Here is a 57,671-nt window from a genome sequence, read left to right as displayed (position 1 = left end):
AACCGTATGCGCGTCCGCAACGGTGATCGCACTGCTGCTGGGCACCTCCGGATGCGGCATCGAGATTCCGCAGGCCGTCCGCGACCTGCCGCAGTCGGCTCAGGAATGGGGATCCGATCTGGGGAACAAGGCCACCGATGCCGTCGACGGAGCCAAGAACTCCGCGTCGCAGTGGTGGAACGATCATGTTCAGGGACTGTTCGACGGCAATGGCAACGACGGCAATGGTGATTCGTCGTCGGGCAACGGATTCATGGATTTCCTCCGTGGATTGTTCGGCGGCACGGACCCGAATAGCAACGCGGATGGCAGCAAACCGAACGATACTGCCTCCCCCAGTCCCAACACCGACGATCAGACCGCTCAGCCAAACGACGGCGGCGATTCCTCCGATGCCGGCGGCAGCGTCAACGGCCAGTCCCCCGCACCGGACACCGGCCAATCCCAGCAGGCGCAACAGGCCGACGGCGTCCACACCCCGCTGCCCGGCGGTTACGCGTACATGCTGTTCTCAGCAAACAGCAATCAGCCGGCACTGACGGTCTCCTGCGAACCGATCCGGTATGCGTTCAGTGGTCCGGCGAGTGAGAATGAACGTGCCATGGTGAAGCAGGCGTTGGAGACGATCACCTCGGTGAACGGACTGCGGTTCCAGGAGGTGCAGCAGGTGGGCGACGGATCGTTCCAGTCGAACGGATCGCTCCCCACCCATACCGAGTTCAAATTCGAATTCCTCACCGCCGCACAGTATCCGGATTTCGACATGAACCGTACGCAACGCGTGCTGGGCAAGGCGCATCCGCAGGCCATTGCGCGCAACGACGAGGCGCCGATCATCTACTATGCGGACATCCGTCTGAATGAGGACTATTTCAAAACCGGCGGGGACAGCCGTCAGGGCGGTCAGCCGGTTGCCGTCGAGGTGATCGAGCACGAGGTGGCGCACGCCCTCGGCCTGGACCACACCGACTCCCCCGGATCGTTCATGAATCCGGTGGCCGACGCCACGCCGCAGCTGACCGACACGGATCATCAGGCGCTGAAGGCACTGGTTCGGGACTGTCCGGCCAGATAACGGTCCTCCACATTCGTTGACGTGACGGCGCGGTTCCGGGGTCGACCGCGCATCGCCACGTACAATCGAACTACATGAAGGATGATGCCTATGAGTACAGACCCGTATAGTTCACGATTTCCAGCGGATTCGCCCGTCCATATCCGTTCGCTTGACGATGTGATCGCATTGGTGCGATATCTGCGCAAGTCACGACGGGACCGGCCGACGGTCGTGGTTACGCATAAGAAGGATGGCGATCGACTCAGGATCGACCCGCAGGCACTGTTTGATGATTTCGACATCGACGTCGCCATCATCGACACGGCGGAAGCCGGATTTCAGTTCACCGATCGCATGGGCAGGGAACGGTCGGTGTTCGGTGGCGCGGTACGCATCTATCCCGGCACCTCACGATGGTGGAAACCCGATAATTACCGTGAGGCACGACTCATGCTCGACCATCAGATCACCGGCAAGGCGTTCTGCAACGATGTCCGTGGTGCCGTCGCCCGACAGATCGCGATCGAACAGCAGGAGCAGAAGATCCGGCAGAATCAGATGGTGATGAACGCGAGCGCGGGCGGTCCAACGATGACCGGCGGCAGTGGCGATGTACCCGGCAACGCCGCCGGTGCCATGAATGCTCCAGAATCGGACACGGTGATCTCAGACAGCACGAACATCACGAACACGGAATCGTTCGCGGTCTCCGAAACGGAGAACGCGGAGGGCACGTTGATCACCGCCGCGATCCGCGACAAGGCGGACGGTCTGGTGCATCCGGTGTTGGAGGATCAGGCCGAGGAACTGGCCGAATATCTCACCGATCCCGAGCGTCGTATCCCCGTGGTGGTGGCCACACGAACGTCGACCACGCATCTGCCGGTGTTCGACACCGAGTCCCTGGCCCGGGAGCTGGAATCTACGGCCATCGTGTTTGAACTGGACAATGCCAAAACCGCGTGGAATCTTACCGCGGCGCTGCCACCCGACGCGCAGGTGTATGGCGGCATGCTGCGCGCCTATCCGCCGAATCTCGAATGGGTGGATGATCCGGGACTGCTGGGCGGCCCGTATGGCGGATTCACCGATGAGCAGCGCAGAATGCAACGCCGGCAGCTCATCGATGACACGGTGGGCATGCTGGCCCACGCCTACTCCACGAACGCACCCGCCGTTCCCGAGCATACGGTTCCGGTCACGGCCACGGTGATCGGCGTGTATCCGCAGCGCGGCATCGCCCGGCTGGCATCCGGTGACATGGCTTCGGTGACGCTGCCTCCGGAGGCGGACGGCATTCCCGCCGATCATGTGCTGGCACGCGGTCAGGTGATCCACGGCGAGTTCAATCCGCGTGATCGCATGATCTCCGGTCTTGCCATTCGTCCTGGCAAGGACGCGATCGCGGATTATGCGGATGGTGACACCGTGCTTGGTCGTGTTGACACCGTGCGCATGGATTATTGCATGGTGACGCTCTACCCCGGCATGAAGATTCTGGTGGAGGCCAGCGATGCGTTGGGCGATGCGTTCGACGAGCACGAGGATCTGCGTCTGCTGCTCGACCGCGGTACCGTGCTGTCCATGCTGATCGTGGCACGCGGCACCGATCAGAACGATTGGCTTGTCTCGTTCGTGGAGGCGGACAAGGATCATATCCGTCCCGCCCCGTCGCTGGTCGAGGGCGGCCCGCCCTGGCTGAGCCCGGAGGATCAGGGGGCGTTGAAGCCTGGCGCGGACGAGCGTCAGCGTGCCATCGTGATCGATGCCGACACCGATGTGCGTGATCTGATTCCGGAGGATGCCGGCGGCGAGGCCGCGGAGATGATCATGACGTTGGCCGCGCAGATCGGCGAGGAGCAGCGTGCGAATCGGAAGATGTCCACCGAACTGCATGATCTGCGTCGGCAGAACGCGTCCCTGCGTGAGGATGCCATCAGTCAGCGGCGTGCCCGCATCTATCAGGGGCAGCAGTATCGAACGTTGCGCGGTCTGTTCCGTAATGATCGGGAACGACTCGTCTTCGAGCGTGACCGGTTCACCATGTGGATTCGCGAGGCGTGGGCGCTACGGTTCCCTGCGGCCGACAAGCCGCATCGGCGTCTGCCGGATACGTGGGATTACACGTCGGCGTTCTTCGATTCGTTGGAGAAGACGCAGATCAATCGTGATCGTGTGGTGGACGCCGCCCTTGAGGTGCTGACCGGCATCGCGCAGCAGTCGAAGTCACGGCAATGCCACCGTCTGCGTACCGGGTCGGGCGCGGAGGCGCCGTTCCGTATCGGACCGCACGGCGAGAAGGTGTGGCGCATCTATCTTGATCAGGGGCATTCGGCCCGTCGTCTGCACTATTACGAGGATGCACGGGGACAATTCACGTTCGCGTTGGTCGGTGTGCACGACGACGATCTGCGGTAGCTGGATACCAACCAAATGCCACGAATCACTGCGAATATCAATTGAAATACAAGTTGGGCGATGAGATGATCATGCCGATCTCATCATCGCCCAATTGATATGTGGTATACGTGATGTGCGGTCGCGGTTGCGATCACCGTTCGATGATCACTGCCCGATGATCACTCCTCGATGCCCATGGCGGCAAGGCACCATGCGTTCTCGTAGGCGATCTCCTGCCAGCGCTTGTAGCGTCCGGTGACGCCGCCATGGCCGGCCTCCACCTCGATTTTCGCCACCGCATCGACCTCCACCTCGGGCTCCTGCAGACGGGCCAGCCACTTGAGCGGCTCCACATACAGCACGCGGGTGTCGTTCATCGACGTGGTGATGAACATGGCCGGGAACTGACGGGTGCCGAACTCCTGCTCGCGCTCGTCGGCGCTCTTTACGTTCTCGTACGGCGAATACTGCTTCATGTACCGATAGACCTCGGCGTTGTGCAGCGGATCGCCCCACTCATCCCATTCGGTCACGGTCAGCGGCAGCGATGTGTCGAGAATCGACGTGAGCGCGTCCACGAACGGCACGTCCGCCTCGATGCCCGCATACAGCTGCGGAGCCATGTTCGCCACCGCACCCATAAGCAGACCGCCGGCGGAACCGCCGTTCGCCACCGTACGCTTCGGATCGGCGATGCCGTTGCGCTGCAATGCGGCCGTCACGTCGATGAAATCGATGAACGTGTTCATCTTGTTGAGCTTGCGACCCTGCTCGTACCAGGCACGGCCCATCTCGCCGCCGCCGCGCACATGCGGTACCGCATACAGCACACCACGATCAAGCAGGCTCAGTCTCGGCACGGAGAAGCTCGGATCCGAGCTGATCTCGTACGCACCGTAGCCGGTGATGAACATCGGGGCCTCACGACGGTCATAGCGCGCCGACATGTCCTCCCACGAGAGAATCAGCTCACGCGGCGCTTCGATCAGCTCGTCGGTCAGCCCCTCCTTCGTGCCCTCAAGCGCCGGCACCAAACCACGACGCCACACCAGCGACACCGGCACATGCTCGCCGTCGCGCACACGCACCCACATGCGCTTCTCCGCGTAATCCGACGGATCGAAATCGCCCAGCACATGCGAGCGCTTGAGCAGCACATCGGTGTCGGTGACGGGATCGTATTCGTGCAGCTCGCCCGGCTGCGTATAACTCACCGTGGTGTAGCGGATGCGCGGCGCATCATACGACGGGTTGCCGCTCATACCGATCGAATACAGCTTGCCGGGCACACGCGGCACGATGCCGCCGAATCCCCACGGGCGTCCGGCGAGGAAATCCTCCTTGGCCGCGTACTTGGGCATCACGGCCAGCTGCGGCAGACTGTTCGCACGGTACGACAGCGCCACGAAGTTGCGATACATCGCGATGCCTTCGATGCGCAGACCCTGCACGCCCTGCAGAATCTCCGGATTATCGGAGATCTCACTGAGCGAACTGACCGACTCATACCGGATCGCGCGCGTGGCCGGCGTGAACTTGCGGCCCTGCGGCGGCTCGCAGCCCGCCGGCGAACCCTGCGCCACACGCATGCCCTCGCCAAGCGTGTACGGCGGCTTGTGCGCGCGCATGTCGATCACATCGATCTCGAAGTTGGGGTTCCTCACGTTGTGGATCACCAACGCCACCGGAATGTCACCGCCATCGTCCTCGAACCGGGCGAAGCTCACATCGTATTCCACGCCGGGCATACGCTCGATGAACGGCTGGAACTCGCCTTCCGGATCGGTCACCGGCAACATCAGCACCTCGGACGTGGTCTTGGAACTCGATTCGATGATGATCTGCTCCTCATCGAACGACGTTCCCACGCCCACCCAGAAGCGCTCGTCGGGCTCGTTGTACACCTGCACGTCCTGATCGGCGGGCGTGCCCACACGATGACGCCACACGCAATACGGACGCCAGGCGTCGTCCACGCGAGTGTAGAACAGCCACTTGCCGTCCGGCGTAATGCAGCCGCCGCCCGACACCTCCGTGATCACCTCGGGGAAATCCTCCCCGGTCTGCAGATCACGGACGCGCAGATCGTACCGTTCGTCGCCGGCCGTATCCACGCTGTACGCGAGATAACGGCCGTCATGGCTCAGATCAAGCCCGCCGACGCTGAAGAAATCATGCCCCTCGGACTCAGCGTTGCAATCGAACACGATCTCCTCGCCACCCAGCGCATCGCCACGCATGACGGACGCGCTGATCGACGGCGGATCCCAGTCATCTTCGCCGCGAATCGGCACCCTGCACTGGATGCCGTATTGCTTGCCCTCCTCGGTGCGTGTGAAATACCAGTAGCCGTTCATGCGCGTGGGCACCGACATATCGGTTTCCTGCACGCGGGTCTTGATCTCCTCGAACAGCGTGCCACGCAGCGTTTTCAAACCGGCCATGCGGCGCTCGCAATAGTCGTTCTCCTCGGCCACGAACTTCTGCACGCGTTCGGAATCCTTGTCGCGCATCCACTCGTACGGATCGTTGAACGTCTCCCCCTGCGCGTTGCGCAGCTTCGGCTCCTTCACCGCCTTGGGAGGCATCAGTCCGGTGATATCCGACCAAACATTGTCAACAGTCATAAATTTCAGTATCTCACTTAATTCGCAGGATTGTGACACTCACGTCCACGATAGGCTATGGGCGATCACCACGTATCAGGTCATGCCAGGCAACGGACATGACGGCTACAGAACTTACTTGAACAGGTTGCGCAGATACGGCAGCATCGTCTTCATCAGATTCACGCCGTTGAGGCCGTAGAACACCGGAACGTCGGTTACCGGTGTGGGCCGCGATGCGGTCACGCCCGTCACTCGCTGCAGCGGGCGGCCGGATTCGCCGGGAGACAGCTGGCGAATGCCGATGGCGATCACACGACCGGGGTATCGACGGGCGATCGTCGCATACGTGGTCGGGTCCTTCTGCCCGTCGTCGCCGATCAGGATGAACCGCATACGCGGGAAGTCGGCCATCAGCTGTTCCACGAACTCGAGCTTGTGCTGCACACCGGTCGGAATGAACGTCTTGGGACGCGGATCGAGGTCACGCAGCAACAGCGGGCCTTCGGGGAATCCATGCTCGTCGATGAAATGACGGATCGAACTCTCCACATTCCACGGCGACGTCGACAGGTAGAAGAACGGCGCATCGGGGAACTGCTCGCTCAGCTTCGAATAGAACACCGACATCGACGGCACGGACATGCGTTTGCTCGGGTTCAGGAACAGCATGTTGTATACGGCCCGCCACAGTTTGGGAACCTGCGTGACCATCACGGTGTCGTCCACGTCGGAGATGATGCCGACCTCCGCGTCGGCGGGGAACGTGTACAACGGCGCATGGCAGGGACGGCGTCCGTCCACCACATACGACACGTCATGCACACCGGGCGTCAGATCGCGTTCGGTGACCAGATCGAGATAGCCCTGCACATCGGAAATGGCGTATTCGCTGCTCTTGGCGCGACTGTTGTCCACGGCGTCATAGGCTTCGGAGACGCCCACCTGCACGGTGCGCAGTTCGGTGTTGTCGATGCTGATGCGCACGCGGATGCCAGCCGCGGGAACCATGAATGCATTGCGGATGCCACGCTGCACCAGACCGGACACGCGGTTGATCGGCGCGTACACGGTGCGGCAGATCAGTCGGGAGTAGGCACCGGTGCCATAGCCCACGTAGGGTTCCACGCGCGGGAACCAGCCCATGCGTTTCACGATGGTCGTGGAGATGCGACTCCACAGGCCGAACGTGTGGGTGATGACGCGACGTGTGATACGCACGGCGAACGGCTTGATGTCGATGCGCTCATAGCGGCCCGCCGCGTCGAAGTTTGAGCTGGCGGGCTGCGCGATGATCGGCTCCTCGGAGCCGGAAAGCTGATCGGAGCGCCCGGAGTCGGGTTCTCCGATCGTCTTGGTGACGTCAGTCATGGGCCACCTTGGCGTATTCGTCCGCGCTGAGCAGATCGGGTTCGTCATCGTCGAGTTCGATCTTGACCAGCCAGCCCTCACCATAGGGATCGGTGTCAACGACGCTGGGATCGTCGTACGCCTCGCGGTTGACGTACTTGACCTCTCCGGCCACCGGGCTGATCATCGGCGAAACCGCCTTGGAGGATTCAAGCTGCACGATCTCGTCGCCGGCCTCGACGCGGGTGCCGACCTCGGGCAGATCCACGAACACGAGATCGCCGATCTGGCTTGTGGCGAACTCGGTGATGCCGAGCACCGCCGGGTCCACGGAATCATCGACCCACACGTGATCGTCGGAGTAGAGCAGATGTTCCGGAACGGCGATGTCCGCGGCGATGTCGCTTGCGGTCATTTCAGTATTCTGTTCGTCTGTCATACTCCCAGCCTACCGTCAGGCGGTTACCATTCGGTCATTGTCATGAATCGGCATGAATCGACATGGCGTCAGCGGACGGCGGAGGTGGGGGTGCTGCCCACGACCTCGACCATGCCGCCGATCGGCAGGAAGTCGTACACCCACTTAGCATCGTCGGTGCTCATGTTGGTGCAGCCATGCGACTTCGGCGTACCGCTGGCGATGCCGGCGACGTTCCACGGTGCGGCGTGGAAGCCCTCACCTCCGTTGTAGTAGGTGATCCACTGCACGTTCGGCGTGACATAGTCCTCGCCGCGCATGGTCTGCGTCTGGTACTTCAGCGAGGCGAAGAACGTACCCGTATCGGTGGGGGTGCTGGTCTTGCCGGTGGAGACGTTGAAGGTCTTGACGAGCGTGGTGCCGTTATAGGCGTAGGCCTTCTGCTCGCTCAGGTTGATCACCATGTGCGGATCGCCGTTTTCGACGTCGTAGTTGACCTGACGGGACTTGGTCTCGTGCTTGGTCACCTTGACGTCGGCCTTGATCTCGCCGCCGGTGCCGTTCTGCAGGGCGGTGAGCACCTGGGTCGCGGTGTTGTCGGTGCCGGACACCTCCACGCCATCCACGCCCTTGACGCTGGTGGTGATCACCGTGCCCTTGCTGTTGACGACGTTCTCCTCGGCCACGGCATCCTGCTTGAGTTTGTCGGGCAGGGTGCTTGCCAGATAGGACTTGATGGCATCCTCGTCGTAGGTCAGTTCGATGGTGCCCTTGGTCGGATCGCCGGTGGTCTTGATCCACTTGGCGATCTCGGAGGAGGGAATCGTGAAGCTCTTGGATGCGCCGTTGCCGATCACGATGTCGGAGTCGATGCGCTTGTTCGCGGCGGCGGCCGCGTCGGTGGCGGTCTTGTCGCTGATCGGGGCGGACACGGTTTCGGTGTCGATGGTCACGACCTTGGTAGTGCCCGGATCGGTGGCGAGCGCGTTGACGGCATTGACCACGCCGTCGATCGTCGGCGATTCGCCGTCGCGCGCTTCGGTGGCGATGAACCGGTTGTCGTCGGCGTTGTATTCGACGTTGGCGTTGACCACGCGGGCGTCGTCGCCGATGAGCTTGTCGGACAGATAGGTGCTCATGGCGAGCTTGTCGGTGGAGGTGACGAGGCCGACCTCGCTCTTGGAGAACGGGTTGACGGTGGACAGCGCGTTGCTCTTGGTGGCGGCAAGCAGCTTATCCACGGTCTTGTTCACGTCGACGGTCACGCCGAGCTCGGACAGCGATGCGGTGGTGGACGCACCCTTGGTGGTGGTCACCTTCACGGAGGAGTTCTTCACAGCGTTGTCCACCGTGGTCTTCAGTTCATCGGCGGTCTGGCCGGCGACCGAAATGCCGCCGAGGGAGACTCCCGGAGCGGCCTTGTCCTTGAAGTAGTGCTGGCCGCCGAACACGTAGCCGGCGAACAGCACGACGAGTGCGGCGAGAATCGACAGCACGACGATGAGTGCCACCGGCTTCTTCCTGCGATGCTTGACTGCGATGACGGCATCATCGGGGTCGCCGGCCGCGGCGAAGGCCGCACGTCCGTTGTCCGTCGGCGGCACCGTGCCGCCGTTCACTGGAGCGAAGGGGGATGCCGTCGCTGCGGCCGCCGTGGCCGAGGGAGAGGACGCGCTGAAGTTCATAGGGGTGAATGCCACGGTGGATGCTCCAGCAGCGGCACCGGATGCCATGGGAACGCCGGGGTTGCCAAGCGGCATCATGGTGACGGTCTGCGCCTCGTCGGGCGACGGGGCCGCGGCTGTGGGGAAATCGAAGGCCGAGTCCCCGGCGGACCCTGTGTATCCGAAGTCCTTGTCGTCAGTCATAATCTTCCATTTCTCGCGATCGATTATCGCGTCTTGCAACGCTGTCCACTATACCCGTCGAAATGACAACGCCGTTATGAACAATCTATGATCAATCCCACACTCGTCCCGCAGTGAACAGAGCCGTATGGCATGGGCGAACACTTACGAAACGCTTGCTGAAGGGGGTATGGGAATCGGCTGACAGTTCATGTCAGCTGAGCGGCTGACCGTACCATTCCTCGATCATGTATCGGGCGATGGTGGCTTTGCCCGGCACCTCGATCCTGCCGGTGATCATGGCGTTGGTGAACTCGTCGTGGGTGAACCACTGTGCGTCGCCGGTCTCCTTATGATCCACGCGAATCTCCGTGCTCAGGGCACGCGCCTTGAACGCCATCATAAGCGACGACGGGAACGGCCACGGCTGGGATCCCAGATATTTCACCTCGCCGAGCGTGATGCCGGTCTCCTCCTTGGCCTCACGACGGGCGGCATGTTCAAGGTTCTCGCCGGCCTCCACGAATCCGGCCGATGCCGAGTAGAGGTTGTTCCGCCATGCGGTGTTGTGCTGCAGCAGCACGCGGTTGCTGCCATCGACGATCAGCGTGATCACCGCCGGTTCGATGCGGGGGAACAGGATGCGGTTGCCGTCGGATTCGTTGGTGCAGCGCTGGGCCCAGCCGGCGAGCGCCGGACGGACCTGCGAACCGCAGCACGGGCAGAATCGCTGACGGTCGTGCCAGATGCCCACGGTGACGGCGCTGGTGGCCAGTCCGGCGTCTCGGGCGCTGGCGTGTGGCGCGAATCCGCGCAGATCCACCCAGTCGAAGATCTCGGCCGCACGGGCGACGGGCGATGCCGTCGATCCGTCAAAGGCGTGATCGGCGCCGATTCGGGCGTCGTCGGGCACCGTCTGCACCGCCCGGGTGATGTCCAGTGCCACATAATGCGTTCCGCTGGCCGACTCGGTGCGGTCGGTGCCGAGGAACATCGCGACGATGCCGTTGCGACCGCGCACATCGTCGACCACATAGGATCCGGGTACGAGCGCGGGACGGATCTTCGCCGACTCAAGATCGACCTTGGCGCCCTGTCCCTTCGGCACGGCGATCAGACCGTGGTTGACGAGCATCACGCGCGTGGCCGGATCGGCGAGCAATGTGTCGATCAGCCCCTCCTCACCGCGGCGGTCCACCTCGTAGTCGATGGTGCCTTGGGCAAGCGGCAGGAACGGCAGCGTCTGCGTAAGCGCCAGCGGGGAGAACGCCGAGAAGTCAGCCATGATTGTCGTAGTTTCCTTTCGTGAATATCACATAGTGGACGCGCGATGCTGCACGTCGAGAATCGCGCGGGCCACCACATCGGGCTTTTCCACGCAGGTGAAGTGTCCGGCGTCATACACCGTGGTGAACGCGCATTCGGTGCCGGTCATCTTCTCCAGCATGAGACGCATGCGATCGGGGGCACTGGACGGATCGAGCGTGCCGGACACCAGACCGGCGGGTACGGTGATCTTCGCGAGCTGCGGCGTCTCGTCCGGTCGTCCCGCGGCCATGCGCTGACGCCATGCCACGCCTTCCGGATGCTGTTCGTTGATCCAGCGCGTGAACAGGTCGATGAACGCCGGCGACTTCTTGAAATCGGAATCGTCCGGCTGCGGCTGGGCGAAGTGCATGACCGGCTCCACGGTGTGCTCGGTCTCGCATACGTTCGCGATGCGCAGACGGTTGGCGCGGGCCTTCGGACCGTCGCCCTCGGACTTGGTGTCACACAGCACCACGCCGGCCACCACCTCGGGATGCAGACGGTGCACGGCAAGCGTGAGGTATCCGCCCATGGAGATGCCCACCCACACGGCCTTGGTATGACCGGTGGAGAGGAACTCCTGAACGAACGACTCCGCCATGCGGTCCATGGCCTCAGGGTAGGCGCCGTCGTCGGCCACCGGGCCGGTCTGCTCGGCGGAGGGCACCGGGCACTCGCCGGCACCGGGCATCTCCAGTCCGTACAGCGCGAACGGGCGATCCTGCTCGCCCTCGCTGATCGCGCACAGCACGGATGCGCATTCGTCCCACACCCGATGATCGATCGGGAATGCGTGCACCAACACCACCGGCACGCCCTGATCCGCACCGGCGGCGGGTTCGCGATACGTCGTCCGCAGAATCGTCATGGTCATGATCGTTCAAGTCCTTCCCTTGGCCGTTGATTCGTCGATATATGTCGTGTTGTCGTGTGATCGCACGCGGCCGTGCCGTCAGCCGGCCCAACCGATGGCACGACGGAGGATCTCGCCATGTCCGCCGGCCATCTGCGCCATGAAGTCGGGACGTCGCACCTCGGCCGGGTCCACCCATTCGACGTCCAGCGTCTCGTCCTGCGGCTTGCAGTCGCCGGCGATCGGCACCACATAGCACAACGTCACCGCGTGCTGACGGGGATCGTAGAATTCGGAAACGCCCGGCGTGGGGAAGAACTCCGCCACGGTGAACGGCTGGAGGCTCAGCGGCAGCAGCGGCAGGGCGATATCGCCCAGATCCTTGGCGATGTTACGGGCCACCGCCTCGCGCAACGATTCATGGAACAGCACACGACCGCAGATCAGCGTACGTTCGATCATGCCGTCGGACCCCATGTGCAGCAGCGTGCCCACCTTGGAGATGCGGCCGAAGTCGTCGGCGCGCACCGGGACCACCTCCACGTACACGATCGGCATCTTGCCGCGCAGATCATCGATCTCCGCAGAACTCAGCCATCCCGGAGGATTGCTGCCATCGGAGCCGCGAATGAAATCATCGGGAGTGATGTTGTCGAACTCGCCACGGCGACGCGAGGCGTCGTAGTCGCCCTCGTCGGGCACTTCGTCATTAAGAACCGGCATGCCCACCATTATCAGCCCGCCACATGACCTTTTCATGACGACGGCCTTTGCAAACGCGACACGAATCGTGGGAAATCACGCAACGTGGAACACCCGTCGACGATCCTGCGCCATGAGCTTACCCACTGTCGTGTCGCGGTCCGCTATGAGATGCTGGTAGCGATTTACCCATTGATGTGCGGTTGCGCGCGGTCTTCCATCACAGAAAGCGATGCGGACGCGACGCACGCGATAGGAGGACGATTATGGCGACCCATGAGCTGACCACCGAAAACTTCGAAGAGACGATCACCAAGAACCCGCTGGTGTTCATCGATTTCTGGGCCACGTGGTGCGGTCCGTGCCGTGCATTCGGCCCGACCTTTGAAAAGGCTTCGGAGACCCACGACGACGTGTACTTCGCCAAGGTGGATATCGACCAGCAGCAGGGTCTTGCCCAGGCGGCCGGCATCTCCGCGGTGCCCACGCTGATCGCGATCCGCAACGGCGAAGTGGTGTTCAAGCAGGCCGGCGCGCTGCGTCCTTCCGATCTCGAGACGCTGATCGGCAAGGTGAAGGAGCTGGAGGACGCTCCCAAGGCCGAGTAATGCGAGCTAGACGACGTAGGCCCAGTTAGTCCGGGTAACGTCCGACGTTCACATATCCCGACGCATATACCACTTCCGGTGTGGCGACACGGTGTACGCCGCACCGGAATTTTTTCCCTCGTCATAACCGATCGGTAGAATATGGAGGCAGTGTGAGCCTTATCGGTCGATCTAAGGAGATTCATGGCGAGTCATCGCAAACCGAAGGAATTTATCCTCAAACGCCTTACCAAACGTCAGTGGATGCGTATTGCAGCCGGAAGCGCGGCCGCGGCACTGCTGATCGGCGGCGGCATCGTCTCCCGTGACTTCTATCAGACGAACCCCACTCATGCGCAGCAGAGCATCTCCTCGTACTCCGCCACCAAGAGCGACGAGGTCAACGCGTTCAAGGCGGCATCCCGTGGCGACGCCCGCGGGTCCGACGCCAACACCGCCTATGTGAAGGTCGTCATCAACGGCGAATCCCGCCTGGTGCTGGGCACCGACTTCACCGACGTCAAGTCCGTGCTGGATCAGGGCAGCATCACCCTGGAGCCGGAGGATTCCGTCTCCCCCAGCCTTGACACCAAGGTCACCGAGTCGACCACCATCACCATCGAGCGTGCCGGCAGCACCATCGAGACCGCCGACACCGAGATTCCGTTCAACACCGTCGAGGAGAAGACCGACTCCCTGCCCGCAGGCACCACCAAGGTGAAGACCGAGGGCGAGGCCGGCGTGATGGAGGCCACGAACCTGGTCACCAAGTCCGGCGGCAACGTCGTCTCCAGCAACACGATCAGCTCCTACGTGAAGAAGGCCCCTGTGAACAAGGTGGTGCTTATCGGCACCGGCAGCACGGCCTCCTCCACGCCGAGCACGTCCAACAAGAGCGACGCCGGTTCGTCCGATTCGTCGTCCAACGACATCGGCACCACCATTCCTGCCAGCGACATGCAGCAGTGGGCACATGACTACCTGCTGTCCAACGGCTACACGGAAGCCGACTTCACCGGCATGGTGTACATCATCAACCACGAATCCGGTTGGAATGTGACGGCCACCAACGCATCCTCCGGCGCATACGGCCTGCCGCAGGCACTGCCCGGCAGCAAGATGGCTTCCGCCGGCGCCGACTGGAAGACCAACTACCAGACTCAGCTCAAGTGGTTCATCGGCTACTGCAACGACCGTTACGGCGGAATCCAGCAGGCCTACACGTATTGGTTGTCCCACCACAGCTACTGATACTGATGCGCTGATTCGCCGATCTGCCGATCGCAACCGACCGATCTCATACGTAATCCCCGCCCGGGCTGATCCGGACGGGGATTATTTGTATATGGGTATCGGCATTGGTATCAATGATTCCGAGATTACGACGAGTGCAGGGAGCGAACCCGAATCAACACTGCGGGTCCAGTCATTCCATGCAACGAACCCGCAGCGAAACAAGGGGCTTACTGCAGGTACAAATGGTCTGCATAACAAACCCGCAGTGAAGAAAGTACCTCACTGCGGGTTTCACACATCACCCCGACGAACCCGCAGTATGACAACCTCCACACTGCTGGTCAAAACGGTCTGCACAACAAACCCGCAGCGAAGGGCAACAGAGAAGCGGACTATGTGCGACTATGGGCATCGGGAACAATGCTGAAGGTGCGGGCGAGAAGTTGGGCGTTTCGGCGTTCGGATTGGAGTTCGCATGTATCCGGTTGGCTTGTTCCGTATGCGACCTCAGGCCGGCAAGGGCAGGGATACCCCCATTGCCTGGGATTGCGATGCGAAGAAGGAAGCCGACGCCTGCGAGAGCGGATTCGACGTCGGACAGGCCGGGCCGGTCACACCAGCCGGCGGCACGCCGACGATGCGAATAAGACCCCCGCTCTGCCCCTGCTCCTCGGCCGGCGTAAGGAAACGTGCTCGCCGCCTGCGACCCGGGCCTGAGCAATTCGGTGCGTGTCCGACATACGCGTGCGTCCGATGGGCACCGAGGCTCGGTTTCGATGCCCGTCTGGTGCATGCGTGCGTCGCATGAGCACGGTGGTTCTTCCCTGGTGCGTGTTCGACGCATGCGTGCGTCCGATGGGTATCGGAGATCGTCCCCGGTGCCTGTTGGTCGTATACGTGCGTCCGATGAGCACGAAGCTTCGCTCCCGGTGCCTGTTTGACGTACGTGTGCGTCCAATGGACACAGCGGACCGTCCCCGGTGCGTGTGTGTCACACGCGTGAGTCGGATAGGCACCGGGGCTTGTTCCCCGTGCTTGTTGGCCACACACATGCGTCGCAAGGAGCATTAGTCGTTGGGTGATGAGGGCTTATGGCCCCAACGACACGCCAACACACACGAATAAAACCCACGTTCCGACCCTTACCCCCCGATTATGAACCGATACCAGAGCATCGTGAAACAGAACCGAAAGAGGTGACAGAACGCCACGGCACAATACAAAAGGCTCCTGTCTGCCCGTAGGCAGAAGCAGGAGCCCTTGGCATCCCCAGTGGAGAGAAGAAAAAACACAGGGGAAGAATAAAACCGCCGGGAGGAGGGAAACCGTGCGCACTAGGCTATGCGCTGCCGACGGCGGTGTGAAAGCCGTGTACAACCATACGGCCTCCACGCACACCGACCGCACATAACCCGTGCAGACACAGCCATGCGAAAGTTCCCCCGGCGGAGTGGATCAGCCGAAGCGACCGGAGATGTAACGCTCGGCCTCTTCGTTCTGAGGATTGTGGAACATGGTGTCCGTGTCAGCGAAGTACTCAAGGTGACCAGGCTGACCGACGGCCTTCAGGTTGAAGAAGCCGGTGTAGTCGGCGATACGAGATGCCTGCTGCATGTTGTGGGTCACGATCACGATCGTGTAGTCGCCCTTGAGCTCGTTGATCAGATCCTCGACGGCCAGGGTCGAGATCGGGTCAAGAGCGGAGCAGGGCTCATCCATGAGCAGCACCTGCGGGTGCACGGCCACGGCGCGGGCGATGCACAGACGCTGCTGCTGACCACCGGACAGACCGATGCCGGGGTTGTCAAGACGATCCTTGACCTCTTCCCACAGGTTGGCACCACGCAGAGCCCACTCGACAAGCTCGTCAGCGTCGGACTTGCTGATCTTGCGGTTGTTCAGAGTCACACCGGAGAGCACGTTCTCACGAATGGACATCGTGGGGAACGGGTTCGGGCGCTGGAACACCATGCCGACGTCACGACGCACGGCCACGGGGTCAACGTCCGGAGCGTACAGGTTCTTGCCTTCGAGCAGAACCTCGCCCTTGCAGTGGGCGCCGGGAATGATCTCGTGCATGCGGTCGAGGGTGCGCAACACGGTGGACTTACCACAGCCGGAAGGTCCGATGAATGCGGTGACCTTGTTCGGCTCAATCTTCATGTTCACGTCTTCGACGGCGAGGAAGTTGCCGTAGTAGACGTTCAGATGGTTGACATCAATTCGCTGTCCCATTTGTTTTCCTTAACTTGATTCGTTCTATGCGGCGACTTACTGTTCCGTCTTCACGGCGAAGACCTTGGCGACCCAACGTCCGAGCAGGTTCAGCAGAAGCACGATGATGATCAGCACCAGAGCGGCGGCCCAGGCGCGTTCCATCGGGATGGTGGGCACGCAGCTGGCGTCGGCGGAAGCCGGGCAGGTCACGGAGAGCTTGCTGTACTCCTGGTAGACGAACACAGGGAGGGTGGTCATCTGTCCGCTGAACAGGTTGACGTTGGTGCTGGAGATGAAGCCAGCGGTCATAAGCAGAGGAGCGGTCTCACCGATGACTCGTGCGATTGCCAGAATCACACCGGAGACGATACCCGGAAGGGCGGTGCGGAGCACGATCTTGGTGATCGTACGCTGCTTGGTCACGCCCAGAGCGTAGGAGGCCTCGCGCAGATCGTGAGGCACGATCTTCAGCATTTCCTCACTGGTCTTGACCACGGTCGGGATCATCAGCAGCGACAATGCCACGGAACCTTCGAAACCGTTGATGGTACCGGGTCCGAAGAAGATCGTGAACATCGAGTATGCGAACAAACCGGCGACGATGGACGGGATACCACTCATGACGTCGACGAGCAGGGAGATCGACTGGGCGAGCTTGCCGCCGCGCTGTGCGTATTCCACAAGGTAGACGGCGCACATCAGACCGATCGGGATGGAGATGACCATGGCACCGAGCGTGATCTCCAGCGTACCGATGATGGCGTGGAGCACACCACCGTAGCCACCGGACGGAGTCGGGTTACCACCGATGACGCCCGTCATGTTGAAGGTGAGGAAGTTGATGTTCAGGCGCTTGATACCGTTGAACAGCGTGGTCCAAAGCACGGAGATCAGCGGGATCAGGGCGATGATGAAGGCCACGTAGATGAGGCCCTGCATGATGATGTCCTTGCGCTTACGAGCCTCGATGAACGAGCGCGTAGGAGCAAGCTTGTCGAAGTCAGGCTGCTTGACCTTGCTGAATTCGGTGGGGTTTGCGGAAGTCATCACACGCTCGCTTTCTCAGTGATCTTACGGGCGATGAAGTTGACCAGGAAGGTGATGATGAACAGCACCAGACCGGTTCCGATCAGCGTGGAGACGCCCAAATCGTTGGCTTCAGGATACTGCGCGGCGATGTTTGCAGCGATCGTCTGGCTCTGGGAAGCCTGCAGCAGCTTGACAGAGTAGGTGAGGCCAGGGGACAGAATCATGAGGACTGCCATCGTCTCACCAAGTGCACGACCAAGGCCGAGCATGGAGGCGGACACGACACCGGACTTGCCGAACGGAATGACGGCGAGCTTGATCATCTCCCACTTGGTGGCACCCAGAGCGAGAGCGGCTTCCTGCTGCAGACGCGGAGCCTGCTGGAAGATATCGCGCGACACGGAGGTGATGATCGGCAGGATCATGACGGCGAGCACCACGGCGACCGTGGCGACCGTACGAGCCGGGCTGGCGGCAGGACCCTCGAAGATCGGAATCCAACCGAGGTAGGTGGCCACCCAGTTCCAGAAGGGGCCAATGGCCGGGACCAGAATCAGACCACCCCAAAGACCGTAGATAACGGAGGGGATGGCGGCCAGCAGATCGACGACGGAGCTCAGCACCACAGCCACCTGCTTCGGCGCGTAGTGCGAGATGAACAGTGCGATGCCCACGGCGATGAAGAAGGCGATGATCAGTGCCAGAGCTGCGACGAGGACTGTACCGAACACAAGCGGTCCGACGTACTGCCAGAAGTTGTGCGCCTTTCCACCGGTGAACGATTCCACGGTGGCGGCGTTGGCGGACTGATCTCCGCCGATGAGGGGCCACGCACGGAACAGCAGGAACAGAGCCACTGCTGCGAGCGCGACGAGGATCAGAATACCGGCGGCGTAGGCGAAGAACTTGAAGACCTTATCTCCGGTCTTTCCAGTGTTCTCCTGAACTACCGCTTTGTCTTGCGAACTCACGGGTTCTCCTTACACAAAGTAGTGGTCGGATCTAGACCCGACAAAGCCGCAGTGCTTCTCGCTTCAGGCGGAAACACCGCGGCCTGATCGGATTTGGATTCCTGGACTCAGTTACCGATTATTCGGTTCACTCGGTCTTGATGGCGTCGATGGACTTGGTGATCTTGGCGCGCATCGTGTCGGACAGCGGAGCGGAACCGGCGTTCTTGGCGGCCACGTCCTGACCATCCTTGCTCACCACGTAGGTCAGCCAGGACTTCACGAACTTGGCGGTGTTGGCGTCCTTGTAGGCCGGGCAGGCGATGTCGTAGGAGACCAGCACCAGCGGGTAGGCGCCGTCGGCGGTGGTGTTGTGGTCGAGCTTGACAACCACGCGGTTCTCACCAGTGGCGGACTCGTCGAGCGGGGAGGCGTCGACGACCTTGGAGGCGGCTTCAGCCGAGTACGGCACGTACTTCTCGCCGACCTTCAGGGCAACGGTGCCGAGGTCGCCGGCCTGGGAGGCATCGGCGTAGCCGATGGTGCCGTCGGCCTGCTTGACGGTGCTGATGACACCGGAGGTGCCCTTACCACCCTGACCGACTTCGTTCGGCCAGTTCTCGCTCAGGTCGTAGGTCCAGGAGCTCGGAGCGGCATCCTTGAGGTAGCTGACGAAGTTCTGGGTGGTGCCGGACTTATCGGAACGGTGGACCACGGTGATGGCGGTGTCAGGCAGAGTGACCTTCGGGTTCTGCTTGGCGATGGCCTCGTCGTTCCACTTGGTGATCTTGCCGTCGAAGATCTTGGCGACGGTGTCAGCGTCCATGTTCAGGTGCTTGTCCTGACCGGAGATGCCGTTGAGGTTGAAGACCACGGCGATCGGGGAGATGTAGGCCGGGATGTCGAAGGCGGTGGTGTTGTCAGCGCACACGGCCTTGGACTTGTCGACCTGCTCGCTGGTCAGGGAGGCGTCGGAGCCAGCCCATGCGGTGGCACCGGTGAGGAAGGTGGTGACACCAGCGCCGGAGCCGACCGGGTTGTAGGCGATCTTGGCGTCGGGGTTGGTGGCCTGGTAGGAAGCGATCCAAGCTTCGACGGCGCTCTGCTGGGAGGAGGCGCCGGCACCCTGGAAGTCGCCGGAGATCTTCTCGGCGGAGCTGGAGGAGCTGGATCCGTTGCTGGAGCCGGAGGTGTTGTCACCGCAGGCCGCCAGAGAGGCGAGCATGGCCAGACCGGACACGACGGCCACGGAACGCATAAGAATGTTCTTTCGCATAACTATTCCCTCTTGTATCCTTTTCCGTCGCGAACATCGGAGAACCGTAATTAACCGAATTCGCAACCGCGTGCCGCCTTCAGGTTGTTGTCATTGGCAAAACACGCTTTTTCATGACAATTCAAGACTATGAGAGAGTTGGAGAGCCCAAGACCAAAGTCGGTGAACGGAAAGTGAACTTGTGCTGATATCTGCTTTCTACATCGTTTGGATGTAGATTGTGTAGCTTCCGATAACGTACGCTGGGTAAAGTTCTGACGTTTGCATGGTGAATCTCAGGTATCAACCCGACGATGTATGCTGTCTGTGCCTGAGTAAGTTGCCTTTGGTCGCAAAGCCACGGGCAAATCAACACGAGAGGGAGTCAATCACATGACCCGCATACTGGTCGTCGAAGACGAGGAATCCTACCGGGAGCCCCTGGTCTATCAGTTCACCCATGAAGGCTATGACGTGGTGGCGGCAGCCACCGGGGAAGAGGGCCTTGAGCTGTTCACCAAGGGCGGTGTGGATCTGGTGCTGCTCGACCTTATGCTCCCCGGTCTGGACGGCACGTCACTGTGCCGCAGGATCCGCGAACAGAGCCGCGTGCCGATCATCATGCTGACGGCGAAAAGCTCGGAGATCGACAAGGTCGTGGGGCTGGAGATCGGCGCGGACGACTATGTGACCAAGCCGTATTCGTTCCGCGAGCTGCTGGCCCGTGTACGTGCGGTGCTGCGTCGCGCGCCCGGCAGCGCGGATGGCTCCGATTCCGCCGACGACGACATTCCGCTGGTGTGCGGACCGATCCGTATGCAGGTGGGACAGCATGCGGTGACGGTGCATGGCGAGAACGCCTTCTTCCCGCTCAAGGAGTTCGAGCTGCTCGAATACCTGATGCAGAACAAGGGCCGTGTGCTTACCCGCCATCAGCTGATCGACCGCGTGTGGGGTTCGGATTACGTTGGCGACACCAAGACGCTGGACGTGCACATCAAGCGTGTGCGTTCCAAGATCGAGGAGGATCCTGCCCATCCGCACTACATCACCACCGTGCGCGGTCTTGGCTACAAGATCGACGAGCCGGCGGAGTAGTACGAGACGGTTTGTAGAACAATCTTCGTAGGATTCCGTAGATTCCGTCGGAATCCGTAGATATGAATCCGCATGTGAATCCGCATAGATGAAACGCTCCGGCTTCCCGATAGGTATCGTACCGATTCAGGAAGCCGGAGCGTTTCATATGCACAGGCATGCGATATGAGTCTGCGAATGCGCGCGAAGTAACGCACGGAAGTCACATGTGGCGGGACCCGGCTTACCATGTCCTGACAAAAACTGCCGAAGCCACCGGACTCACCAAAGCCACTAGGCCTACAGACATCTGGGCCTGCTAAGCATCGTCGGCGCTACCGGGTCTACCGGGCCTCACCGACCAAGTCCCGTTCAGCGTCGTCCTCGGCATCAACGGCGTCCGCGCTGTCCGTAACGTTCACACCGTCCGCGGCATCCTGCTTCACCGCGTTCTCCTCCGCCTGTGATTGACGGGATTGATGCTCATCCTCGGGCAGATCATCGTCGTTGGACTGATCTTCCGCCTTGGGCAGATCGATGGTGAACGTGGAGCCCTCCCCCGGCCGGGACCATACGGAGATCGTACCGCCGGCGTCCTGCACGACGTGCTTGGTGATGGCGAGGCCTAGACCAGTGCCGCCCGTGGCACGGGAGCGTGCCGGATCGACGCGATAGAACCGTTCGAAGATGCGCTTCTGCGCGTCGGCGGGAATGCCGATGCCCTGGTCGACGACGCGGATCTGCACACGGCCGTTCTTCCGCACGCTGACGCCGACATGCGTATTCTCCGGCGAATAATGGATGGCGTTCTCCACCAGATTCTTCACTGCTGTCTTGAGTGAATCGGCGTCGCCGTTGACGATGATGTCGTCGTCGAGCGATGTGTCAGGCTGCCCGTCCGCGGTGTATTCGGCGCTCGTGCCTTCGTCATCGTCGCCGAAGTACATGCGGATATCGATGTGCTTGGCGGCGGCCTGCACTTCGTTTTCGGACACGGCCTCGCGAACGATCTTCGGCACGGATACCGGCTCGCTGTCCGCGGCGGCGAGTCCCTTGTCATCCTGCACCTTCTGCAGGGCGATGAGCTTCTGCACAAGTTCGGTCAGGCGTTCGGACTCCTTGGAGATCCTTCCGGAGAAGTAGCGTACGGCGTCCGGATCGTCGGCGGCGCTGGAGACGGTTTCGGCGAGCAGCGATATCGCGCCGGCAGGGGTCTTGAGCTCGTGCGACACGTTGGTGACGAAGTCGCGGCGCATCTGCTCGAAATGCCGTTTCTCGCTGACGTCCTCAAGAAAGATCACATACAGTTCATTGGCGCCGCCGGCGTTGGCGATATCCATGCCGAACGTGACGGACAATGGTTCGATGGTGGCGATATGTCCGATACGCACCTGCAGATACACGTTCGACTGGTCGGTGATACGCCCGGACGGCGATACCGCAGTCACTTCGATCTCACGGTCGCGGATCTCCCCATCGGCGGCCACCTGCGCAAGCAGATCACGGATCTCCCCCGAGATCAGATGACCGTCACGCACGACGTCGAGATTATCCAGTCGAGGACTGGCGTACCGCACGTCGCCAAGCCCGTCGACGATGATGGCACCGCTGCGCAGCGTCTTCAGCAGATTGCGTGACGCCTCGTCGGCGGACACTCCCCTGCCGTAGAGCGACTTCGGAATGGCGTTCTGTTCGCTGGCATGACGTGTCTGGGCACGCTCCTCGCCGGACATCACGCCGTACCGCCATGCCAGAATGATGAGCACAAGCGCGATCACAGCCATGATCACTACGGCGACAACCACTGCCGTCACGGAATCCGACATCGTCCGTCCTGTTCTCCTTGCGCAGGCGCATACACCCGCCGTCGATCGTTTTTCGTCTACCACATTATGGACGGACCACAGACGACACAACGCTCCAAGCGGACGGACGGTATACCAAACATGGACGTCGGATGAATTTTGCAGCGATATCGGCGTGTCATCGCGCGACATTCACATCGAATGCCGAATGCCCCGAGTCAGTTCCTCCCCATGAAGGTGAGCACCACCAACGTCACGTTGAGCACGATGATCAGCGCGGCCACAAGCATGAAGATCACATGCTTGACGGGCCCATCCGCCCATTGGCCCATAAGCTGGCGATCGTGCGTATAGCGCATGAGCGGAATGATAGCGAACGGGATGCCGATCGAAAGGATCACCTGACCCACCACCAACGCGAACGTGGGGTTCGAACTGAACCAGAGGATCACAAGGGCCGGCACGAGCGTGATGATGCGGCATGCCCACATCGGCGCATCCACGTGCAACAGGCCGTGCATGATCTCCTGACCGGCGTAGGTGCCCACCGATGTGCTTGACAGACTGGAAGCGAGCAGGCCGATCGAGAAGATCGTGCCGATGACCGGTCCGAGCACCTGCACCACCGCATGCTGGGCACCTTCGATCGTGTCGGTGCCGGACATGCCATGCAGACTGTTCGCGGCGAGTAGCAGCAACGCCAGATTCACGGTGCCGGCGAGCAGTAGCGCCCATACCACGTCGATCTTGGTGCCGAACAGCTCGCGACGGATGTCGGGGCGCTCCTTGCGCCCCTCGTAATGGTCATTGACCAGCGTGGAATGCAGGTAGATCGCGTGCGGCATCACCGTCGCCCCCAGCATGGAGCTGGCCATGAGCACCGAGTCCGACCCGTTGAAGTGCGGGACCAGACCGCCGAGCACCTTGGATGGAGCCGGCGGCTCGATGAACAGTCCGGCGATGAAACCGAATGTGATGACGAGCAGCAGCGCCACGATGAGCTTCTCGAACAGATTCTGGCTCCTGCCCTGGAACCGCAGCAGCACGGTGGAGACCGCGCCGATGATGCACCCGCCGACGAACATCGGCAGACCGAACAGCAGATTGAGGGCGATCGCCCCGCCGATCACCTCGGCCAGATCGGTGGCGATGGCGATCACCTCGGCCTGCGCGAAGAACAGCAGTCGTCCTCCCGGGTTCATGCGATTGCCCAGCAGCGCGGGCAGCGACTGGCCGGTCACGATGCCCAGTTTGGCGGATTGGTACTGGATGAGCACGCTCATCGCATTGGCGAGCACCAGCACCCAGACGAGCAGGAATCCATACCGTGCGCCCGAGGTGATGTTGGCGGCCACGTTGCCCGGATCCACATAGGCCACGGCCGCCACGAAGGCCGGCCCGATGATGGCCGACAGCTTGGTCTTGGCCCCGGTGTGCGGGGTGGCCAGCTTCGGTACGCTGCGCATGTGCTGGCGGTGGGGTCTGCCGCTGGCGGCGAGCACCGCCGCCTCATCAGGATCCACGAACCCGGAATCCACGGGTTCGGAGCCACTGTCATGTTCATTGCGTTCGTGATTATCGGACGGCTGTCGACCGTTCAGCGTCTGATTCGATTGATTGCGATCGTCCATGTTCGTACGTTCCCCATCATTCATACTCACAGCGCCGTTATAACACCTTCACGTATCGGGTGGCGAACCGACTCGTCGATCAGGCACGATTTCAGCGGTCGGGCACGGCCTGTCCCGGACATTCGGCGAGCGTCTTGAGCATGGCGTTCTTCTCCGCCGTGGTCACACTCAGCCCATACTTGGCCTTGACACCGATCTGTCGGGCCACGTACGCGCAGTCGTACGACGCGTTCGGCGGCAGCCAGACCGACGCGTCGGCATCGCCCTTCTCCACGTTAGCCGGACCGTCGACGGCCAGCAGATTGTACGGATCGTTGCTGAACTCGTATCGCTTCTTCGTGTCCCACGAGTCCGCGCCGGACTTCCACGCGTTGTTGAGCGCCACCACATGATCGATCTGCACGGCGGCGCTGGTGGTCTGACCGCGTTTGAAGGTGATGGTCCTGCCGGTGTAGGGATCGTCGAGCGTGCCGGATTCGACCTTACACCGTTCGGCGTTCGCATAGGTGACGTTCTTCAGATCGCGGGCAAGCGTATCGTTGCGCGAATCGCAACCGTTGCCGTCGGGATCGTATTGGCGGAAGCCGAATGCGTCACGCTGGTAGGTGCTCGACGGCTTGCGATCGTCGACCACAGCAAGCGTGGCCAGCGTGTCCGCGGCGCTGCCGGTCGCCGTGTATTCACCGGTCGCCCGCCCCACGGTCACGCTCACCTGCGGCAGCAGCAGTCCGGCGCTGATCCCGATCACGACGGCCAACACCACGAGGATCGCCAGCCGTTCCAACGGTGACGATCCTCGGAATGCGCGTCTGCGACGTTTGGCCATGCGATCAGCTGTAGGAGAAGGTACGTGGATCGTGGCCGGCGCGCGTCGGGCCGTCGAGCGCGTCGATGGCCGCATGCTCCTCCGCAGTGAGCGCGAAGTCGAACAGCGAGCCGTTCTCGATCTGACGTTCGCGATGCACGGACTTGGGGATGATGATCGTGCCGTTCTCGATATGCCAGCGCAGAATCACCTGGGCGTGGCTGACGCCATGCGCCTCGGCGATGCGGGCGATCACGCCGTCGCCGGCGTTGAGATCGGCACCGCGCGCGATCGGCGAGTACGCCTCCACGGCGATGCCGTGCGCCTTGCAGAACGCGGTCACCTCACGCTGCTGCCAGGTGGGGTGCAGTTCGATCTGATCGACGGCGGGCCACTCCCCCGTCTCCTCGTGCAGGCGTTCCAGATGCTCGGGCAGGAAGTTGCAGACGCCGAGCGTGCGCACACGACCCTCGTCGCGCAGACGCGTGAACGCGCGCCACACGTCGGCGCTGCGCCAGTCGAACGGCGTGGGCCAGTGGATCATGTACATGTCCACGTAGTCCGTGCGCAACAGACCGATCTGACGGTCGAACGCCGTGAGCGCGGAGTCGTATCCCTGCTCGGAGTCACGGAGCTTGGTGGTGATCCACACCTGCTCGCGCTTGCTGCCATGCGCGTATCCGGACGCTTCCAGCGCCTGTCCCACACCGCCCTCGTTGCCATAGCCGGCCGCTGTGTCGATGTGACGGTAGCCCACTTCGAGTGCGGATTTGACGACCGGCGCGGTGGCGTCGTCGTCAATGCGCAGCACGCCCAGTCCGATCTGCGGAATGGCCGCGCCGTTGGACAACGTGATGTTCGGAATCGGTCCAAATCCCATAGGTGCTCCTTGCTCGTCAGACGATATCCATCTTCCTGCCATGATAGAACGACCGGTTTCGGCCTACTCGCGGATCGGCCGGCCCGTCTTCTCCGCCGTTGTCGCCGTTTCCGTTGCCGACGTTTCTGTTGCGGCCGGGCCGACCTGCAGCACGCGATCGGCGATGCGCATGGCGGATTCGCGGTGGGAGACGAGCATCACGGCCGGTCCGTCCGTGGTGGCAAGCGCGTCGATGGACCGTAGGATCACGGCCTCGTTGAGTGCGTCGAGGCGGCTCGTCGGCTCGTCGAACAGCACCAGATCGGCGCGGCGCAGGAACACGCGGGCCAGTCCGATGCGCTGGCGCTCGCCTTCGGAGAGACGGTCGCCCAGCTCGCCCACGGCGGTGTCGAGTCCGTCCGGCAGCGAGTCGATGAGGTCGGTCACGCTTGCGCGACGGCAGGCGTCGGTCAATGCCTCTTCGCTGGCGTTCGGATCGGCCAGCAGCAGGTTCTCGCGGATCGTGCCGTCGAACAGGTAGGTCTCCTGGGCGAGCATGGTCTGTACGCGACGGCGATGATGCGCGTCCACGTCACGCAGATCGGTGCCGGACATGCGTACCGTGCCGGTGTTCGGGTCCCAGTACCGCATGAGCAGCTTGAGCATGGTGGACTTGCCGGCACCGGAGCGCCCCTGCACGCCGAGCACGCCCGTGCGCGGCACGTTCAGCGAGGCGTCGGTCAGGATCGTCGTATCCGTTCCGGGGTAGGCGAAGGTGACATGGTCGAGCGTCATGCCGGTGTAGTCCGGGGTTGCGGTACCGCGTTCCTCGACGGCCGGAGCCTCGTCCATGAGGGCGAACAGGCGACGTGCCGAGGCGAACGTCTGGGTCAGGCTGGCCGGCAGGGCGCTCAGTGCGAGCGTGGGGCCGAACGAGCTGGAGATCAGCGTGATGGCGACGATCGAGTTCGGCACGCTGAGCGAGTCGGCGAACGCGAGCGACAACGCGATGGCCGCGGCGATCACGGTGAACAGTTCGACCAGCACACCACCGAGGCCGGCGAATACGCCGTTGGCGCGGCTGAGTCGTCCGCGACGGTTCCACAACGCCATGGTGCGTTCGGTGATCGAAGCCACGCGGTGCTCGCCCTGGTTGAAGCGGATGGTCTCGTCCATGCCGCGCATGCCGTCGAGCACATAGTCGTCAAGTTCGGCCGAGGTCTTGCGAATCTGCGCGCCAAGCGGCGTCACGCGCGCGGCGAACAGTCGGGGCAATGCCACGCCTACCGTCAGGTGGGCGACGATGAGCAGCAGGGCGAACCACGGGTTCAGTCCGGCCAGCAGCGCGGCGAACACGATCGAGGTGACGACGGCGATGACCACCGGGGAGATGGTGTGGGCGAAGAAGATCTCCAGCAGTTCCACGTCGGTGGTGATCAGGGCCACCAGATCGCCCTTGCCATGTCCGGCGAGTTTGGCCGGGGCAAGACGTCGCAGCGCGCCGAACGCCTTGTCGCGGAACAGGGCGAGCAGGCGGAATGCCACGTTGTGGTTCATGAACTGTTCCACGTAGCGCATGGCGCCACGGACCACCGCGCACACCGCCAGTCCGATCGTGGCAGGGACGACGCCGATGCCCCAGACGGGGTGGCCGGCAAGCGCGAACAGGCCGATCACACCGAACGTGGGCAGCAGGGTCGCCGCCAGATGGCCGATCACGCCGCAAACGACGGCTGCGGTCATGAATCCGGCGAGCGGTCGGGCCTGACCGAGCAGTCGGCGGATCAGGCCCATTGTGGACATCGTCGTGCCGTTCGTGGACGGCGACGAGGACTGGGTGGAATCAACGGATGCGGCATCGTCGACGTCGGTGGCGTTGCCATCAGCATGCGTGAGGTTCGCGTCGCGTACGGCGGCGGCACCGCGATCCCCAATGTTTTCCACCGCGCTTTGCGTGCGGAACAGTCGTTCGTATTCGCCGGCTGCCGCCATGAGTTCGGCGTGCGTACCGGTTTCGACGACCGTGCCGTGGTCGAACACGACCACGTGGTTGGCGTCCACGGCGTTGGCCATGCGGTGGGTGATCATGATCACGGTCTTGCCGGATGCGGCGAGATCGTGGATCGCGTCGAGGATCAGGCGCTCGCTTTCGGCGTCCACGTTGCTGGTGGCCTCGTCGAACACGGTGATGGCCGAATCGTGCAGTAGGCCGCGGGCCAGCGCGATGCGCTGCTTCTGTCCGCCGGAGAGGTTGGACGCGCCTTCATCGATGCGCATGTCGAGCCCGTCCGGCTGTTCGCGGACGAAGTCGGCCACGCGGGCGAGTTCGAGCGCATGCCACAGGTCGTCGTCGGTGGCATCGGGGGCGGCCATGAGCAGGTTGTTCCGTAGGGTGTCGTGGAACAGGTGGCTGGTGGCGGAGACGATGGTCACGCCGGCAAGCAGTGAATCCAGGGAGGCGTCGCGCAGTTCGACGGACGTGCCGTCGTCCTTGCCGTCCTTGCCGGGAGCGACCCCGCGCAGGGCGATGGAGCCGGTGTAGCCGGTGAGCCGTCCGGCGATCAGACCGGCGGCGGTGGATTTGCCGGAGCCGCTCACGCCCACGATCGCGGTCAGTTCGCCGGGACGGGCGGTGAACGACACATCGCGCAGGGCTTCGGTGTCGTCCGCGTAGCGGAATCCCACGCCGTCGAATCGCACGGTCACGGCGTCGACAGGCATGACGCCGTTGCCGTGATCAGGTTCGGGGGTGTCGAGCAGGTCGAGGATCTTGCGGCTGGAGGTCATGCCGTTCATGGCCACATGGAAGTAGGAGCCGAGCTGACGCAGCGGGATGAAGAAGTCGGCGGACAGCAGCACGATGAGCAGCACGGCGCCCAGGTCCACGCCGTACGTGGCGTACTGCCACAGGGCCACGCCGATGCCGGCGGCCGCGCCACCGTACGCCACCAGGTCCATGACGGACAGCGAGCGCAACTGGATCTGCAGCACGTTCATGGTCATGACGCGGAATTCCTCGGCGCGCGTGTTCATGGTGTGGTGGGCGCGTTCGTCGGCGTCGAAGTTCTTGAGGGTTTCAAGGCCCTGCAGGTCGTCGAGGAACGTGGCACCGAGATCGGTGTACTTGCCCCAGTATTTCTTGAAGACACGGGCGGCGCTCATGGCGACGAGTCCGACGATGAACACGATGAGCGGCGCGCAGACGAGCAGTGTGACGGCGGCCGGCAGGTTCACGGGCAGCAGCACGACGAACAGGGTGATGGGGGCGAGCACGCTGTAGAACAGCTGGGGCAGGAACAGGTCGAAAAAGGTTTGCACCTGTTCGACGCCTTCGCCGGCGAGCTGCACCACGTTGGAGGTGCGGACGGTGGATGAGTACGCGGGTCCGAGGGCGTGCATCTTGCGGATCATCTTCTGACGCAGCGCGAGCTTGACCTTTTCGGCGGCGAGGAAGCCCAGATGCGTGGCACCGCGCGTGGCCGCATAGCGGATCGCGGCGATGATCACGAACGCGATGAGGTATGGGACGGCTTCGTTCGGCGTCATGCCAAGATGAAGATCGGCGAGTCCGGGCGCGGGCGCACAGCCGCCGTTCGGATCAATCTGACAGCTGGCCGGCACGGGACGGTGTGGATCGGCCGCGGTGAGCAGATCGAACAGGAATAGGACGAGCGTGACGGCGAACGCGACGTTGGCCATCAGCGTGACCCACAGCAGCGCCGCCTTGCCGGCGACGAGTCGTCCGACCCCCGGCACTATGGAAAACAGACGTTTGTCGAACATATCTCCCCTGTTGCCTCCCTTTATCTACGTGTCTATATGTCATGGATGATTCATGATGCCGACGGTCACGACGGTTCACGCGACGGACACGGGCAGCCTTTCCACGGTAGCGTGATTCGGATGATTACGGAAGGGTGCACATTCAGCTCTACGCGGGTTTTCACGGATGTTGATTACGTCACATCGGCAGTACGCGGGCATGCGCGGGTCGCGAAATATCGTCACTTGGACTGCAATCACAATGTTCATAATCGTTGTAATTCGAGGCGTGTCGTCAGTTATAGAAATATAATTTGCAAAAGTTTTTTACATAAGGTACTGTTAGTGCCATCACAGCAACGAGGCAACAACGAGGAGGTGATCCGCCATGATGAGGTTCTTCGACGATGCAGCGTGCACGGCGGTACAGCTCCGCCACCGCCGCGAGCGGCTCGTCCGCCGTCAGACGCATCTGTAGTCGGCACAACACGACGACCGATCGGACAATCGGCGTCAAACTGCATACACCCTTCTGTTTCACGTGAAACATCTCTTGTATCCCCATGGCGACACAATGCAGCATCAGCCATGAACGGACATCCCCTCACAACAACAATCGACAATCAGCATTCGCGGCATGGAAGCCGCGCACCTCCCGCAGGTATGACAGCGGGAAGAAGATGGAAGGCAACAATCATGAAGGCTCTTGTTCTCACCGGCGTCAAGCAGTTCGAAATCCAGGATCTGCCCACCCCCGAAATCGCCCCGAACGAAGTGCTCATCAACACCGCATACGCCGGCGTATGCGGCACCGACCACGACCTGTACGCAGGCCGCCCCGGCTCCGCAGCCGCCGTGCCGCCGATCGTGCTCGGCCATGAGAACTCCGGCGTCGTGGCCGCCATCGGCGACGAGGTCACCAACGTCAAGCCCGGCGACCGTGTGGCCGTCGACCCGAACATCTACTGCGGACAGTGCGAGTTCTGCCTCACCCAGCGCCCCGAACTGTGCGATCATCTGAGCGCCGTCGGCGTGACCCGCGACGGTGGCCTCGCCGAACAGTTCACCGCCCCCGCCACCGTGGTCTACAAGCTGCCCGACACCGTGAGTCTGCGCGACGCCGCCGCCATCGAGCCCGTCTCCTGCGGCGTGCACGGCCTTGACCTGCTCGACCTGCGCCCCTACCAGAAGGCGCTCGTGATCGGCGACGGCTTCATGGGCCAGATCTTCGTGCAGCTACTCCAGGCCTACGGTGTGCACCAGGTGGACCTCGCCGGCATCTTCGACGAGAAGCTCCAGCGCAACAAGGACCTCTTCGGCGTCACCAACATCTACAACACCACCCGCGAGCAGATCCCCGCCGACACCTACGACGTGGTCATCGAAGCCGTAGGACTGCCCGCCACCCAGGCGCAGGCCGTGGCCGCCACCAAGAAGGGCGCACAGGTCCTCATGTTCGGCGTGGGCCCGCAGGAGGCGCACTTCGAAATGAACACCTACGACATCTACAAGAAGCAGCTCACCATCCAGGGCTCCTTCATCAACCCGCTCACCTTCAAGGACGCCATCGCCCTCGTCTCCACCGGCAAGATGAACATCGGCGCGCTGATCAGCCATGAGATCGAGCTGGAGCAGGTGCAGGACTTCCTCGAGGGGAAGTTCACTGGGGTGTCGAAGGCCGTGGTGAAGGTCGGCAAGTAGGGTTCGGCTCGGCCCTCCCCTTGGTCGCGGGGGAGGCGGTGTACGTTTCGCGATACACTCATGGCCGTTCGGCCTCACTCCGGGGGTTTGTTTTGCAAAGCATAACAAACCCCCTCCGTTGACTACGATCGCGAAACATATACCGCCTCCCCCGCTCAGGTTGAGCGAATACTTGGCCTGGAGGGCATGTTGGTGGCAGCGCCTGTGGCGCTGCCACCAACAACAATGACTGTGACGCCGGAAGTTCCCGGCGGATTCATGCTTTTGGACAATGATGAAAAATAGGACCGCGACGAGGCGGTTGTTAGGTGGATTGTTATGATTAAGGCGATTGAAAAGTTTGGAATCCCCCGAGCGTTGTTGCTGGGGTTCCTGGCGGTGGCCATCTTCATGACGGGCGACGGCTTTGAGCTGACGTTCCTGTCGAAGTACATGGTCGATCAGGGATTCACGGCGGCGCAAGCGTCCGGACTGGTCACCGTGTACGGTCTGTTCGCGGCACTCGGCGGATGGACGGCCGGCGTGCTCGCCGAGATGTTCGGCGCACGTCGGGTCATGATGTTCGGCGCCTGCTGGTGGATCGGCGTGCATCTGGTCTTCCTCGCCGTGGCACTGCCCAGCGGCATCTACCCGCTCATCCTCGGCGTCTACGCGATCCGCGGCATCGGCTATCCGCTGTTCATCTACAGCTTCGTGGTGCTCATGGCCCAGTACATCGCCCCCGCAAGGCTCGCCAGCGCCACCGGCTTCTTCTGGACCTGCTTCTCGCTGGGCATCGGCGTGTTCGGCGCCTACCTGCCGAGCTTCATCATGCCGCACTTCGGCGAATACAAGACCTTCTGGTTCGCACTGCCGTTCTCGATCGTCGGCACGATCATGTGCTTCTTCTGCGTCCCGAAGAACAAGGTGGTCAAGGGCGAGGGCCTGAGCCGCGCCGAACAGCTCAAGGAACTGGCCGAAGGCGCCACCATCCTGTTCACCAACCGCAAGATCGCCATCTGCGCCGTCATCCGCATCATCAACAACCTGCTGCTGTACGGATTCCCGGTGATCATGCCGCTGTACCTGTGCACCACGAAATACGGTGGCATCAACATCTTCAAAACCGAGGAATGGATGCGCATCTGGGGATTCGTGTTCGTCGTCACCCTGATCTTCAACACGTTCTGGGGCTGGTTCATGGACCGTTTCGGCTGGATCTGGCCGATGCGCTGGTTCGGTTGCGGCGTGCTCGCCGTCGGATCCGTGCTCTTCTACTACATGCCGCGCTGGTTCGGCCCGAACACCCTGATGATGATCGTCGCCTCGATCGTGGTGGGCATCGGCACCTGCGCCTTCTCCTGCCTGCCCACGGTAATGACGCTTGAGGCCCCCGGCAAGCAGGGCGCGGCACTGTCCGCATACAACCTGGCCGCCGGACTCACCACCTTCGTCGGTCCCGGCATCGCCACCCTCCTGCTGCCGACCATCGGCATCGAAGGCATCTGCTGGACGTACGCCGGACTGTACGTGCTGGCGTTCCTCCTCACGCTCACCCTGCACCCGAAGCAGCCCGGCTTCGACGAGAAGGGCCATCGCATCCCCGGCGCCAAGACGCTCGGCGACGCGCTCATGGAGGAGCAGGAGCAGATCGAACTCGTCGCCACCGCCAAGGCGTGATCGAATCAGCCTCCACGCACACCAGTCGCCCCATCAATCAACATGACATCGACATCAAGGAGACATCATCATGGCCAAGACAATGACCGCATTCACCACTGATTTCCAGCATTCCGGCATGCCCGCCAAGGATCTTGACGAGACTATCGAGTTCTACACCAAGGTGCTCGGATTCGAGCTCGCCGGCCTGTTCCACAACGGCGAAAACCGTTGCGCGTTCCTGCGCTACGGCCACCTGACCATCGAAACCTGGGAAGGCGATCCCGCGCCGATGGAAACCGGTGCGATCAACCACTGGGCGTTCGACACCCCGGACATCGAGGCCGCGTTCGCCAACGCCAAGGAGCTCGGACTGCGGTTCAAGGACACCGAGATCCAGTCCATCTCCTCGTTCTGGAACAACGGCATCCGCTTCTTCAACATCTACGGCCCCAACAACGAAACCATCGAATTCTGCCAGATCGTGTGACGTTCCCGAACAAGGGATAGGGGAAGATATGCAAACGGGCCGGACTGGTCATACACCGTCCGGCCCGTTTGTATCCGTCAGCGGATGACGAGATACATCAGCATGGCGGTCACGATGACCACCAGACCGATGACGATCACTGCGATCAGCCCAGTACGCACACCGAACATACGCCCCTGTTTCGGGTTCTTCGGATCGACGTCACGGCCGCTTTCCAACAGCATGGAAAACGCGCCGAACGCCACCAGCAACGATCCCATGACGATCAGCACCATCAGGGCGCGAGTGGGGAACGACAGGCCATCGCCGAGCTGGATCGAGGCGATGACGAACGAGATGATGCCGGCGAAGAAGCCGATGAACTCCAGCATGTCGATGCGTTCGTTGTCGAAACGCCGGCCGAGCTCATCCATCTTGTCGTCAAGTTCGCGGGCACGGGCCCGCTGCGCATCCTGCGCATCATCGATGACCGCCGACAGCGAGCGCATGTTCGACAGCATATTGCACGTGTTGCGCGCGTCGAAGATCTCATTCATCTCGGTCACGTACGTGCTGCCCTTGATCGTGGTCGTCTGCGCGGCATCACTGGACTCACTCCACGCGTTGTATCGCGCGTTCTCCAGATCCACGGCCTGGGAGAACTCGCTCTGCGCCTCACCATACCGGCCGAGGCATGCGAGAATTCGTCCGTAGCTCACATGGAAGATCGGATGCCATCCGTCCCTCGGACGCTTCTCGAAGTCGTCCAGAAGACGCTCAAGCGACTGACGATCATCCTCGTCGGGCATCTGCCGGCCCGAGGAGATAAGCTCATGCTCCACGCGGTCCAGAATCTGCTCGGTATAGGTGTTGAGAAAACCGATATGGTCCGGGGCCGTGTCGAGGGCGCGGCGGGCAGCCGCCTCGGCCCCCTGCTCGTCACCGCCATACAGGCAGAACATGGACAGCGCGTACTGGTAGAGCGAGAACCCGCCAAGACACGGACGCAGCAACGGCACGAACCGCCGCCAGTAGAGCAACCGCTGATCGGAGTCGAACTCACACCGGTGGAACCACTCGAATGCGATGAAGAACGGGACCAGCAGCGCGGGATCGTTCTTGTGCCGGGCACTGACGTCCAGTACGGAATCACTGATATCAATGGCCTCGGCACGCGTGAACGTCCCATGTTCGATCACGTCCTCGCGCAGATACCGTTCGAATTCGGGATCATCGGGCGAGACATCGGCAAGATGATCGTAGATGCCGCGCAGGCGTTCGATCACATCGTCGGAAACCGGGAATTCGGATCGTGCGAGTTCATGCAGCAGCGCGTCGGCTCCGGGGAACGTCGCCACGTCATCATGGTGATCGTTATGCCCGACAGTGGGATTGCCGCATTCCGCAGTGGAATTGTCAGCCATTGATGGAACCTCCACTCATGCACTCATATAATCGCATCACTCATATAATCGCAATTGACATTCAGTGTATCCCCGCCATGCGCGGTCCAAGGAAAGGCGACGTCGATGAAGCCCATCGTGGCGTTGATGATGCAGTATTCGGAGACGGTTCCGGGAGCGTTCGACATTGATCCCGGATATCTGCGGCTGGTGGAGTTCGCCGGGGCCAACGTGCTGACCGTGGACCCGTCCGATGACGATCGCTATCTTGCCGACATGCTCGACCGCGCTGACGGCCTGCTGATTCCCGGCGGCAACGACATCAATCCGGATCTGTATGGCGGCCGTCATCTGCCGGGGATGGACGAACCGGTTCCGTTGCGCGATCATGCGGAGGCGACGTTGCTGAGGGCCGCCTACGAACGGCATATGCCCTATCTTGGCGTGTGCCGCGGCCTGCAGATGATGTGCGTGCTGGCGGGCGGCAACCTCTACCAGCAGATCGCCGACGATATTCCGGGTGCTCTGGATCACTGGCAGAAGCAGCCATTCGATCAGCCGAGCCATACGGTGACCGTGCTGCCGGACACTCCCCTGCACGGCATTCTCGGATGCGACGGCATCATGGTCAACAGCGTGCATCATCAGGCCGTGCATGAACCGGGCGAGGGCGTGGTCGTGCAGGCGAGCGCGCCCGACGGTGTTATCGAGTCCGCGTATCGGCCGGATCGTGAGTTCTTCATGGCCGTGCAGTGGCATCCCGAGCAGACGCCGGACGACGAACCAAGCCATCGTCTGGCGACGGCGTTCGTGGATGCCTGCCGCACGTATCGGCGAAACCGCGATCGCGGATAGGCGCGGGGAAGGCGCTCACTCGCCGTCGTTGCGGATGCCAAATGGGATGTGCACGGCGGGGATGTTGAGATCGGGGTTCTCCAGATTCATCATGTCGTCATCGAAGAAGATGTGGGGCTGCACCTCGTTGAGGAACGGCGTCTTGCTGAGCCCGCCGAGGAAGAACGCCTCGTCCACGGTCAGCCCCTTCTCCTCCAGCGTACGGATGGCACGCTCGTGGGCCGGCGCACTGCGGGCGGTCATCAGATACACGCGCAGCGACGGCTTGTCCGGCAACGTGCTTTCACGTGCCGCCCGCTGCAACGCGTTCAGTCCCTTGAGCAGTCGTTCGAGCGGCCCGTTCTCCAACGGCCGGTCCGCGTTCATCAGCTCATGGTCGCCGTACACTTCCGTCGCGTGTTCGGGATCGTTCCGACGGGCCTGCTGGAACACCCGCTCGGACGAGTCGCCGGCCAGCACACCGTCGAAGTCGAACGCCACCCGCAGCTCATTGTCATCATCAAGCTGGTGCGATCGACGACGGAACGGCAATACCAGACCGGCGGGCAGCCCCTTGTCCACGGCGCTTTTGACCTCGTCGGCGTTCGCGGACAGAAACAGCGACATATTGAACTCGCGCATCAGCGGAAACGTGGACATCCCGCTGCGGAACACCGCCCTCGTGATGTCGAGATCATGGGCGCGGATGCTATTCATAATGCGCAGTCCGGTACGCGGACTGTTGCGTGACAGCACCACCACCTCAACGCCCTCGTCGGGATCGTCGAACAGCCGGTTGAACCGGAGCAGACGCGAGACGAACGGGAACGCAGTGCCCGGGGCGAGCGTCTCGTCGACACGGCTTTTCTGATAATCCTCGTACTGTGCCACGCCGTCGTTGCGATAGACGTCGTTGGCCTCCTCAAGGTCGAACAACGCCCTGGATGAGACACCGATCACCAGCGCCTTCCGTGACAGATCCGCCATCGCATCCCCTTCCGTGTCGCGATCATACGCACCGTGACCATGTCTGTCGTGATCATGCCTACCGTTCCCGTGCATACCGTTTTCATTGTACGGACGCGGCCCACGGCCGTTTGTACCATTCCACAACGTCGCGGCGGCAAGTTCATATCCCCCGACAATGCGCACCCGACTACGGCACCGTAACATAAAAGAGGACATAGGCATACCCGTACGCCGATCGTCTGATCGACGACATGAATTCGAGGCATGATGAAGGAATACACGGAACCCGGAACCATCGAGGTTCGCGACGACGAAACCCTCTACTCGCTGCTCACCGAACGCATCGACCGTACTGGCGAGGACACGGTGATCGCCAGCCGCAAGACCGGCCCCGGCGCCTGGTCCGACGTCACCACCGGCGAATTCCACCGCCTGGTTCGCGCGTGCGCCAAGGGATTCATGGCGTTCGGCATCCGCAAGGGCGACGCGGTGACCCTGTTCTCCAGCACCCGCTACGAGTGGGGCGTGCTCGACTTCGCGCTGGCCGCCATCGGCGCGGTGAACGTGCCGATCTACGACACCGACTCCGCCGCGCAGGCCAAGCGCATTCTCAACGACTCCGACGTGCGGATCGCCATCGCCGACGATCAGGAGCGGTTCGACCGCCTGCAGTCGGTGGTGAACGACTGTCCAAAGCTGGACCGCATCCTCATGCTCGACGCGAACGCGATGGGCGCGCTCGAAGGACTGGGCGTCACCGTGGGCGACGACGAGCTCGACGAGCGCATCGCCTCGGTTGGAGCCGACGATCTCGCCACGATCGTGTACACGTCCGGTTCCACGGGAGCGCCGAAGGGTGCCGAACTGACGCACCGCAACTTCCTGAGCATCGTGCGCGCCGGCTATGTGTGCATGAAGGAGATGATCTGCGACGGGCATCCGCGACTCCTGCTGTTCCTGCCCCTCGCCCACTGCTTCGCCCGCTACATCCAGTACTGCTCGATCGGTTCCGACGACGGCGTGGTCGGCTATCTGCCGGATACGCGCTCGCTGCTGCCCGACCTGCGTAGCTTCAAGCCCACGTATCTGCTGGGTGTGCCGCGCGTGTTCGAAAAGGTGTACAACGCGGCCTCCCGCAAGGCCGGCATGGGTATGAGGGGCCGGATGTTCGCCAAGGCCGCCGAGGCCGCCCGCGACTGGTCGCGCACCGCGCAGGAGGGCCGTCACCACACGTTGCGGCAGATCTCCGAGCACGCGATGTATGAGTCGACCGTGTACCGCACGGTACGCAGCGCGCTCGGACCGAACATCAAGTACGTGGCCTGCGGCGGCGCGCCGCTGAACCCGGATCTGGCGCACTTCTTCGCCGGCATCGGCCTGCCGATGATCCAGGGCTACGGCATGACGGAGACCGCGGCGCCGTTCACCGTCACCCGTGTGGACGACAACCGCATCGGCACGGTGGGACGCTGCGCGCCCGGCTCGTCGGTGCGCATCAGCGACGACGGCGAGGTGCAGGTCAAGGGTGCGAACGTGTTCCGCGGCTACCACAATCTGCCGGAGAAGACGGCCGAGGCGTTCACCGAGGACGGCTGGCTGCGCACCGGCGATCTAGGTTCGCTGGACGACGACGGCACGCTGACCATCACCGGCCGTGCGAAGGACATCATCATCACCGCCGGCGGCAAGAACGTCTCCCCCATTCCGATGGAGGAGACGATCAACGACTGCCCGATCGTGGAGCACGCCGTGGTGATCGGCGACGGCCGCCCGTTCATCGCCGCACTGATCACGCTTGACCCGGAGGGACTTGCCGTATGGCTGCCCGCACACGGTTTGCAGGCCGATATGCCGCTGGAGGAGGCCGCCGCGAACAAGACGGTACGCGACGAGATCCAGCTGTTCGTGGACAAGGCGAACTCGCAGGTGTCGCGTGCCGAATCGGTGCGTAAGTTCGTGGTGCTGCCCGAACGGTTCACGCAGGACAATGGATGCCTAACCCCGTCGCTCAAGGTGGTGCGTCCGAAGGTGAACACCGTGTTCGCCGATGTGATCGACGACGAGGTCTACGCAGGCAAGAAGTAACGGACGGCACCGCGGAAAAGAACGGAGAAGACCACGGCCGCGTATCATCCCCGATTCGGAGCGATACGCGATCGTGGTCTTCCGGTTTTTGCACGCCGGGTCCGAAGACATGTGTCACCGGTCCCGGCAGGTCTTGGTTAGAACGACGTCCATCCGCCGTCGGAGGCGATTGTCTCCGCGGTGAGGAACGAGGCGTCGTCGGAGACGAGGAACAGCATCACGGATGCCTGCTCGTCCGGTTCGGCCTCGCGGTCGATCAGCGAGCGCCGCTTCAGGCCCGCCATAGAGTTGGCCTCCTTGGGGTCCATGCCGGCGGCGATCGCCTGCTCGCGGTGGCGCTTGACGTACTCGTAGGCGGCCTTGGTCAGCGGCGTGGTCGTACCCGCCGGGTTGATCGAGTTGACGCGGATGCCCTTGCTGGCGTAGTCGATGGCCACGTTCTTGGTCAGGCCGTTCACCGCATGCTTGGATGCGCTGTACGGCAGGTTGCCGGGCAGACCGGTCAGGCCGGCGATCGACGAGACGTTGAGGATCACGCCGCCGTGGTTCTCCTTGAGGAATTCGATGATCTCGTACTTGCAGCTGAAGAACACCGAGTAGAAGTTGTTGGCCATGGTATGGTCCAACTGCTCCTTGGTGACGTCGACGATGCGGCCGGGCTGGCCCATGATGCCGGCATTGTTGATGGCGATGTCGAGCCGGCCGAATGTGCTGACGGCCAGCTCCACCATGTCACGGCAGGTGCTTTCCTCGGAGACGTCGCCGTGCAGGAACACAGCTTCTGCCCCGAGTTCCCTGACCCGGCGGAGGATGTCCTCGCCCTCCTTTTCGAGCTTGTCGACCAGAACGAGCTTGGCACCCTCCTGTGCTGCGCGCAGGGCGGTGGCTTCACCGATGCCCAGAGCGGCACCGGTGAGGATCATCACCTTGCCGTCGAAGCGGCCTTCGATTGGTTTCTTCATCGCTTTCCTCGATTCGGTTTCCTCGGGATGGATCAGTGCTCGTCTCCGGCGCGCAGGGAGTCGGAGAGCTTGCGGCGACGCAGCGCGAACATCATGGCGGCCACGACGGCGAGCACGACCATGACGGCGACGATGGTGCCGATGGCGGCACCGGTGGAGGCCAGCTGGCTGCCATCGGATGCGTTCGGCGTGGAGGACGACGGGGTGGTCGCCTTCTTGCCGGTGGTGGTCGGCGTGCTGGTCTTGTCGAGCTTGGACGGGGTGCCGTTGTTGGTGGTGGGCGGGTTCTTGGTCCACCAGGTCGGGATGACCACGTTGCCGTGGTTGTCGCGGTTCACAATGATGGTGTTGCCATTGCCGTTATTGTTCCCGTTATTGTTCAGGCTTCCGTTGCCGTTGTTGTTGCCGTTGCCGTTGCCGTTGCCGTTGTTGTTGCCGTTGCCATTGCCATTGCCATTGCCGTGGTCAATGGGGGACAGCAGCGCCACGAGCGTGGTGTCGGCCGTGGAGTACACGCCGGTCAGGTCGGCGTCGTAGCTGCGACCGCACTCGTCGGCCCAGCCGACGATCTCATAGCCGGCGGGAGCCGACAGCTTGGTGTTGAACGGCACGTAAACCTTCTTGCCGTCCTTGAAGTCCTTGGACTCCTCGTGCACCTTCTTGCCGGTGGCCGGATCGTAGACCACGAACGTGTAGGTGTGGGACTTGGCGTTGTTGTCGCCGGGCTTGTCCGGGTTCCCCGGCTTATCGGGCTTGGTGCCGGGCTCGCCGTTCACCGGGTCGAGACGGTCGGCGGCCTTGTACAGCAGATCGTAGGCCACGTTCACGCGAGCGGTGCCGGAGTTGGCATCGGCAAGCACCTCCTCGGCGTGGGCGAGACGCTGCTGGAAGATCGTCTTGTGCAGATTGTCCTGGTACTTGGACAGGTCGATCGCCTTGTCCTTGTCCACCTCGGCCTGCAGACGGGCGCGCTCCTCGCTGGTGGCGGGGATGGACGTGACGGCCGCGTCACCGTTCTGGTTGGCAGATGAAAAATCGAACAGCTGGGACAGGTCGAAGTACTGGTTCGACTGCTCGCCCGACTGTTCCGTCGTCTGATTCTGGGTCTGCTCCGCCGCGGCATCACCGTCGGCGGCGAATGCGGCTCCGTTCACCGGCACCAGCATCGCCAGACCGGCGACGGCACCAATGAGAGCCCTACTCCACTTGCTCATTTCCATTCTCCTTAGTGTTGGGAAACACAACTGAACACCAATACCGACGGCCGTTCACCACATGTCGTGACTGTTCGACCGCCAGCCCACGGCGTCTGCAGAACAGCGGGTCGCATGCGCGTATCGCGGCACAGTCCGCGAGCCCGAGCCCTGTGTATTTGCCGTAAGCCTCCTTGAGCGTCCACAGCATGATCGTCCGTTCGGCGAGCATGTCGGGGTCCGCTTCGACGTCGTCCATGACGACGGAATGATCCGACGAAATCGGATCACGCAGCTCCCCACGCTGGCGGGGAGAAAAACAATGGCGCAGCACACCTGCGGTGGGGCGGCGCACCGACTCCACGTCGATGCCCACACGTCCTCCCCGATGCACGGCGCATGCGATCAGACCGTCGGCATGCGATATGCTGACCGCCCATGTCCGCGATTCCGACTCCGCGCCGGAAATCGCGCCCGTACCGGAAACCACATACGGCCGGCCATGCGCATCCTTGCGGATCACCGCATGATCGTCGCCGCTCATCGCGCGCACGAGACGCAGGGCCAGCGCATGGGCATGATCGGACAGCATCCTCCCGTAGGCGATGCTGTCGATCCCCTGTCGTAGACCCACGGTCTCCAACGCAATGCTCATGCGGTACCGCCCTTTGTCGCATCCACCGCGCCAACGCCGTCCGTGCCAGCCGCATCCACGGCGGCGTCGCTTCCGGCACCCTGCATGGCGATCTCATACGGCAGATCGTCAGGCGTCTGCAGACGCATGGCCGACGCGCGACCGTGCGCGACCGTGGCGATCTGGTCAATCGTCCGATCCGGGTTTTTCGCCACCTCGTCGAGGAACGCAAGCATGAACCGGTGGAAACGACGGATCGACTCCGGATCCACATAGCCCACGATGTACTCGTAGTTCACCCACAGGTCGCCGCTGGCGTCGAGCGGCATGATGCTCACGTACAACGGCATCGCGTTCGCGCCGTTCGGACGGCGGCGGAACCGGAACCGCACCGGCAGGCTGCCGTCGAAATACGGCTGGAACGTGGTGCTGACGCTCGTATAGCCCCGGCACGCCTTGAGCCCGAAGTTCGCCCGCAGCACGTCGAGAATGTCGGCGGTGGCCACGTTCGCACGACGGTAGGCGTCCATCTGCTCGTGCATCAGGATCTCGCAGGCGTCGGCGAACGACGTGGAACCGGGAATCACCGTACGCAGCGCCACCGCGTTCACCATGGTGCCGCCGGCACGCTTCTGCGCGAGCGTGGCGCGACGGGCCACCGCGTTCATGAACATCACGTCGTCGGTGCCGGACATACGGCTCAGGAACGTACGCAACGCAATGAAATACGGGATCTGCATGGGCAGATGCTCGCGCTCGCAATAGTCGCGCATGGCTGACACGAGCGAACGGTCGATGCGATAATCCACCATGCCACCCTTGGTCTGCCACAACCGCAGCGTCACGCCGTAGCGCTCGCCCCTGATGAACTCCTTGCCCTTCAGGCCATTGACCGAGGTGAACTGCGGTTCGACGGAGAAATGCTTCCTCCACCACTCCACCTGACGCTTGTAGCGCTCGCCCTTCTGCTGCGCGAAGTCGGCCTTGTAGGCGGGCAGCGGCGAATACGGTTCGTCCGGCAACGCGGTGCCGTTGCACAGCGCCTGGTAAATGGCGAACGTGTATGTCAGGCAGCCCATGAGCGAGTAGGCGTCAAACACCACGTGGCTCACGCAGTAGTACAGGCTGACCCGGTCGTTGTCGCGACGGATGATCCGCACGCGATACAGCTGTGTGTCATTGCCGCCGTTCGGGAACGGCGTGGCACCGATCTCGTCACAGTAGCGCTCCACGTCGCGCTGCGAGCGCCCGCGCATGTCCACCAGTTCGATGTCGTGCGGCACGTCGGTGGCGAAGTACTGCATCGGACGCTTGTCGACAAGGTGGATGCGCACCGCGTTCGACGGGATGCGCATCATCGCCAAGTACACGGCCTGCACCAGACGATGTTCGTCGATCTTGTCGTACAGGTCCACCAGGCTGCAGACGTTGACGATCTGCTTTCGGAAGCTGAACTTGAGGTTGTAGAACATCAGGTTCTGCGACTGCGTGAGCGGATAGTACCGCACCGAATCGATCACGCGGCTTCCCATGCCGTCCGGATCGTTCACGCCGTCGGTGTCATTCACACCATTCGGACTATCTACGCTGTTGTCGTGATTGTTCTCCGTCATCGGGACTCCTCTCTTCTACTCCACGCTCTTGAGTGATTCGACCATCGGAATACGCACCAGCTTGGGATACATGACCACCATCACGATGATGGAGAACAGCAGGGTGAGCAGGAACGACCACACGTAGCTCCACGGGGAAATCATGTAGCCGAAGGTCACATCCTTCTGTTCGATGGATTGCATGATCAGCCGGTGCAGACCACTGCCGATGAGCAAGCCCAGCACCGCGCCCATGATGGTGAGCAGCAGATTCTCGCGGTAGATGTACATGGCCACCTCGCCGCGTTTGAATCCAAGCACCTTGATCGTGGCGATCTCGCGAATGCGTTCCGACACGTTGATGTTCGTCAGGTTGTACAGCACGACGAACGCCAGCAGGGCCGCGCACACGATGATCAGCAGCACGATGCTGCTCATCGCCTTGATCTGATCGGTGAACTCCTCCGCCACCTTCGTGTACGACGTCACCGACGCCACGCCGTCGCTGTTCTGCAACGCCTTGACCAGGTTGTCCTCCTGCCGGGCCGTCACCTTGTCGCTGAACTTGACCAGCAGCGTGTTCGGCGGCAGTTCCTCGAGGAAGTACTTGGCATACGATTTCTGCGTCATGTACGCGTAGTGGAATACATAGTTCTCGGTGACGCCGGTGACGGGGATCCGCTTGGTCATGCCGCCCGAATCGCGTACTGCAACGGTGTCGCCGGCACTGACGCCAAGGTTCTTGGCGAGCTTCTGGGTGAGCACGATACCGTCGTCGGTCAGATGGATCGGCTTGCCTGTCGTCGGATCGTCCAGACGGATATAGTCGGTGAACGAGTCGGGCTTGTTGACCGCGTAGATCGCCAGCGTCTCGTCGTCGCCGCCGTTACTGATGCTCACGCTGCCTACGCCGGCCCGCGTATACGACTTGACCGACGGATTGCCGTCAAGCGCACCGTAGACGTCGGCCACCTGCGCGTCCGTCGCGGTCTGGTCGAGCGACACCGACATGTCGTAGGCGAACACCTGACCGTACTGCTTGGCCACCACGGAACCGATCGTGTCGTTCATGCCCAGACCTGCCACCAACAGACCGGTGCAGCCCATGATGCCGACGATCGTCATGATGAGACGACGCTTGTACCGGAACAGGTTGCGCACCGTCACCTTCTGCGAGAAGTTGAGCAGCTTCCACAACGCCGGAATGCGTTCCAACAGGATGCGTTTGCCGATCTTCGGCGCCTTCGGACGCATCAGCGCAGCCGCCTGGCTGTTGAGCTCGTTGCGGCAGGTGAGATACGACACCAGCGCCATCGCACCCACCGTGATCAGCAGGCTGATCAGCACGATGAACGGATGGAATCCATGCACCAGCGCGGGCTGGCGGTACATCGCCGCCCACGCCTTGTACACCGACTCCGGGAACGTCCACACGCCCACGATCGCGCCGATCACACCGCCGACGGCGCTCGCCGCCACCACGTACAGCACGTACTTCATGGCGATCGCATTGTTTTGGTAGCCGAGCGCCTTGTAGGTACCGATCACGCCACGCTGCTCGCTGACCATGCGGGCCATCGTGGTCATGCACACCAGCACGGCCACGAGGATGAAGAACACGGGGATGATCTGCGAAATCGCATCCACACGGTCCACGGTGTTCTTATAGCTGACGAAACCGGCGTTCGCGTTGCGGTCGAGCACATACCATGTGGGGTTGTTCAGGCTGTCGATCCGGTACTTCGCGGCGATCAGCTTCTCCTTGGCGTCGTCAAGCTGCTGCGCACCGTCATCCTTCTGCGTTTCGAAGTCGGCCTTGCTCTTCTGGTACTCGGACTTGCCCTGATCGAGCTTGGCCTTGGCGTCGGCGAACTGTTTGCTCGCGTTGGCGTCGGCCTGGGCGAGCTGCTTCTTGGCCGCCTCGAGCTGGGCCTCGCCCTGCTCATACTCCTTCTGCGCCTGCGCGAGCTGATCCTTGCCGTCCTGCAACTGGGCGGCGGCCGAGTCAAACGCACCCTGCACCGAACCCTGCAGCTGCTGCACACCCTGCGTGGTCTGGTCGAGCGCGGTCTTCTGCTGCGACAGCTGATCGTACATCTTCTGGTACGAGTCGATGATCGGCTTCATCTGCTGCTGCTGATCCGGCGGCAGCTTCGACATCTGATCGTTGAGGTTCTTGAGGTTGCCGCTCATCGAATCCATCTGCTGCTGCATCCACTGGGTCATGGCCGTGGCCTGACCCATCTGCTGGTTCAGACTGTCATACTGCTGCTTCAGACTGTCGTAGGCCTGTTGGCCGGCATCCACCTGAGCCTGACCGGACTCGATCTGCTGCTTGGCGGAGTCGAGCTGCTGCTGTCCGTTCTGGATCTGCAGTTGCGCGTTCTGCTTCTTGAGCTCGTAGTTCTCCTTGGAACCGTCGAGCTTGGCATCGCCGCTCGCCAGCTGGGCGTTCGCATCGTCGAGCTTGTCCTGCGCGTCGGCGATCTGCTGGTCGTACTCGGCCTTCTTCTTGTCGTATTCGGCCTGCGACTGCTGAAGCTTCTGCTGAGCGGCGTCACGAACCTCGTTGCCGCGCTCGCGCGCACGGTCGGAACCGATGTTGTTGAGCGCGTCCTCGGTCTTGCCGACGAGCTTGTCGTACTTGGCGTCGAAGGCGTTAAGCTCCTTGGCTCCCTTGACGGTCACGGACGCCTGCGTGTAGATCGGGTCGCCGTTGTCGTCCTTCACGGTGAACGTGGAGTCAGGAACATAGGCGAACAGGTTGATCGACTTGCCGCCGATCTGCGACGTGCCCTTTTCGACCGTCAGATAGTACGGGGTGATGGCACGGCCGACGACGGTGAATGTGTCGGTCGACAGAGTGCCGTCGGTGATCTTCTTGGACGTGCCGGAGACGAAGGTGATCTTGTCGCCCACCTTGAGGCTCCTGCCGTAGTTGGCGCTGTCCTCGATCACGATCTCATTGGGCTGCGAGGGCATACGTCCGCTGACCAGGGTCACCTTGTTGAGCGTGTTGGTTCCGGTGGGCAGTCCGTGGATGCGGAACACCAGCTGGCTGCCGTTCTCCTTGGCGATGGCGTCGGTGAAATGCCCAGGCTGGACGGCCTGGACGCCTTCGGTTCTGCGGATGGCGTTCAGATCCTTGTCGGTCAGGCCGAGCGTGGACATCACGCTAATGTCCTCGATGTTGGACTGGTCGAAGTAGCCGTCCATCGTATGCTTCATGTCGGGGGCGGCGGACTTCAGACCGGCGAAGAATCCCACGCCGATGGCGACGATCAGCAGGATCGAGAAGAACCTGTTCGCCGAATGGCGGATCTCCCGCCAGAAATCGAGCAGTAGTGCCTTGGTCATACCGGTCCTACCACTCCACGTCCGCGATGTTCATCGGATGAGCGTTGAGTTCGATCGCCTCGATATGTCCGTTCTTCACATGCACCACCTTGTCGCCGATGCTGGTGAGCGCATAGTTGTGCGTGATGATGATCACGGTCATCTTGCTGCGACGCGCATAGTCCTGCAGCAGTTTCAGAATCTGCTTGCCGGTGTTGTAGTCAAGGGCGCCCGTGGGCTCGTCGCACAGCAGCAGCTTGGGGTTCTTGGCCAGCGCTCGCGCGATGGCCACACGCTGCTGCTCACCACCGGAAAGTTGCGAGGGGAAGTTGTCCTTGCGATCGTCGAGGCCGACGGCGTCGATCACCTCGTCCACATCGAGCGGGTCACGGCTCACCTGGGTGGCGAGCTCCACGTTCTCCCGTGCGGTCAGATTCTGCACGAGGTTATAGAACTGGAACACGAATCCGACGTCGTAGCGACGATAGAGCACAAGCTGCTTGTCGTTGTACGTGCTCACTTCGTTGCCGTCCACGAACACCTTGCCGGACGTGAGCGTATCCATGCCGCCAAGGATGTTGAGGATCGTGCTCTTACCGGCACCGGACGCGCCCACCACGATCACGAATTCGCCGTTGTCGATGCGGAAGTTGACGTCGTCGAGCGCCTGGATGTGCGTTTCGCCCATCGTGTAGGTCTTCGACACATGATCGAACTCAATGAATGCGTGATCATCCGACGTGGCATCGGATATGGCATCGGACGATTCCTCCGCCGGGGCGCTCGCCGCGCCGTCGGGCGTCTGCGGGCGTTCGATCGGTTCCGTGACAGCCTTCGATGCCGCAAGCGGGTCGGAGGTCACGGGAACGGAGATTGGCTTCTGGTCCGCCGTGGCGTCCGGGTCGGTGGGCCACTCGAAAACGGCCGGAGTCACGGTCGGCACGTCGTTCGGCACGTCGTTCGGCACGTCGTGCACGGCCGACGACGCGGTACGACGATGACGTCCATCCACCGCACTGCCGGAAACCGTTCTGCCGGAAGGCACATGGGCCGGCACGCCCGGTACGGCGTGCATGGCCGGTACGGTCGGCACATCCGGTACGGTCGGCATGGTCAACGGCGATACGGACGGTGTCGATGAAGCGGACGACGGTGCCGCATCGTTCTGGTCGAACACGCCCAGATCATTCACATCCTCAATCGGTGTATTCATGATGTCGTTTTCCGATTCCCGTGACGTCTCACACGTTTTCCGACAGGTACTTCGCCAGATCACCGACGGTGAGCATGTCCTTGAGCTCGTCGTCGCTGATGTGAATGCCGAACTCGTCCTCCAGTTCGCCGACCATCGTCAGAATGTCGTATGACGTGACCTTGAGGTCCTTGAGGAACTCGGTCTCCGGGGTGATCGTCCTGGGATCGACATCCACGTACTCGAGCAACATCGTGCGTACTTTCTCAAACATCGTCTGAATCCTTCCTTCTGCTTCCTTCTGTTGTGTTCTGGTTCCAGTTGCGACCGTCAGACCGTCAGCTGTCGTTCCGTCCTCGTCTGCGCATGCGTTCGATCACTTTGAATCGTCGGATCTTCTGCGTGGTGGTCTTCTCGAACTCGTGGTCGGATATGCTTACGTCGGCGATCCGCTTGTACGACGGCACGGACCGGTTGACGATGCGGATGTCCTCCATCAGACGATCGTGCCGAGCCTGCTGATCATGCAATCCGAGCTGTTCGCACTGATCGTCGTCGAGGAAGCACACGGCGTAGATGCCGGTGCCCGCGTCGTCCGAATACACCACGCATTCGCGCACGTAATCGATGCCGTGCATGATGTGTTCCTCGATGTCCTCGGGGCTCACGTTCTTGCCGTTGGCGAGAATGATGAGGTTCTTGAGTCGTCCGGTGAGGAACAGGTATCCGTCCTTGTCCACATGGCCGAGATCGCCGGTGCGCAGCCAGCCGTCGTCGGTGAACACGGTGGCCGTGTCCTCGGGCATCTTGTAGTAGCCGAGCATCACGTTGTCGCCCTTCACCTGGATCTCGCCATTGCCGTGCTCGTCGGGATTGGCGATGCGCACGTCGATGTTGGGCAGCACATGGCCGACCGATCCGGCCCGGCGGTAATGGTCACCGCAGGATGCCACCAACGGCGCGCATTCGGTGATGCCATAGCCGTTCTTCACATCGATGCCGATGGCGTCGAGGAAGGATTCCGTCTCATGCGCCAACGGCGCTCCGCCGGAGACGACCATGGAGAGGTTCCCTCCCAGGGCCTGCAGCACCGGCTTGAAGAATCGACGACGACGGTCGATGCCGAATAGCCGCAATGCGGCGCTGACCTTCATGCCGTACTGGAGATGCTCCCACAGGCCGTTGCGTTTCGATTCGATGGTGATCTTGCGTACGAGCAGGTCGAGCATCATGGGAACCATGCTCGACATCTCCGGTCCGAAATGCTCCAGATTGCGGGCCACATGGCGCAGATCGTCGTTGATGGCGACGGTCGTGCCCTCCCAGATCGAGCAGATGATGTTACATACCAGTTCGTAGGTGTGGTTGATCGGCAGCACCGACAGGTTGGTCCTGCGGAAGGTGGTGAGCTGGCGTGCGCCCTTCATTACGGTGACGATGTTGCGGTGGCAGAGCATCACACCCTTGTTGGCGCCCGTGGTGCCGGACGTGAAGACCAGCAGGCTCATGGTATCGGCGTCGATGGGCGCCTCGGTGAACACCGTTTCGTGGGCGCGCACCAGAGCCCGACCATGGGCCACCAGTCTGGTGTAGGCGTAGTAGTCGCGATCCTGGTCCTCGACCGACAGCTTCTTGAGCAGGTCGACCGCCGAGCCGGTGCCACGCATCACAATGACCGCGCGCACCTTGGGCAGACGCGGAAGTAGCGGCTGGAGCTTGTCGAGGAACGATCCCTCACAGAAAATGGCGTCCACGTCGGCCAAGACCAACTGGGCGACCATGGTATCGGGGTCGAGCAGCCTGTCGATCGGCACGGCGCATCCCACGCCGTTCATGGTGGCGAAGAACGCGGTGAGCCATTCGATGGATGTGCCGCCGATGAGGGCGATATGCGATCCGGACAACGTGGTCAACGATGTCGTGGCCGAAGACGACTGCTCATCGCCGGATCCGGACACGGCCGGCGTCGCTCCGCCCTCCGGGCGAGCCGTGGAGGAGAACGGTTTGGGCAGACGCATGAGCGCGGTTCCCAATGCGCTGATGTTGTCGGCGAAGCCTCGGAAGGTGATGGCGCTTTCGTAGATCGGCGTTTCGATCTGACGGTAGGCGATCTTGCTGGCGTACCGGCGCTTAGCATAGTTGATGACGTCCCGTAGATCGCTGACTTTCATCAGATTGGGAATTCTGTAAAACCGTTTCATTCCTTGTAAGACTCTCCTCAGTCATCGAACTCGCACATGTTCCATGCACCCGTTCGATGCCCACCAGCACATATGCCTCTCAATCCTGAACGCAAGAATATGCTTCTGGCATATCGCTGTCATCCCCCACTTTCCCCATCCACATCACACGACATGCACCCTTATGAGCCTCGCTACGTAACGGATGTATTCACTCGTGTCATCAGATGCCCCCTTATGTGGCGCAAATCAATCGACTACGTACCGCATACGGGGGCTGGGAATTCATGCACTGTTCACATGTTGAGGCGTGGTCATATGGGTACTGCGGGCGACGGACGCCCGCATGGCCGTGCGCAATCCGGTTGTCCAGAAAAAATTCGATGAACTCCAAAATCGTTCTGGAGATAATTCGCCACGCCAATCAGGTGTATGCAATCAGGAGTATGCAATCAGGAGTATCGGAGCTTCACCGCTCACGAACCCCCATCCGTCATATAACCACAGATTGTGCAAGCGTCTGATACCGAACAACGAAAAGAGGGCCGCTTCCAATATGGAAACGGCCCTCTAGGGAAGGAAGGAGAAAAAGAATTCCGGCTACCGCCTGCGACGGCAACGACCGATCTTCGTCGCGGTCACAGGATCCAGCCATTCACGACATCAATAGTGAGGTGACGTCCATCACGGTGTCCGTCACCTCACTATTACTCCTATTGCTCAGTGGCGGTTGTTCAGACGGTGGTACATCTCCGACAGCTCCAGTTCCTTCTCGAACTGGCGGGTGGTGGTGTTCTCGTCGATCACGGCGAGCTCGACACCGGCGATGCGGGCGAAGTCCTCCCAAGCCTCACGACCAACGGAAGTGGTCATGCAGGTGTGGTGAGAACCGCCGGCGGTGATCCAGCACTGAACAGCGGTCTTCAGGGACGGCTGCGGCTTCCAGACGGCGCGGGCACACGGCAGCTTCTGGAGGGAGCCCTGCGGCTCAACGACGTCCACGACGTCCATGAGCAGACGGAAGCGCTCGCGCTCGTCGGCCATGGAGACCACGACGGCGTCCTTCTTCGGCTTGCCGGAGAAGACCAGACGCACCGGGTCGGCCTTGCCGCCGATGCCCAGCGGGTGGATCTCCAGCTTCGGCTTGGCGATGGTGCCGATGGCCGGGGAGACCTCGAGCATGTGGGAGCCCATGTCGAGCTCGTCGCCCTCGGTGAAGTTGTAGGAGTAGTCCTCCATGAGGGAGGCACCACCCTCGAGGCCGTAGCCCATGACGGCACCGATGCGCACAAGGACGGAGGTCTTCCAGTCGCCTTCAGCGGAGAAGCCCCAGCCGTACTCGGACGGGAAGCGCTGCGGGCCAACGCCGGGCAGCTGCGGGAGGGCACCGAGGTCCTCGAAGTTGTCCACGCCGGCGGTGCAGCCGTTCTCACGCATCATGTTGACCATGGCGGCCTCTTCCTTGGCCGCGATGAACAGGGAGTCGTACTTGGCGTCCAGCAGGGCCGGATCCACGTCGTACTTGGCCTTGTAGTCCTCGATGATGTCCTTGACCTGATCGTCCTTGACGGCGTCGTAGGCGGCGACGAGCTCGTTGACGGCCCAGGTGTTGATGGAGGCACCGAACACGCGCTCGGCTTCGGTCTTGTCACCCTCGGTGACGGCCACGTTACGCATGTTGTCGCCCCAGCGCATGACCTTCATGTTGTTGGAGGCGTCCCAGCCGGCGCAGGCGCGAGCCCAGGTGCCGACCTTCTCGGCGACCTCGGGATCGGTGTAGTGGCCGACGACGATCTTGCGCGGAATGCCGAGGCGGGAGACGATGTAACCGAACTCACGGTCGCCGTGGGCGGCCTGGTTCAGGTTCATGAAGTCCATGTCGATGGTCTCCCACGGGATCTCCTTGTGGTGCTGGGTGGCCAGCTGCAGCAGCGGCTTGGTCAGCACTTCAAGACCACGGATCCACATCTTGGCCGGAGAGAAGGTGTGGCACCAGGTGATGACACCGATGACGTTCGGGTTGGCGGAGGCCTCAACCATGAACTCCTTGACACCGTCGGAAGACTTCAGGGTGGGCTTGAGGACGATCTTGGCCGGGATCTTGCCGGTCTTGTTCAGGTAGTCGACCATTTCGCCGGAGTGGATGGCCACCTGGCGAAGGGCTTCCTCACCGTAGAGGTCCTGCGAACCGACGCCGAACCAGATTTCCTTGCCCTCGAAGGGGTTCTCCATAACCATAATTGACTCCTTTGTGCCTATTTTGGTGTTTGGTTTTGGATGATGCGGAATTAAGTTTTCGATGTGTGAACACCGGTATGTGAGCGTTCACATATCAGCCACTACACAGTGTAGCAGTAGCGGCCTCGACAGGCAACCGCGTCGCTCGTCAAAGTTGCTATATCTATTCGTTTTTCGTTTCGCAAGCGCGATGCGTGTGCGATACGTGTTGGATGCGTGTGCGAGTGTGGTGGTGTGATCACACCAGGACGATTCCACTAGTGTGATCACACCAAGGATTGAGGAATGTACCCGAGGGGATCACTTGGTCCAGAAGGACTGGATCTCCTCAAGGGTCTTGCCCTTGGTCTCGGGAACCAGGAACTTCACGCCGAGGAAGGCGACGAGATCCATGGCGGCCCAGAAGATGAAGGTGCCACCACCCCAAGCGCTGAACATGACCGGGGTGAACTGGGCGACCAGGAAGTTGGCGCCCCACAGGAACACGGTGCACAGACCAGCGGCACGACCACGCAGGTAGGTCGGGAACAGCTCGGAGATCATGACCCAGGTGACCGGGCCCATCGAGAAGGCGAAGGACGCGATGACCAGGCAGGCGAAGATCAGCGTGAGCACACCGGACCAGTTGAGCAGCATGGACAGACCCATGAGGAAGTAGAAGATGCACATGCCGAGGGAACCGGCAAGCATCAGCGGCTTACGACCGAGCTTATCGATGAAGTACATGCCCACGAAGGTGAACAGGAGCTCGACGAGACCGATCAGCGTGGAGCACAGGAAGGCGGCGGTGTCGCCCTGGAAGATCGGCTTGAAGATGGTCGGAGCGTAGTAGGAGATGGCGTTCTGACCAACGGCCTGGTTGAAGATGGCCAGGAAGATACCGACGAGCATGGCGTGAGCCAGCGGGGCGCGGAACAGATCGGACAGGGAGCCCTTGGCGTTCTCGGCGATGGAGGCTTCGATCTCAGCGGCTTCCTTCTTGGCGGACTCGGTACCACCGATGCGCTCGAGGACCGCGAAGCCCTTCTCCTTGTTGCCGGACTGGAGCAGGAAGCGTGGGGACTCAGGAGACAGAGCCAGGGCGATGAAGAGGATCAGTGCCGGAAGAGCACCGATACCCAGCATCCAACGCCAGGCCTTGTCGGCGAAGTCGGAGTGGATGCCACCGAAGCCGGCGATCCAGAAGTTGATGAGGTTGGTCAGGAAGATACCAAGAATGGTGAGCAGCTGGTACATCGAGGACAGCGTGCCACGGTACTTGGCAGGAGCGCACTCGGTGATGTACGTAATGGCCAGCGAGGAGGCGAGGCCGATACCAAGACCACCAAGGATACGAGCGATGATCATGGAGGTCGGGTCGTTCACCATGGCGGACCACAGGGCTGCCACGAAGAAGGCCGCGGCACCGATCAGCAGCACCGGACGACGACCGATGCGATCGGAGATGAAGCCGGAGACGCCGACGCCGATGACGCCACCAATCATAATGGAGGAAATGATGAGGCCTTCCATGGCGGCGGAAAGCTTCCACAACGAGGACAGGTACACGATGGCACCCGAGATGCTCACGGTATCGTAGCCGTACAGCAGACCGGCCAGACCGGCGCTGACCGCCAGAATGACCACATATTTCATCGAGCCCTGCTTAACAGCGCCCTGAGAAGTCTGAGACATTGTTCTTCCTTGATTTTTGTTTCACCCTTGTGACGGACGCATCAAGCGGGACTCCAACGACCCGGAATGCTCCATCAGCCAATCGATCAAGAACAAACATGTTCGCCCAAGTTCGTTCCCTTTCGGTAGCTGGTTGAAATGTTACCGCTCACAAAATGGCATGTCAAGCCACATGCGCATCGTTCACATCCGCCATTTATCATGCGTTTTCCAACTTTTTCCAAAAATATGAGAGCGTTCACATAAATCGACTCGAATCAAACATTTCTTATTGTTTCACTACCATAAATAGAACATTAATGTTCGTTCTTGTGATCTCATGCTTGATAATGAGCACGTTGTGAAACTGATTACAAATACAATTGACTAATAACTCGCTATAACTTACGGCGTGTCGCCCACCGCCGTTGCGACGCCGCGACTGGCGTCGCGGCCAGCGCCACTGCCAACACCGTCGCCAACACCACACCAGCGTCGCGGACGACACCACGTCCGGCAAAAATCGCTACCACCAACGTCCCTTCGCAGCTGGTTCCCCACTGCCACCCGCCGCCAACGTTCCACCGCCATCAGCAGACCATTGCCTCCAGCCGTTAAGACTAATTTGTTCTAGCTTGCAGGACGGTTGCGTCCGTCCGCTCCAAGCCTCACCACCGTGGTGACTGCTTGGTTCGCACGTCACTGGGTCCAGAGTTGTACGACCGTGACTGCTTCGTCTTACAGCCCCTCCATGCGCGTTCAGGATCTTCGAGGCACTCCCGGCGACTTGGATATTGATCGCGGTGTTGAGCTCGCAGTTCTTTTCGAAACCGCATCCCTTCTTGCCGCTCGCCTCCCGTTTCCGCCAGCCTCTTGTCGCCGCCAACTCCCCCTGTTATCGGTGCCCACCGCCACTACCTATCCACACAACCACCAACACCAAGAACCCCTTCAGCACCACGACTTCACCATCACAAACACCATTCGCTACCGCTCTGCCACTTGCCACCACTCTCCGTCACCACTACCACTCTGTCGCCAGTGCTACGGCACCGACCGGCATTCCATCGTCGCCGATATCGCCTCACGAACACCCCCCACCTTCGATGATCGACATCGAGATCATCCGGGCATACTACGAGACGCCGGAAGGATTCCGGGGAAGAAGGGTGTGTCTCGGTAAGTGTGCAACTGGTCCTGGTCGCATGCGTGCGACAGATACGCACTGGATCGGGTTTCCAACTGCGGGTTTGCCTCACGTTTGTGACGAACCCGCAGCGAAGTACGCCCTTCGATGCGGGTTTGTCGTATATGGATGCCGGATACGCACTGAAGCGTGTCCCCTGGTGCGGGTTCGTCACAAACATGCGTCGGATACGCACCGAGGCGTGCGGCTCGCTGCGGGTTTGCCTCACGCGTGCGTCAAATGCGCACTGAAGCGTGTCTCCAGTGCTTGTTCGACGCATGCGTGTGCCATACAGGCGCCGTGGCGTGTCTCCGGTGCTTAAGTGACGTATTCGTGCGTCGTTTGAGCACCGGGCAGTCGCTTGGATGCTTGTCGGACGCACATATGCGCCATATGGGCATCGGGGCGTGCGTCCGGTGCTTGTTCGGTGCATGCGTGCGTCGTATATACACCGAAGCGGGAGACTGTCTTCTCATATGTCGTCACTGCTTCGATCAGCGGGGCCTCTTTCTGCCGACCTCGTAGCTGTCAGCCAAGACCAGTTGCACACCCACCGAGACACTCCCAAGAAGAAAGGGACATGGATCCACCCCGTCGTGGCAGACAATATATATAAGGCACGATTCTGCATTCTCTGCCACGGCTCATGGCAGAGAATGAACATATACCACGAATCCGTCGCTCGCTGCCACAAATCGTGGCAGAGAATGGCATATCACCGCCGATCGCCGTTCTCTGCCACATGATCATGGCAGGGAATGACGATTACCCGAAATCCCGCACTCTCTGCCACGCAGTCGACACTCAATAAGGTTCATGCTGTCCATAATCGACTTGAAGATGTCAAATATTGAAACTTCATTGGTCTCCAACGCTGCACTTTGCGATTCTGGACCATAATTCTTGTGGCAGGGAATGCTCAAACGTCGTAATTCGTTATTCTCTGCCAAAACCGATGGCAGAGAATGGCATATCAGCTTAATCCGCAATTCTCTGCCACACGACCACAGATTCGCAGCATACGATCATTCCCAACGCACCAACCACGCCATCAACAGGAGATCTACTCACACCGATACGCCCCACTCTCACCGCGGAGCGGTACGATGCCGATCATCATTGTCCCGCGCCAAATGCTCCCCGGAAATAATAAAAGGTTCTCGTGCAATGACCGCAGCCATCAGAGAACCTCCAATGATCGGAGTCTTATCTCGCCCTATTCCACCTTGCCATAGTACTGACGAACGCATCCGGTTCTGAAGCAAACCGAAGGAAACACACCGCACGTCCACCAAAGAACACCGCCCTTGCCCCTGTTGCGCAACACTGCTGCAATAATGCGTGCGGCTCCAAGGCGCACGGGATGAGGACGCACGAAAGGTTGTCGGATACAACGCAAACCCGCAGTGTCTCTCGCTCATCACAACATCAGAAGAATTAAGAAATCAAGTCGGCCACCACACCCCCGTCCTGTTCACTCCACACCTACTCCCATACTTAACCGCGCGCGCAATCTCATATTCCAAAACCTGCCCGAATAGAGAGCGCCCCGTCCCTTAGTGTGATCACACCAAAAGACGGGGACGTTGGAATTTCAACGTTTTGCAGGCCTACGACGCTAGTGTGAGCTCACACTAATGAAAGACCTCGCACCAACACGGGACTCACGCCAACGGGGCTCACACCAGCAACGGAAGCCTGTGCCGACCGCTCCAGCCCACAAGCCAACGTTGAATCCCGTGTCTATTCCCGCGTTCGATCCTGCACTTAATCCCACATCCCAAAACCTGCCCGAATAGAGAACGCCCCGTCCCTTAGTGTGATCACACCAAAAGACGGGGACGTTGGAATTTCAACGTTTTGCAGGCCTACGACGCTAGTGTGAGCTCACACCAGCGACGGGACTCACACCAACGGGGTGCGCGACACCCTCAGGACCACGCGCAATCCCATATTCCAAAATCTGCCCGAATAGCAGACACCCCCATCCCTTAGTGTGATCACACCAAAAGACGGGGGTGTTGAAATTCCAACGATTCGGAGGCCTACGACGCTAGTGTGAGCTCACACCAACGAAAGGCCTCACACTAACGGGGCGCGCACCGGCGACGCGGGCCGCGGCACCGGCGTGATGCGTGCGACTCCAAGGCGCGCGGGACGAAGGCGTACAACGGTACGCCGAGCCCCGCGCAACGCGGGAGGCGCCCCGGCACGTCAGTGCTGGCCGTACACGTTCTGGTAGCGGTCGTTGAGCTTGTCGATGTCCGCCTGATCGATCTCGATGATCTCGCCCAGCTGACGGGCCGCCCACATCGTATGCGCGACCTCCTCGGTCATCGCCGCGGCCTTCACCGCGCCCTCCGCGTCCCTGCCGATCGTGAACGGGCCATGGTTCTGCATCAGCACCGCCGGAGACTTCGGATACTTCCTCAGCGTCTCGACCACGCCCTCGCCGATCGCCTCCGAACCGATCAGACGGAACGGGCCCACCGGCACCGGGCCACCGAACTCGTCACCCATCATCGTCAGCCCGCACGGGATGTTCTGACCCGTCGCCGCCCACGCCGTCGCATACGTCGAATGCGTGTGCACCACGCCATACACGTCCGGCATATGACGGTAGATGTACGCATGCGACGCCGTATCCGAGGA

The 57,671-nt window shown here is 61.6% G+C and carries 39 protein-coding genes (1 of these 39 running past the window's edge); 10 read left to right on the top strand and 29 right to left on the bottom strand.

Going from position 1 to position 57,671, the window contains the following annotated elements:
- Together BTIS_RS09355 and BTIS_RS09350 are read left to right on the top strand one after the other, a co-directional pair.
- On the top strand, window positions 1-1,075 hold the 3' portion of the coding sequence (locus BTIS_RS09355; RefSeq protein ID WP_094664835.1) for a matrixin family metalloprotease. The gene continues 47 nt to the left of window position 1, outside the view; 1,075 of the gene's 1,122 nt are visible here — the last part of the coding sequence; its start codon lies off the left edge, out of view; its stop codon occupies window positions 1,073-1,075.
- A gap of 90 nt (window positions 1,076-1,165) precedes the next feature.
- Window positions 1,166-3,475 carry a hypothetical protein gene (locus BTIS_RS09350; RefSeq protein WP_094664833.1) on the top strand — a complete coding sequence of 770 codons (2,310 nt, stop codon included), beginning with the start codon at window positions 1,166-1,168 and terminating at the stop codon, window positions 3,473-3,475.
- Window positions 3,476-3,636: 161 nt separating this feature from the next.
- Here BTIS_RS09350 and BTIS_RS09345 read toward each other — a convergent pair whose 3' ends face one another.
- The 7 genes from BTIS_RS09345 to BTIS_RS09315 all read right to left on the bottom strand — a co-directional run bounded on the left by BTIS_RS09345 (window position 3,637) and on the right by BTIS_RS09315 (window position 12,562).
- Complete coding sequence (locus BTIS_RS09345; protein ID WP_094664831.1) at window positions 3,637-6,084, bottom strand: S9 family peptidase; 2,448 nt, start codon at window positions 6,082-6,084, stop codon at window positions 3,637-3,639.
- A 114-nt stretch (window positions 6,085-6,198) separates the two neighbouring features.
- Complete coding sequence (locus tag BTIS_RS09340) at window positions 6,199-7,434, bottom strand: App1 family protein (protein ID WP_245819398.1); 1,236 nt, start codon at window positions 7,432-7,434, stop codon at window positions 6,199-6,201.
- Window positions 7,427-7,828 carry a glycine cleavage system protein GcvH gene (gene gcvH / locus BTIS_RS09335; protein ID WP_094664827.1) on the bottom strand — a complete coding sequence of 134 codons (402 nt, stop codon included), beginning with the start codon at window positions 7,826-7,828 and terminating at the stop codon, window positions 7,427-7,429. Before gcvH ends, BTIS_RS09340 begins: the two co-directional genes overlap by 8 nt.
- Window positions 7,829-7,920: 92 nt before the next feature.
- Window positions 7,921-9,699: a L,D-transpeptidase gene (locus BTIS_RS09330; protein WP_094664825.1), complete on the bottom strand. Its 1,779-nt coding sequence runs from the start codon at window positions 9,697-9,699 to the stop codon at window positions 7,921-7,923.
- A gap of 193 nt (window positions 9,700-9,892) precedes the next feature.
- Window positions 9,893-10,963, bottom strand: a complete 1,071-nt coding sequence (gene nudC, locus BTIS_RS09325; protein WP_094664823.1) for an NAD(+) diphosphatase — start codon at window positions 10,961-10,963, stop codon at window positions 9,893-9,895.
- A gap of 27 nt (window positions 10,964-10,990) precedes the next feature.
- A complete protein-coding gene (locus BTIS_RS09320) occupies window positions 10,991-11,860 on the bottom strand; it encodes an alpha/beta fold hydrolase (protein WP_245819397.1) in 870 nt (289 codons plus the stop codon).
- 78 nt (window positions 11,861-11,938) lie between these two features.
- A complete protein-coding gene (locus tag BTIS_RS09315) occupies window positions 11,939-12,562 on the bottom strand; it encodes a DUF4916 domain-containing protein (protein WP_094664863.1) in 624 nt (207 codons plus the stop codon).
- Between the two features lie 245 nt (window positions 12,563-12,807).
- Between BTIS_RS09315 and trxA the strand changes: the two genes are divergently transcribed.
- Both trxA and BTIS_RS09305 read left to right on the top strand, forming a co-directional pair.
- On the top strand, window positions 12,808-13,149 hold the full coding sequence (gene trxA, locus BTIS_RS09310; RefSeq protein ID WP_094664821.1) for a thioredoxin: 342 nt from the start codon (window positions 12,808-12,810) through the stop codon (window positions 13,147-13,149).
- A gap of 183 nt (window positions 13,150-13,332) precedes the next feature.
- On the top strand, window positions 13,333-14,379 hold the full coding sequence (locus BTIS_RS09305; RefSeq protein WP_094664819.1) for an aggregation-promoting factor C-terminal-like domain-containing protein: 1,047 nt from the start codon (window positions 13,333-13,335) through the stop codon (window positions 14,377-14,379).
- 1,440 nt (window positions 14,380-15,819) lie between these two features.
- Here the strand turns inward: BTIS_RS09305 and pstB are convergent.
- The 4 genes from pstB to pstS all read right to left on the bottom strand — a co-directional run bounded on the left by pstB (window position 15,820) and on the right by pstS (window position 19,836).
- Window positions 15,820-16,599 (bottom strand): phosphate ABC transporter ATP-binding protein PstB, encoded by a 780-nt coding sequence (gene pstB / locus BTIS_RS09300; protein ID WP_094664817.1) that lies wholly within the window; start codon window positions 16,597-16,599, stop codon window positions 15,820-15,822.
- A 36-nt stretch (window positions 16,600-16,635) separates the two neighbouring features.
- Window positions 16,636-17,628 carry a phosphate ABC transporter permease PstA gene (gene pstA / locus BTIS_RS09295; RefSeq protein ID WP_094664815.1) on the bottom strand — a complete coding sequence of 331 codons (993 nt, stop codon included), beginning with the start codon at window positions 17,626-17,628 and terminating at the stop codon, window positions 16,636-16,638.
- Window positions 17,628-18,581, bottom strand: a complete 954-nt coding sequence (gene pstC, locus BTIS_RS09290; RefSeq protein WP_094664813.1) for a phosphate ABC transporter permease subunit PstC — start codon at window positions 18,579-18,581, stop codon at window positions 17,628-17,630. The genes pstA and pstC overlap by 1 nt, the downstream gene beginning before the upstream one ends.
- Before the next feature lie 127 nt (window positions 18,582-18,708).
- A complete protein-coding gene (gene pstS / locus BTIS_RS09285) occupies window positions 18,709-19,836 on the bottom strand; it encodes a phosphate ABC transporter substrate-binding protein PstS (protein WP_094664811.1) in 1,128 nt (375 codons plus the stop codon).
- Between the two features lie 372 nt (window positions 19,837-20,208).
- Between pstS and BTIS_RS09280 the strand changes: the two genes are divergently transcribed.
- Window positions 20,209-20,913 carry a response regulator transcription factor gene (locus BTIS_RS09280; RefSeq protein WP_094664809.1) on the top strand — a complete coding sequence of 235 codons (705 nt, stop codon included), beginning with the start codon at window positions 20,209-20,211 and terminating at the stop codon, window positions 20,911-20,913.
- Between the two features lie 323 nt (window positions 20,914-21,236).
- On the opposite strand, the gene BTIS_RS09275 is transcribed toward BTIS_RS09280, so the two are convergent.
- From BTIS_RS09275 to BTIS_RS09255, 5 genes are all read right to left on the bottom strand, one after another.
- Entirely contained in the window at window positions 21,237-22,718 is a 1,482-nt protein-coding gene (locus tag BTIS_RS09275; RefSeq protein ID WP_094664807.1) for a sensor histidine kinase, read from the bottom strand.
- Window positions 22,719-22,915: 197 nt separating this feature from the next.
- Entirely contained in the window at window positions 22,916-24,358 is a 1,443-nt protein-coding gene (locus BTIS_RS09270; RefSeq protein WP_420807018.1) for an Nramp family divalent metal transporter, read from the bottom strand.
- A gap of 61 nt (window positions 24,359-24,419) precedes the next feature.
- A complete protein-coding gene (locus BTIS_RS09265) occupies window positions 24,420-25,154 on the bottom strand; it encodes an HNH endonuclease family protein (protein WP_094664805.1) in 735 nt (244 codons plus the stop codon).
- A 4-nt stretch (window positions 25,155-25,158) separates the two neighbouring features.
- Window positions 25,159-26,013 carry an aldo/keto reductase gene (locus tag BTIS_RS09260; RefSeq protein ID WP_094664803.1) on the bottom strand — a complete coding sequence of 285 codons (855 nt, stop codon included), beginning with the start codon at window positions 26,011-26,013 and terminating at the stop codon, window positions 25,159-25,161.
- A gap of 63 nt (window positions 26,014-26,076) precedes the next feature.
- Window positions 26,077-29,775, bottom strand: a complete 3,699-nt coding sequence (locus BTIS_RS09255) for a thiol reductant ABC exporter subunit CydD/CydC (protein WP_094664801.1) — start codon at window positions 29,773-29,775, stop codon at window positions 26,077-26,079.
- Window positions 29,776-30,450: 675 nt separating this feature from the next.
- Here BTIS_RS09255 and BTIS_RS09250 point away from each other — a divergent pair.
- From BTIS_RS09250 to BTIS_RS09240, 3 genes are all read left to right on the top strand, one after another.
- Window positions 30,451-31,455 (top strand): zinc-dependent alcohol dehydrogenase family protein, encoded by a 1,005-nt coding sequence (locus BTIS_RS09250; RefSeq protein WP_094664799.1) that lies wholly within the window; start codon window positions 30,451-30,453, stop codon window positions 31,453-31,455.
- A 318-nt stretch (window positions 31,456-31,773) separates the two neighbouring features.
- Window positions 31,774-33,114, top strand: coding sequence for an MFS transporter (locus BTIS_RS09245; RefSeq protein ID WP_094664797.1), 1,341 nt, complete (start codon window positions 31,774-31,776; stop codon window positions 33,112-33,114).
- A gap of 70 nt (window positions 33,115-33,184) precedes the next feature.
- The gene (locus tag BTIS_RS09240) at window positions 33,185-33,583 is read left to right on the top strand and encodes a VOC family protein (protein ID WP_094664796.1); all 399 of its coding nucleotides are present in this window, start codon (window positions 33,185-33,187) and stop codon (window positions 33,581-33,583) included.
- 77 nt (window positions 33,584-33,660) lie between these two features.
- On the opposite strand, the gene BTIS_RS09235 is transcribed toward BTIS_RS09240, so the two are convergent.
- Window positions 33,661-34,986 (bottom strand): hypothetical protein, encoded by a 1,326-nt coding sequence (locus BTIS_RS09235; RefSeq protein WP_094664794.1) that lies wholly within the window; start codon window positions 34,984-34,986, stop codon window positions 33,661-33,663.
- Window positions 34,987-35,091: 105 nt separating this feature from the next.
- On the opposite strand from BTIS_RS09235, the gene BTIS_RS09230 reads away from it, so the two are divergent.
- A complete protein-coding gene (locus tag BTIS_RS09230) occupies window positions 35,092-35,820 on the top strand; it encodes a gamma-glutamyl-gamma-aminobutyrate hydrolase family protein (protein WP_094664792.1) in 729 nt (242 codons plus the stop codon).
- Between the two features lie 15 nt (window positions 35,821-35,835).
- Here BTIS_RS09230 and BTIS_RS09225 read toward each other — a convergent pair whose 3' ends face one another.
- Window positions 35,836-36,786, bottom strand: a complete 951-nt coding sequence (locus BTIS_RS09225; protein WP_094664790.1) for a 5'-nucleotidase — start codon at window positions 36,784-36,786, stop codon at window positions 35,836-35,838.
- A 246-nt stretch (window positions 36,787-37,032) separates the two neighbouring features.
- Here BTIS_RS09225 and BTIS_RS09220 point away from each other — a divergent pair, with 246 nt between their 5' ends.
- On the top strand, window positions 37,033-38,853 hold the full coding sequence (locus tag BTIS_RS09220) for an AMP-dependent synthetase/ligase (RefSeq protein WP_094664788.1): 1,821 nt from the start codon (window positions 37,033-37,035) through the stop codon (window positions 38,851-38,853).
- 137 nt (window positions 38,854-38,990) lie between these two features.
- Here BTIS_RS09220 and BTIS_RS09215 read toward each other — a convergent pair whose 3' ends face one another.
- From BTIS_RS09215 to BTIS_RS09165, 11 genes are all read right to left on the bottom strand, one after another.
- The gene (locus BTIS_RS09215; RefSeq protein ID WP_094664786.1) at window positions 38,991-39,815 is read right to left on the bottom strand and encodes an SDR family NAD(P)-dependent oxidoreductase; all 825 of its coding nucleotides are present in this window, start codon (window positions 39,813-39,815) and stop codon (window positions 38,991-38,993) included.
- A gap of 32 nt (window positions 39,816-39,847) precedes the next feature.
- Window positions 39,848-41,029, bottom strand: a complete 1,182-nt coding sequence (locus BTIS_RS11745; RefSeq protein ID WP_143248928.1) for a hypothetical protein — start codon at window positions 41,027-41,029, stop codon at window positions 39,848-39,850.
- The gene (locus BTIS_RS09205; protein ID WP_094664784.1) at window positions 41,013-41,663 is read right to left on the bottom strand and encodes a 4'-phosphopantetheinyl transferase family protein; all 651 of its coding nucleotides are present in this window, start codon (window positions 41,661-41,663) and stop codon (window positions 41,013-41,015) included. The genes BTIS_RS11745 and BTIS_RS09205 overlap by 17 nt, the downstream gene beginning before the upstream one ends.
- The gene (locus tag BTIS_RS09200; RefSeq protein ID WP_094664782.1) at window positions 41,660-43,255 is read right to left on the bottom strand and encodes a condensation domain-containing protein; all 1,596 of its coding nucleotides are present in this window, start codon (window positions 43,253-43,255) and stop codon (window positions 41,660-41,662) included. The genes BTIS_RS09205 and BTIS_RS09200 overlap by 4 nt, the downstream gene beginning before the upstream one ends.
- Window positions 43,256-43,270: 15 nt before the next feature.
- Entirely contained in the window at window positions 43,271-46,591 is a 3,321-nt protein-coding gene (locus BTIS_RS09195; RefSeq protein WP_094664780.1) for an FtsX-like permease family protein, read from the bottom strand.
- Between the two features lie 7 nt (window positions 46,592-46,598).
- Window positions 46,599-47,258 (bottom strand): ABC transporter ATP-binding protein, encoded by a 660-nt coding sequence (locus BTIS_RS09190; RefSeq protein ID WP_094664859.1) that lies wholly within the window; start codon window positions 47,256-47,258, stop codon window positions 46,599-46,601.
- 553 nt (window positions 47,259-47,811) lie between these two features.
- Window positions 47,812-48,036, bottom strand: a complete 225-nt coding sequence (locus tag BTIS_RS09185) for an acyl carrier protein (RefSeq protein WP_094664778.1) — start codon at window positions 48,034-48,036, stop codon at window positions 47,812-47,814.
- A 64-nt stretch (window positions 48,037-48,100) separates the two neighbouring features.
- Window positions 48,101-49,963 carry an AMP-binding protein gene (locus BTIS_RS09180; RefSeq protein ID WP_094664776.1) on the bottom strand — a complete coding sequence of 621 codons (1,863 nt, stop codon included), beginning with the start codon at window positions 49,961-49,963 and terminating at the stop codon, window positions 48,101-48,103.
- Between the two features lie 699 nt (window positions 49,964-50,662).
- The gene (gene araA, locus BTIS_RS09175; RefSeq protein ID WP_094664774.1) at window positions 50,663-52,180 is read right to left on the bottom strand and encodes an L-arabinose isomerase; all 1,518 of its coding nucleotides are present in this window, start codon (window positions 52,178-52,180) and stop codon (window positions 50,663-50,665) included.
- A 300-nt stretch (window positions 52,181-52,480) separates the two neighbouring features.
- Window positions 52,481-53,854 carry a sugar porter family MFS transporter gene (locus BTIS_RS09170; RefSeq protein ID WP_094664772.1) on the bottom strand — a complete coding sequence of 458 codons (1,374 nt, stop codon included), beginning with the start codon at window positions 53,852-53,854 and terminating at the stop codon, window positions 52,481-52,483.
- A 3,379-nt stretch (window positions 53,855-57,233) separates the two neighbouring features.
- Window positions 57,234-57,671: L-ribulose-5-phosphate 4-epimerase (locus BTIS_RS09165; RefSeq protein ID WP_211279450.1), on the bottom strand; the 438-nt coding region annotated here is incomplete at its 5' end.

Origin of the sequence: Bifidobacterium tissieri, assembly GCF_002259645.1 — a bacterium.
In the GTDB taxonomy this organism is placed as follows: Bacteria; Actinomycetota; Actinomycetes; order Actinomycetales; family Bifidobacteriaceae; genus Galliscardovia; species Galliscardovia tissieri.
The sequence above is the reverse complement of the archived record's forward strand: the minus strand, read 5'-3'. Positions and strand labels throughout refer to the sequence as shown.

Coding starts and splice junctions, on each gene's coding strand:
- pstB (WP_094664817.1), bottom strand. CDS start 16,599: ATGGGACAGCGAATTGATGTCAACCATCTGAACGTCTACTACGGCAAC.
- BTIS_RS09180 (WP_094664776.1), bottom strand. CDS start 49,963: ATGAAACGGTTTTACAGAATTCCCAATCTGATGAAAGTCAGCGATCTA.
- BTIS_RS09190 (WP_094664859.1), bottom strand. CDS start 47,258: ATGGGCGAAACGCACATCCAGGCGCTCGACGACGTCAACTTCCGCATC.
- BTIS_RS11745 (WP_143248928.1), bottom strand. CDS start 41,029: ATGAGCAAGTGGAGTAGGGCTCTCATTGGTGCCGTCGCCGGTCTGGCG.
- trxA (WP_094664821.1), top strand. CDS start 12,808: ATGGCGACCCATGAGCTGACCACCGAAAACTTCGAAGAGACGATCACC.
- BTIS_RS09235 (WP_094664794.1), bottom strand. CDS start 34,986: ATGGCTGACAATTCCACTGCGGAATGCGGCAATCCCACTGTCGGGCAT.
- BTIS_RS09280 (WP_094664809.1), top strand. CDS start 20,209: ATGACCCGCATACTGGTCGTCGAAGACGAGGAATCCTACCGGGAGCCC.
- BTIS_RS09215 (WP_094664786.1), bottom strand. CDS start 39,815: ATGAAGAAACCAATCGAAGGCCGCTTCGACGGCAAGGTGATGATCCTC.
- BTIS_RS09170 (WP_094664772.1), bottom strand. CDS start 53,854: ATGTCTCAGACTTCTCAGGGCGCTGTTAAGCAGGGCTCGATGAAATAT.
- BTIS_RS09320 (WP_245819397.1), bottom strand. CDS start 11,860: ATGACCATGACGATTCTGCGGACGACGTATCGCGAACCCGCCGCCGGT.
- BTIS_RS09230 (WP_094664792.1), top strand. CDS start 35,092: ATGAAGCCCATCGTGGCGTTGATGATGCAGTATTCGGAGACGGTTCCG.
- gcvH (WP_094664827.1), bottom strand. CDS start 7,828: ATGACCGCAAGCGACATCGCCGCGGACATCGCCGTTCCGGAACATCTG.
- BTIS_RS09315 (WP_094664863.1), bottom strand. CDS start 12,562: ATGCCGGTTCTTAATGACGAAGTGCCCGACGAGGGCGACTACGACGCC.
- BTIS_RS09260 (WP_094664803.1), bottom strand. CDS start 26,013: ATGGGATTTGGACCGATTCCGAACATCACGTTGTCCAACGGCGCGGCC.
- BTIS_RS09200 (WP_094664782.1), bottom strand. CDS start 43,255: ATGACGGAGAACAATCACGACAACAGCGTAGATAGTCCGAATGGTGTG.
- BTIS_RS09185 (WP_094664778.1), bottom strand. CDS start 48,036: ATGTTTGAGAAAGTACGCACGATGTTGCTCGAGTACGTGGATGTCGAT.
- BTIS_RS09265 (WP_094664805.1), bottom strand. CDS start 25,154: ATGGCCAAACGTCGCAGACGCGCATTCCGAGGATCGTCACCGTTGGAA.
- BTIS_RS09240 (WP_094664796.1), top strand. CDS start 33,185: ATGGCCAAGACAATGACCGCATTCACCACTGATTTCCAGCATTCCGGC.
- nudC (WP_094664823.1), bottom strand. CDS start 10,963: ATGGCTGACTTCTCGGCGTTCTCCCCGCTGGCGCTTACGCAGACGCTG.
- BTIS_RS09350 (WP_094664833.1), top strand. CDS start 1,166: ATGAGTACAGACCCGTATAGTTCACGATTTCCAGCGGATTCGCCCGTC.
- BTIS_RS09345 (WP_094664831.1), bottom strand. CDS start 6,084: ATGACTGTTGACAATGTTTGGTCGGATATCACCGGACTGATGCCTCCC.
- BTIS_RS09195 (WP_094664780.1), bottom strand. CDS start 46,591: ATGACCAAGGCACTACTGCTCGATTTCTGGCGGGAGATCCGCCATTCG.
- BTIS_RS09340 (WP_245819398.1), bottom strand. CDS start 7,434: ATGACTGACGTCACCAAGACGATCGGAGAACCCGACTCCGGGCGCTCC.
- BTIS_RS09255 (WP_094664801.1), bottom strand. CDS start 29,775: ATGTTCGACAAACGTCTGTTTTCCATAGTGCCGGGGGTCGGACGACTC.
- BTIS_RS09220 (WP_094664788.1), top strand. CDS start 37,033: ATGATGAAGGAATACACGGAACCCGGAACCATCGAGGTTCGCGACGAC.
- BTIS_RS09250 (WP_094664799.1), top strand. CDS start 30,451: ATGAAGGCTCTTGTTCTCACCGGCGTCAAGCAGTTCGAAATCCAGGAT.
- pstS (WP_094664811.1), bottom strand. CDS start 19,836: ATGCGAAAGAACATTCTTATGCGTTCCGTGGCCGTCGTGTCCGGTCTG.
- araA (WP_094664774.1), bottom strand. CDS start 52,180: ATGGTTATGGAGAACCCCTTCGAGGGCAAGGAAATCTGGTTCGGCGTC.
- BTIS_RS09205 (WP_094664784.1), bottom strand. CDS start 41,663: ATGAGCATTGCGTTGGAGACCGTGGGTCTACGACAGGGGATCGACAGC.
- BTIS_RS09225 (WP_094664790.1), bottom strand. CDS start 36,786: ATGGCGGATCTGTCACGGAAGGCGCTGGTGATCGGTGTCTCATCCAGG.
- BTIS_RS09330 (WP_094664825.1), bottom strand. CDS start 9,699: ATGACTGACGACAAGGACTTCGGATACACAGGGTCCGCCGGGGACTCG.
- BTIS_RS09275 (WP_094664807.1), bottom strand. CDS start 22,718: ATGTCGGATTCCGTGACGGCAGTGGTTGTCGCCGTAGTGATCATGGCT.
- BTIS_RS09305 (WP_094664819.1), top strand. CDS start 13,333: ATGGCGAGTCATCGCAAACCGAAGGAATTTATCCTCAAACGCCTTACC.
- pstA (WP_094664815.1), bottom strand. CDS start 17,628: ATGACTTCCGCAAACCCCACCGAATTCAGCAAGGTCAAGCAGCCTGAC.
- BTIS_RS09245 (WP_094664797.1), top strand. CDS start 31,774: ATGATTAAGGCGATTGAAAAGTTTGGAATCCCCCGAGCGTTGTTGCTG.